The sequence below is a fragment of the Nocardia sp. CDC159 genome, assembly GCF_023740735.1.
Taxonomy (GTDB): domain Bacteria; phylum Actinomycetota; class Actinomycetes; order Mycobacteriales; family Mycobacteriaceae; genus Nocardia; species Nocardia pulmonis.
In genome coordinates this window covers 1-57,671 of the sequence record NZ_JAMRXH010000027.1, presented here as the reverse complement: position 1 = coordinate 57,671, position 57,671 = coordinate 1, and the positions used below count along the sequence as shown (strand labels likewise).

General features: G+C 68.6%; 43 protein-coding genes and 1 tRNA gene (1 of these 44 running past the window's edge). 35 read left to right on the top strand and 9 right to left on the bottom strand.

Annotated elements, in window-relative coordinates; genetic code table 11:
* The 17 genes from NDR87_RS35320 to NDR87_RS35240 all read left to right on the top strand — a co-directional run.
* On the top strand, positions 1-215 hold the final stretch of the coding sequence (locus NDR87_RS35320; protein WP_251918346.1) for a copper transporter. Its footprint begins 715 nt before the window's first position; 215 of the gene's 930 nt are visible here — the last part of the coding sequence; its start codon lies off the left edge, out of view; its stop codon occupies positions 213-215.
* A gap of 184 nt (positions 216-399) precedes the next feature.
* Entirely contained in the window at positions 400-2,127 is a 1,728-nt protein-coding gene (locus tag NDR87_RS35315) for a CTP synthase (RefSeq protein ID WP_251918344.1), read from the top strand.
* On the top strand, positions 2,124-2,768 hold the full coding sequence (locus tag NDR87_RS35310) for an NUDIX hydrolase (protein WP_251918342.1): 645 nt from the start codon (positions 2,124-2,126) through the stop codon (positions 2,766-2,768). Before NDR87_RS35315 ends, NDR87_RS35310 begins: the two co-directional genes overlap by 4 nt.
* 310 nt (positions 2,769-3,078) lie before the next feature.
* Positions 3,079-4,005 (top strand): site-specific tyrosine recombinase XerD, encoded by a 927-nt coding sequence (gene xerD, locus NDR87_RS35305; protein WP_251918340.1) that lies wholly within the window; start codon positions 3,079-3,081, stop codon positions 4,003-4,005.
* 256 nt (positions 4,006-4,261) lie between these two features.
* Positions 4,262-5,230 carry a ParA family protein gene (locus tag NDR87_RS35300; protein WP_251918338.1) on the top strand — a complete coding sequence of 323 codons (969 nt, stop codon included), beginning with the start codon at positions 4,262-4,264 and terminating at the stop codon, positions 5,228-5,230.
* The gene (locus NDR87_RS35295; protein ID WP_372494391.1) at positions 5,227-6,111 is read left to right on the top strand and encodes a ScpA family protein; all 885 of its coding nucleotides are present in this window, start codon (positions 5,227-5,229) and stop codon (positions 6,109-6,111) included. Before NDR87_RS35300 ends, NDR87_RS35295 begins: the two co-directional genes overlap by 4 nt.
* Positions 6,112-6,365: 254 nt before the next feature.
* Positions 6,366-6,998 (top strand): SMC-Scp complex subunit ScpB, encoded by a 633-nt coding sequence (gene scpB, locus NDR87_RS35290; protein WP_251918368.1) that lies wholly within the window; start codon positions 6,366-6,368, stop codon positions 6,996-6,998.
* A 9-nt stretch (positions 6,999-7,007) separates the two neighbouring features.
* Positions 7,008-8,555, top strand: a complete 1,548-nt coding sequence (locus NDR87_RS37810) for a pseudouridine synthase (protein ID WP_251918335.1) — start codon at positions 7,008-7,010, stop codon at positions 8,553-8,555.
* Between the two features lie 61 nt (positions 8,556-8,616).
* Entirely contained in the window at positions 8,617-9,360 is a 744-nt protein-coding gene (cmk, locus tag NDR87_RS35280) for a (d)CMP kinase (RefSeq protein ID WP_251918366.1), read from the top strand.
* The gene (gene der / locus NDR87_RS35275) at positions 9,357-10,778 is read left to right on the top strand and encodes a ribosome biogenesis GTPase Der (RefSeq protein WP_251918333.1); all 1,422 of its coding nucleotides are present in this window, start codon (positions 9,357-9,359) and stop codon (positions 10,776-10,778) included. The genes cmk and der overlap by 4 nt, the downstream gene beginning before the upstream one ends.
* 230 nt (positions 10,779-11,008) lie before the next feature.
* On the top strand, positions 11,009-11,413 hold the full coding sequence (locus NDR87_RS35270) for an AMP-binding protein (RefSeq protein ID WP_251918331.1): 405 nt from the start codon (positions 11,009-11,011) through the stop codon (positions 11,411-11,413).
* Positions 11,414-11,452: 39 nt separating this feature from the next.
* Positions 11,453-24,553, top strand: a complete 13,101-nt coding sequence (locus NDR87_RS35265; RefSeq protein WP_251918329.1) for a non-ribosomal peptide synthetase — start codon at positions 11,453-11,455, stop codon at positions 24,551-24,553.
* Entirely contained in the window at positions 24,550-25,521 is a 972-nt protein-coding gene (locus NDR87_RS35260; RefSeq protein WP_251918328.1) for an ATP-binding cassette domain-containing protein, read from the top strand. Before NDR87_RS35265 ends, NDR87_RS35260 begins: the two co-directional genes overlap by 4 nt.
* Positions 25,518-26,333: an ABC transporter permease gene (locus tag NDR87_RS35255; RefSeq protein WP_251918325.1), complete on the top strand. Its 816-nt coding sequence runs from the start codon at positions 25,518-25,520 to the stop codon at positions 26,331-26,333. Before NDR87_RS35260 ends, NDR87_RS35255 begins: the two co-directional genes overlap by 4 nt.
* Positions 26,330-27,124 (top strand): ABC transporter permease, encoded by a 795-nt coding sequence (locus tag NDR87_RS35250; protein ID WP_251918324.1) that lies wholly within the window; start codon positions 26,330-26,332, stop codon positions 27,122-27,124. Before NDR87_RS35255 ends, NDR87_RS35250 begins: the two co-directional genes overlap by 4 nt.
* 127 nt (positions 27,125-27,251) lie before the next feature.
* Positions 27,252-28,205 carry an alpha/beta fold hydrolase gene (locus tag NDR87_RS35245; protein ID WP_251918322.1) on the top strand — a complete coding sequence of 318 codons (954 nt, stop codon included), beginning with the start codon at positions 27,252-27,254 and terminating at the stop codon, positions 28,203-28,205.
* Positions 28,206-29,156: 951 nt separating this feature from the next.
* Positions 29,157-29,780 (top strand): alpha/beta fold hydrolase, encoded by a 624-nt coding sequence (locus tag NDR87_RS35240; protein ID WP_251918320.1) that lies wholly within the window; start codon positions 29,157-29,159, stop codon positions 29,778-29,780.
* Here the strand turns inward: NDR87_RS35240 and NDR87_RS35235 are convergent.
* Positions 29,758-30,699, bottom strand: coding sequence for a MerR family transcriptional regulator (locus NDR87_RS35235; RefSeq protein ID WP_251918319.1), 942 nt, complete (start codon positions 30,697-30,699; stop codon positions 29,758-29,760). The two genes, NDR87_RS35240 and NDR87_RS35235, sit on opposite strands and share 23 nt — an antisense overlap.
* 138 nt (positions 30,700-30,837) lie before the next feature.
* Here NDR87_RS35235 and acpM point away from each other — a divergent pair, with 138 nt between their 5' ends.
* Both acpM and NDR87_RS35225 read left to right on the top strand, forming a co-directional pair.
* A complete protein-coding gene (gene acpM / locus NDR87_RS35230) occupies positions 30,838-31,143 on the top strand; it encodes a meromycolate extension acyl carrier protein AcpM (RefSeq protein ID WP_251918317.1) in 306 nt (101 codons plus the stop codon).
* Positions 31,144-31,637: 494 nt separating this feature from the next.
* Positions 31,638-32,693 carry an alpha/beta hydrolase family protein gene (locus NDR87_RS35225; RefSeq protein ID WP_251918315.1) on the top strand — a complete coding sequence of 352 codons (1,056 nt, stop codon included), beginning with the start codon at positions 31,638-31,640 and terminating at the stop codon, positions 32,691-32,693.
* Between the two features lie 101 nt (positions 32,694-32,794).
* Here NDR87_RS35225 and NDR87_RS35220 read toward each other — a convergent pair whose 3' ends face one another.
* The gene (locus tag NDR87_RS35220) at positions 32,795-34,927 is read right to left on the bottom strand and encodes a bifunctional diguanylate cyclase/phosphodiesterase (protein WP_251918313.1); all 2,133 of its coding nucleotides are present in this window, start codon (positions 34,925-34,927) and stop codon (positions 32,795-32,797) included.
* Between the two features lie 117 nt (positions 34,928-35,044).
* On the opposite strand from NDR87_RS35220, the gene NDR87_RS35215 reads away from it, so the two are divergent.
* From NDR87_RS35215 to NDR87_RS35200, 4 genes are all read left to right on the top strand, one after another.
* Positions 35,045-35,851 (top strand): SAM-dependent methyltransferase, encoded by an 807-nt coding sequence (locus tag NDR87_RS35215; RefSeq protein ID WP_251918311.1) that lies wholly within the window; start codon positions 35,045-35,047, stop codon positions 35,849-35,851.
* A 124-nt stretch (positions 35,852-35,975) separates the two neighbouring features.
* Positions 35,976-36,386, top strand: coding sequence for a protease inhibitor I42 family protein (locus tag NDR87_RS35210; RefSeq protein ID WP_251918309.1), 411 nt, complete (start codon positions 35,976-35,978; stop codon positions 36,384-36,386).
* A 226-nt stretch (positions 36,387-36,612) separates the two neighbouring features.
* Positions 36,613-38,688 carry a phosphocholine-specific phospholipase C gene (locus NDR87_RS35205; protein WP_251918307.1) on the top strand — a complete coding sequence of 692 codons (2,076 nt, stop codon included), beginning with the start codon at positions 36,613-36,615 and terminating at the stop codon, positions 38,686-38,688.
* Positions 38,689-38,710: 22 nt separating this feature from the next.
* On the top strand, positions 38,711-39,490 hold the full coding sequence (locus tag NDR87_RS35200) for a DUF72 domain-containing protein (protein ID WP_286014431.1): 780 nt from the start codon (positions 38,711-38,713) through the stop codon (positions 39,488-39,490).
* On the opposite strand, the gene NDR87_RS35195 is transcribed toward NDR87_RS35200, so the two are convergent.
* The gene (locus NDR87_RS35195) at positions 39,491-40,711 is read right to left on the bottom strand and encodes a hypothetical protein (protein WP_251918304.1); all 1,221 of its coding nucleotides are present in this window, start codon (positions 40,709-40,711) and stop codon (positions 39,491-39,493) included.
* 394 nt (positions 40,712-41,105) lie between these two features.
* On the opposite strand from NDR87_RS35195, the gene NDR87_RS37805 reads away from it, so the two are divergent.
* Complete coding sequence (locus tag NDR87_RS37805) at positions 41,106-41,636, top strand: ImmA/IrrE family metallo-endopeptidase (RefSeq protein WP_251918303.1); 531 nt, start codon at positions 41,106-41,108, stop codon at positions 41,634-41,636.
* A 44-nt stretch (positions 41,637-41,680) separates the two neighbouring features.
* Positions 41,681-42,868 carry a DUF6545 domain-containing protein gene (locus NDR87_RS35185; protein WP_251918301.1) on the top strand — a complete coding sequence of 396 codons (1,188 nt, stop codon included), beginning with the start codon at positions 41,681-41,683 and terminating at the stop codon, positions 42,866-42,868.
* Here the strand turns inward: NDR87_RS35185 and NDR87_RS35180 are convergent.
* The 4 genes from NDR87_RS35180 to NDR87_RS35165 all read right to left on the bottom strand — a co-directional run bounded on the left by NDR87_RS35180 (position 42,865) and on the right by NDR87_RS35165 (position 47,876).
* Positions 42,865-43,350 (bottom strand): helix-turn-helix transcriptional regulator, encoded by a 486-nt coding sequence (locus NDR87_RS35180; protein ID WP_251918299.1) that lies wholly within the window; start codon positions 43,348-43,350, stop codon positions 42,865-42,867. The genes NDR87_RS35185 and NDR87_RS35180 overlap by 4 nt on opposite strands.
* A 339-nt stretch (positions 43,351-43,689) precedes the next feature.
* Positions 43,690-45,408: a glycerol-3-phosphate dehydrogenase gene (gene glpD, locus NDR87_RS35175; RefSeq protein ID WP_286014426.1), complete on the bottom strand. Its 1,719-nt coding sequence runs from the start codon at positions 45,406-45,408 to the stop codon at positions 43,690-43,692.
* Complete coding sequence (glpK, locus tag NDR87_RS35170) at positions 45,392-46,936, bottom strand: glycerol kinase GlpK (RefSeq protein WP_308212192.1); 1,545 nt, start codon at positions 46,934-46,936, stop codon at positions 45,392-45,394. Before glpK (NDR87_RS35170) ends, glpD begins: the two co-directional genes overlap by 17 nt.
* Before the next feature lie 40 nt (positions 46,937-46,976).
* Positions 46,977-47,876, bottom strand: a complete 900-nt coding sequence (locus tag NDR87_RS35165) for an MIP/aquaporin family protein (RefSeq protein ID WP_251941307.1) — start codon at positions 47,874-47,876, stop codon at positions 46,977-46,979.
* Between the two features lie 186 nt (positions 47,877-48,062).
* Between NDR87_RS35165 and NDR87_RS35160 the strand changes: the two genes are divergently transcribed.
* From NDR87_RS35160 to NDR87_RS35140, 5 genes are all read left to right on the top strand, one after another.
* Entirely contained in the window at positions 48,063-48,854 is a 792-nt protein-coding gene (locus NDR87_RS35160) for an IclR family transcriptional regulator (RefSeq protein ID WP_251918293.1), read from the top strand.
* Positions 48,851-50,377, top strand: coding sequence for a glycerol kinase GlpK (gene glpK, locus NDR87_RS35155; protein WP_251918292.1), 1,527 nt, complete (start codon positions 48,851-48,853; stop codon positions 50,375-50,377). The genes NDR87_RS35160 and glpK (NDR87_RS35155) overlap by 4 nt, the downstream gene beginning before the upstream one ends.
* Positions 50,378-50,523: 146 nt before the next feature.
* Positions 50,524-51,018: a L,D-transpeptidase gene (locus NDR87_RS35150; RefSeq protein ID WP_251918289.1), complete on the top strand. Its 495-nt coding sequence runs from the start codon at positions 50,524-50,526 to the stop codon at positions 51,016-51,018.
* Between the two features lie 226 nt (positions 51,019-51,244).
* Positions 51,245-52,021 carry an acyl-[acyl-carrier-protein] thioesterase gene (locus NDR87_RS35145; protein ID WP_251918287.1) on the top strand — a complete coding sequence of 259 codons (777 nt, stop codon included), beginning with the start codon at positions 51,245-51,247 and terminating at the stop codon, positions 52,019-52,021.
* Positions 52,022-52,111: 90 nt separating this feature from the next.
* Positions 52,112-52,185: transfer RNA gene (locus tag NDR87_RS35140), tRNA-Pro, on the top strand.
* Here NDR87_RS35140 and NDR87_RS35135 read toward each other — a convergent pair.
* Positions 52,167-52,445, bottom strand: a complete 279-nt coding sequence (locus tag NDR87_RS35135) for a hypothetical protein (RefSeq protein WP_251918285.1) — start codon at positions 52,443-52,445, stop codon at positions 52,167-52,169. The two genes, NDR87_RS35140 and NDR87_RS35135, sit on opposite strands and share 19 nt — an antisense overlap.
* 217 nt (positions 52,446-52,662) lie before the next feature.
* Here NDR87_RS35135 and NDR87_RS35130 point away from each other — a divergent pair, with 217 nt between their 5' ends.
* Positions 52,663-52,968, top strand: coding sequence for a carbon-nitrogen hydrolase family protein (locus NDR87_RS35130; RefSeq protein WP_251918283.1), 306 nt, complete (start codon positions 52,663-52,665; stop codon positions 52,966-52,968).
* Positions 52,968-53,147, top strand: coding sequence for a hypothetical protein (locus tag NDR87_RS35125; protein ID WP_251918281.1), 180 nt, complete (start codon positions 52,968-52,970; stop codon positions 53,145-53,147). The genes NDR87_RS35130 and NDR87_RS35125 overlap by 1 nt, the downstream gene beginning before the upstream one ends.
* Before the next feature lie 17 nt (positions 53,148-53,164).
* Here NDR87_RS35125 and NDR87_RS35120 read toward each other — a convergent pair whose 3' ends face one another.
* Positions 53,165-53,794, bottom strand: a complete 630-nt coding sequence (locus NDR87_RS35120) for an HIT family protein (protein ID WP_251918279.1) — start codon at positions 53,792-53,794, stop codon at positions 53,165-53,167.
* Positions 53,795-54,796: 1,002 nt separating this feature from the next.
* Here NDR87_RS35120 and NDR87_RS35115 point away from each other — a divergent pair.
* The 3 genes from NDR87_RS35115 (at position 54,797) to NDR87_RS35105 (ending at position 57,480) form a co-directional block, all read left to right on the top strand.
* Positions 54,797-55,774 (top strand): LGFP repeat-containing protein, encoded by a 978-nt coding sequence (locus NDR87_RS35115; RefSeq protein WP_251918277.1) that lies wholly within the window; start codon positions 54,797-54,799, stop codon positions 55,772-55,774.
* A 193-nt stretch (positions 55,775-55,967) separates the two neighbouring features.
* Positions 55,968-56,405 carry a hypothetical protein gene (locus NDR87_RS35110; RefSeq protein WP_251918275.1) on the top strand — a complete coding sequence of 146 codons (438 nt, stop codon included), beginning with the start codon at positions 55,968-55,970 and terminating at the stop codon, positions 56,403-56,405.
* 58 nt (positions 56,406-56,463) lie between these two features.
* A complete protein-coding gene (locus NDR87_RS35105; protein WP_251918273.1) occupies positions 56,464-57,480 on the top strand; it encodes a hypothetical protein in 1,017 nt (338 codons plus the stop codon).
* Positions 57,481-57,671 lie beyond the last annotated feature (191 nt).

Sequence of the window (57,671 nt, the reverse complement as noted above, 5' to 3'; positions counted from 1 at the left end):
GTCGGTCGGGCGCGGCCGACGGCGCGGGACCGATCGCGGTCGTGCGGGCGGACGGGCAGCTGGCGAACACGGTCACCACCGTCGACAACGCCGACCGGGAGATCGGCCGCCTCACCACGGCGCTGGGCCTGACCGAACAGCTCGGCGGCGGCGCGGGCCGCTACGGCACGGGTCCCAGGGCGAACTCGCTCACGGTGGTCGCGCTGCCGAAGTAGCGGAGGCGGAATCGTCCGCTATCGCTACGACCCGCACGCTACCGCGGGCCTGCCCGGGTGAACCGGGACGGGTGTTGCGCGCGACACCGAGTGGGACGGATGTGACGAGGCAGTTCCGGCCAACTCGTGGCTACCGTGCGTGGCATTCGATCCGCAACCGAATTCCGTGTTACTGTGAAGTCCCGTGGGTCAATCACGGATTCCGGCGCGCGCGGCGACCAAACACATCTTCGTTTCGGGCGGTGTCGCCTCCTCTCTGGGTAAGGGTCTTACCGCCTCCAGCCTCGGTCAGCTGCTCACCGCTCGCGGTCTGCGCGTGACGATGCAGAAGCTCGATCCGTACCTCAACGTCGATCCCGGCACCATGAACCCCTTCCAGCACGGTGAGGTGTTCGTGACCGAGGACGGCGCCGAGACCGATCTCGACGTCGGGCACTACGAGCGGTTCCTGGATCGGGATCTGTCGCGGGATGCGAATGTGACCACCGGACAGGTGTATTCGACCGTCATCGCCAAGGAGCGGCGCGGCGAGTACCTCGGCGACACGGTGCAGGTCATTCCGCACATCACCGACGAGATCAAGAACCGCGTGCTGGCGATGGCCGGACCGGATCTGTACGGGCAGGCCCCGGACGTGGTGATCACCGAAATCGGTGGCACCGTGGGCGATATCGAGTCCCAGCCGTTCCTGGAGGCGGCGCGGCAGATCCGCCACGAGGTGGGTCGCGACAACGTCTTCTTCCTGCATGTCACCCTCGTGCCGTATCTGGCCCCCTCCGGTGAGCTCAAGACCAAGCCCACCCAGCACTCGGTTGCCGCGCTGCGCAATATCGGTATCCAGCCCGACGCGCTGATCCTGCGCTGCGATCGCGAGGTGCCGCAGCCGCTGAAGAACAAGATCGCGCTCATGTGCGACGTCGACGTCGACGCCTGCATCTCGACTCCGGACGCGCCCTCGATCTACGACATCCCGCGCGTGCTGCACCGTGAGGGTCTGGACGCCTATGTGGTTCGCAAGCTGGGCCTGCCGTTCCGCGACGTGGACTGGACGGTGTGGGGCGATCTGCTCGATCGGGTGCACAATCCGCGCGAGGCGGTCACCGTCGCACTGGTCGGCAAGTACGTCGATCTGCCCGACGCCTATCTGTCGGTCACCGAGGCGCTGCGCGCGGGCGGCTTCGCCGCGCGGGCCAAGGTGAACATCCGCTGGGTGCAGTCCGACGAATGCGAGACTCCCGCGGGCGCGCAGCAGCATCTGCACGATGTCGACGCCGTGCTGATTCCGGGCGGATTCGGCATTCGCGGCATCGAGGGCAAGGTCGGCGCGATCCGCTACGCCCGTACCCGCGGCATCCCGCTGCTGGGTCTGTGCCTGGGCCTGCAGTGCGTGGTCATCGAGGCGGCCCGCTCGGTCGGTCTCGACGACGCCAACTCCGCCGAATTCGAGCCCGACACCAAGCATCCGGTCATCTCGACCATGGCCGATCAGCAGCAGGTCGTGGCGGGTGAGGCGGATCTGGGCGGCACCATGCGCCTGGGCGCGTATCCGGCGGTGCTGGCCAAGGGGTCGGTGGTCGCGCAGGCCTACGGCACCACCGAGGTGTCGGAGCGGCACCGGCATCGCTACGAGGTCAACAACGCCTACCGCGATCGGATCGCCAAGAGTGGGCTGAAGTTCAGCGGCACCTCGCCGGACGGGCATCTGGTCGAATTCGTGGAGCTACCCGCCGACAAGCACCCCTACTTCGTTGCCACCCAGGCGCATCCCGAGCTGAAGAGCCGGCCGACCCGCCCGCATCCGTTGTTCGCCGGACTCATCGCGGCGGCGCTGAAGTACAAGGCCGCCGAGCGGCTTCCGGTGGAGATCCCGGGTGAGGTCGAGGTCGACGAGGGCGAGCGGGTTTCGCAGTGAGCTCCGGAAACGGACCGGGCACACACGATTTCGAGACGGTGTCGAGCCGGACGGTGTATTCCGGCGCGATCCTGGCCCTGCGCCTGGACCAGGTCCGGATGCCGGGCGGCCGGGTGGTGGAGCGCGAGGTCATCGAGCACCACGGCGCGGTGGCGGTGGCCGCGGTCGACGACGAGGGCAATCTGGTCCTGGTCAACCAGTACCGCCACCCCATCGGCCGCCGCCTGCTGGAGCTGCCCGCGGGCCTGCTCGACAAGCAGGGCGAGGATCCGCTCACCGCGGCCCAGCGCGAACTCGCCGAGGAAACCGGCCTGGCCGCCCGCGACTGGTCGGTGCTCGTCGACGTCGCCCTGTCCCCGGGCTTCACCGACGAGGCCCTGCGCATCTACCTCGCCACCGGCCTCTCCGAAACCGACCGCCCCGATCCCGAATTGGAGGAGGCCGACCTCTCGATCGTGCGCATGCCGGTCGACGAGGCCATCCGTGCGGCACTGGCGGGTGAGATCGTCAACGCCACCGCGGTAGCGGGCGTGCTGGCCCTGTCCACCGCCCGCAGCCGAGACCTCCCCCTGCGCCCCGCCGACGCGCCGTGGCCGGGTATGCCCACGGCGTTTTTCGATCGCAAGGCGGCCGGGGAGTAGCTTTCGGCTGCTGCGAGCGTGTTGCCCTCGCACCGCCCGCTGAGTGGACGGTGCGAGGGACGTAAGCGGACGGTGCGAGGGACTTAAGCGGACGGGGCGAGGGATGTATGCGGATGGTGCGAGGGAAGTAAGCGGACGGTGCGAGGGAAGTAGGAGAGCGCGCCGGGTCGGCTCCATGTGCATCCCCGCCAGCGCCCCCTTGTTTCCCTGCACCGTCCGCCCAGCGGGCGGTGCAGGGCAAAAAGCGTTGTGGTGGTTGTCGCGCGTTGCGGTCGACGGGTGTGTGGGTGGGGACTGACATGATGGGCGGGTGTTGCAGCGGCAGATTGCGGCCTATCTCGATCACCTCACCGTCGAGCGGGGGGCTGCGCGCAATACGTTGAGTGCGTATCGGCGGGATCTCGGGCGGTATCGGGAGTTCTTGGAGCAGCGGGGGATCGGGGGACTCGAGGGGGTGAGTGAGAGCGATATCGCCGATTTCGTGGTGTCGCTGCGGGCCGGGGGGAATGGATATCCGCCGCTGGCGGCGAGCTCGGCGGCGCGGGGGCTGGTGGCGGTGCGGGGGCTGCATCGGTTCGCTACGGCCGAGGGAATGACCGCGGGGGATGTCGCCCATCCGGTGAAGCCGCCCACGCCAGGGCGGCGGCTGCCCAAAGCGCTTCCCTATGAGCAGATCTCGAGGCTGCTCGAGGCCGCGGGCGGTACGGGAGAGGCCGACGGCGGACCGCGCGGGCTGCGCGATCGGGCGCTGCTCGAGCTGCTGTATTCGACCGGCGCGCGCATTTCGGAGGTGGTCGGCCTCGACGTCGACGATATCGACACCGAGGAGCGTGCGGTCGTGCTGCACGGCAAGGGCGGTAAACAGCGAATGGTCCCGATCGGCCGTCCCGCGCTGGCAGCGGTGGACGCCTATCTGGTGCGCGGGCGTCCCGCGCTGGCGCTGCGCGGCAAGGGAAACGCGGCCCTGTTCCTCAATCACCGCGGTGGGCGGCTGTCGCGCCAAAGCGCCTGGCAGGTGTTGCAGGACGCGGCCGAGCGCGCGGGCATCGGCGCGGCGGTGTCACCGCACACCCTGCGTCACTCGTTCGCGACCCATTTGCTCGACGGTGGCGCCGATGTGCGCGTGGTGCAGGAACTGCTCGGCCACGCCTCGGTGACCACGACCCAGATCTACACCCTGGTCACCGTCAACACCCTGCACGAGGTCTGGGCGACCGCCCATCCCCGCGCGCGCTGAGGAGTCGACGCGCGGAAGTGTTGCGCCTCCCGGTATCTCGCGCCGACGCCGGTATGCTGGCCCACGTTTTGCGCTCAGATCGGCGCCGCGGCGCACTGATGCCATGCTCACAATGCGTGTCCGAGCGTAGCTCTTGCCTTCCTAGGCGGTAGCGTCTATGGGGGTCCTGATGTCACCCTACGGTGGTATCGGGTGGGAGCTGCCTCGCTGCGCTCGGCGGGGCAATTGGGCGCAGAACACTGAAGGAGCAGCGGATATGACGACAGCCGGTGCGGCCGAGCCGCCGAGGAGTGCTGCGGCAGAACCGCTTTCGGGTAGGTCGGCCCCCCGCATCGAGCAGGCGGCCCAGACGCTGTGGGAGGCGAACGACATCGTGGCGGACGGCGCGGAAATCGGACCGACCGGTCGCCCGCTGCGGGACATTCCCGAGCCCCCGCCCGTTTCGCACACCGGCGACGCGCTGATCATAGCCATGTGCAATCAGAAGGGTGGCGTCGGCAAGACCACCTCCACCATCAATCTCGGTGCCGCCCTGGCCGAATACGGCCGCCGCGTGCTGCTGGTCGACCTCGATCCGCAGGGCGCGCTGTCGGCGGGTCTGGGCGTGGCCCATCACGACCTGGAACTGACCGTGCACAACCTGCTGGTCGGCGGACGCGCCGCGGCCCGGGACGTGCTGATGCACACCAAGGTCGAGGGCATGGATCTATTGCCCAGCAACATCGACCTATCCGCGGCCGAGATCCAGCTGGTGAACGAGGTCGGCCGCGAGCAGACCCTGGGCCGCGCGCTGGCCTCGCTGCGCGATCAGTACGACTACATCCTCATCGACTGCCAGCCGTCGCTGGGCCTGCTCACCGTCAACGCGCTGGCCTGCGCCGACGGCGTGGTCATACCGATGGAATGCGAATACTTCTCGCTGCGCGGACTGGCGCTGCTCACCGATACCGTGGAGAAGGTGCGGGACCGGTTGAATCCGGGTTTGAGCCTGTACGGCATCGTGGTCACCATGTTCGATGCGCGGTTACTGCACTCGCGGCAGGTGATGGCCCGGGTCGTGGAGGTCTTCGGCGATCTGGTCTACGACACCGTGATCGCCCGAACCGTCCGTTTCCCCGACGCCAGCGTGGCCGGTGAGCCGATCACCACCTGGGCGCCGAAATCCGGTGGCGCCGAGGCCTATCGGGCGATGGCACGGGAAGTCATCCACCGGTCGGGCCGGTGACCGAGAGCGCTCCGACCGCCCCGAACGAGACCACCGCGCCGGACAATTCGGACAGATCGAATAAGTTCCACTTGCGCCTGGCCAATTTCGAGGGCCCGTTCGATCTGCTGCTGCAGTTGATCAGCCAGCGTCGCCTCGATGTCACCGAGGTGGCATTGCACCAGGTCACCGACGAATTCATCGGCTACGTCAAGGCGCTGACCGCCAGTCTCGACCAGGACAAGACGCTGCGCGCGGACAAGATTCTCGACCAGACCACCGAATTCCTGGTGATCGCGGCGACGTTGCTCGATCTGAAGGCCGCGCGGTTGCTGCCCTCGGGTGAGGTGACCGACGAGGAGGATCTGGCGCTGCTCGAGGCGCGCGATCTGCTGTTCGCGCGGCTGCTGCAGTACCGGGCGTTCAAGCAGGTGGCCGAGCTGCTCGGCGAACTCGAGCAGGCGGCGCTGCGGCGCTACCCGCGCGCGGTCTCGCTGGAGGAGCGGTACCTGGACCTGCTGCCGGAGGTTACGCTGGGAGTTGACGCCGTCGGCTTCGCCGAGGTCGCCGCGGCGGCGTTCCGGCCGCGTCCGGCGCCGAAGGTGGGACTGGACCATCTGCACTCCCACGCCATTTCGGTCGCCGAGCAGGCCGCGCTCGTGCTGGAAATGCTCAAGAGTCGCGGGGCCGGTGGCTGGACCACCTTCCGCGAGTTGTGCGCCGACTGCGACGTGCCGGTTCAGATCGTCGCGCGCTTCCTGGCGCTGCTGGAACTGTATCGGGGCAAGACGATCGAGTTCGATCAGCCCGATCCGCTGGGGCCCCTGGCGGTCAGCTGGATCGGGGAGCCGGACGGTGAGAAGTCAACGGAGACAGTGACTATCGACGAGGATTACGGATGACGACGACAGCGGGCCCCGACGAACTCGACACGACCGTCGCCGGTCCCGAGGACGCCGAGGTCACCGAGCGGCTCGACGAGGCCGTGGCGCCGGAATCCGATCGACCCAGCGACACCACGGCCGCGGCCGAGACTGCCGCGCTCGGCGACGCGGGGGTGAGGGCGGAGGATTCCGCGCGGCCCGGCGGTGGGGTGGGTGCCGCCGAGGTTGCCGCGCTCGACGCCGGGGTCGCCGACGCGGAGGAGGAGGCCGAGATCGTCGAGCGGCTCGACGACGCCGAATTCCGCGCGGCGCTCGAGGCGATGCTGCTGGTCGTCGATGCGCCCGCGCCGGTCGAACAGCTGGCCTCGGCGCTGAACGACACCGAGCGGCGGGTCGAGCAGGCGCTGCGGGAGATGTCGGCGGAGCTGTCCGCACGAGACAGTGGCATAGATCTCAGATATGTCGGCGACGGATGGCGTTTCTACACGCGGACCCGGTACGCGCCCTATGTCGAGCGCATGCTGCTGGACGGTTCGCGGTCCAAACTGACCCGGGCCGCTTTGGAAACTTTGGCGGTGATCGCCTATCGTCAACCGGTTACGCGAGCACGGGTGAGCGCCGTGCGCGGGGTGAACGTCGACGGCGTCATCCGCACCCTGGTGGCGCGCGGCCTGATCGCCGAGTCCGGGACCGATCCCGAGACCAACGGCACCCTGTACGTCACCACCGAGCTGTTCCTGGAACGGATCGGGCTCGCGTCACTGGCGGATCTGCCGCCGCTGGCGCCCCTGTTGCCGGGCGTCGACCTGATCGATGAGATCAACGAGAGCCTGGAGTCCGATCCCCGGTACACCAGGCTGAAGAAACCCGCCGAGTCGGATATCGACCTCGGCACCGAGGATTGACAGGACCACGTGAATACACCCGCTCGCCGAGATGGCACACCGGATCGTAGGAAACGTAGGGCCGAACCGCCGTCGAGCGGATCGGCCCGAGGCCGCGGTAGCGACCGCGGCCGCGGGGGGTATCAGACCGAGCGCGGCGGATACGGCCGCGAGGATCGCGACGGCCGGGGTGGCTACGGCCGCGGTGGCTTCGATCGCGACGCCAAGGGCGGATCCGCTCGCGGTGCCCGCGGTGGGTACGACCGCGAGGAGCGTGGTGGGTACGACCGCGGCGGACGGGGTGGATTCGACCGGGGCGGGCGCGGTGGTTTCGATCGTGACGAGCGCGGTGGGTACGACCGCGGCGGACGGGGTGGATTCGAGCGCGGCGGGCGCGGCGGATCCGATCGTGACGACTACGGCCGCGGTGGACGCGGTGGTTTCGAGCGCCAGGAACGCGGTGGTCACGGCAGGGGCGGATTCGACCGGGAGCGCGGCGGTTTCGATCGTTCGGCCGGTGGCCGTTCCGGGCAGGACCGGCGGGGCACCGGCGAGCGCGGATATCGAGCCGAGGGCTCGGGCCGCGGCGTCGGTTCCGGCCGTGGCGGCTCGATGTCGGGTCGCCCGATGCCCGAACGGCTCGCCGGACGCGGCGACAGCCGTTCGCTCACCGGCAACAGCACCGCCGGGCGGATCGGTGGCGGTCGCCCGTTGACCCCCAAGCCCGCGCCCAGCCGCAAACCGCAGAAGCAGCGCCGCGAGCAGACCGTGCTCAGCTTCGCCAAACCCGCGCGCCGCCAGCATGTCGAGCCCGAGGCGACCGGACCGGAGAAGCTGCCCTGGGGCGAGGGCGAGCGCCTGCAGAAGGTGCTGGCCAAGGCGGGTGTGGCCTCGCGCCGCGCCGCCGAGGAACTCATCGACCAGGGCCGGGTCGAGGTCGACGGCGCGATCGTGCGCGAGCAGGGCCTGCGCATCGACCCGAATACCGCGATCGTGCGGGTCGACGGCGTGCGCGTGGTGGTCCGTGACGAACAGGTCTACCTGGCGCTGAACAAGCCCAAGGGTTTCCAGTCGACCATGTCCGACGAACTGGGCCGCCCCTGTATCGGCGATATCGTCGCCGAACGCGTGATGGCCGGTCAACGCCTGTTCCACGTCGGCCGCCTCGACGCCGACACCGAGGGACTGCTGCTGCTCACCAACGACGGCGATCTCGCTCACCGGCTCATGCACCCCTCGTTCCAGGTGTCCAAGACCTATCTGGCCACCGTGCAGGGCGAGGTCAAGCGCGAGGTCGGCAAGCGCCTGCGCGACGGCGTCGAACTCGACGACGGCCCCGCGAAGGCCGATCGCTTTCAGGTGCTCGAGATCGGCGAGGGTAAATCGCTGGTGAAGGTTGTGCTGCACGAGGGCCGCAAGCACATCGTGCGCCGCCTGCTCGCGGCCGTGGGCCATCCGGTCATCGGACTGGTCCGCACCCATATCGGCCCCATCGCCCTGGGCGATCAGCGTCCGGGCAGCATGCGGGTACTCGGTCGGGACGAAATCGGGAAGCTCTACGAGGCGGTGTCGTTGTGACAGTGGGACCTCGCAGGGCGATCAAGGACGTGGACGGAGCTGTGGCGTGAACGGTGTGCAGATGCTGGGACGGAACGTTCGAGGAGGCGGCGTGGCCGACGCGGAGATTTCCGACTCGACGTCGTTGGTCGTCGCCATGGACGGCCCGTCGGGCACCGGTAAGTCCAGCGTGTCGCGTCGGCTCGCGACCCGGCTGGCCGCGCGCTATCTCGATACCGGCGCGATGTACCGGGTGGCGACGCTGCGCGTGCTGCGCGGCGGCGTCGATCTCACCGATCCGGCCGCCATCGCGGTCGCGGTGAAGGATCTGCCGCTGACCATCGGCACCGATCCCAGCCGCGAGCTGATCGAACTCGACGGCGAGGACGTTTCCGCCGAGATCCGCGGTAATGCCGTCACCACGGCGGTCTCGGCGGTGTCGGCGGTGCCCGAAGTGCGCGAGCAGCTGGTCGCGTTGCAGCGGGAGATCGCGGCGAGCGCGGGGCGGATCGTGGTCGAGGGCCGCGATATCGGCACGGTCGTGTTGCCCGATGCCGACGCCAAGATCTATTTGACGGCCTCCGCCGAGGCCCGCGCCCACCGGCGCAACCAGCAGAACATCGCCGAGGGACGCGGCGACGACTACGACGCCGTGCTGGCCGATGTGCAGCGCCGCGACAACCTCGACTCCACCCGCGCGGTGTCGCCGCTGCGCCCGGCCGAGGACGCGGTGCTCGTCGACACCAGCGACCTGTCCATGGATCAGGTCATCGACGAGCTGTATCGAGTTGTCGTGCAGCAGATTTCGGCAGGAGGTAACCGATGACGCAGGACACCTTCGCCGGTGACGGCATCTGGAGCGACGAATCCGAGTGGGACATCGCCGATTTCGCCGACGATGCCGACGCCGAAGCGCATATCGCCATGCCGACGCTGGCCATCGTGGGCCGTCCGAACGTCGGCAAATCCACCCTGGTGAACCGCATCCTGGGCCGTCGCGAGGCGGTGGTCGAGGACATTCCGGGCGTGACTCGCGATCGCATCTCCTACGAGGCGAATTGGGTCGGTCGACGATTCCTGGTGCAGGACACCGGCGGCTGGGAGCCCGACGCCAAGGGCCTGCAGCAGGCGGTGGCGCGCCAGGCCGAGCTGGCCATGCGGACCGCCGACGCGATCCTGCTGGTGGTGGACGGCCAGGTCGGGGCGACCGCGACCGACGAGGCGGTGGCGAAGGTGTTGCGCCGCTCCAAGACTCCGGTCATCCTCGTCGCCAACAAGGTCGACGGTGAGCGGCTGGAGGCCGAAGCCGCGTCGCTGTGGTCGCTCGGGCTGGGGGAGCCGCGCATGATCAGCGCCGCGCACGGCCGCGGCACCGGCGACCTGCTCGACGACGTGCTCGAGGTGTTGCCCGAAACTCCGCGTGAGAGAACGGGTGTCGTGGGCGGCCCGCGTCGGGTGGCGCTGGTGGGCAAGCCCAATGTCGGCAAATCGAGTCTGCTGAACAAGCTTTCGGGCGAGGAGCGCTCGGTGGTGCACGATGTGGCGGGCACCACCGTCGACCCGGTCGACTCCCTGGTCGAGTTGGGCGGCAAGACATGGCGTTTCGTCGACACCGCGGGCTTGCGTCGCAAGGTCAACAATGCGGGCGGCACTGAGTTCTACGCCTCGCTGCGCACCAAGGCCGCCATCGAAGCCGCCGAGGTGGTGGTCATGCTCATCGACGCCTCGCTGCCGATCACCGAGCAGGATCTGCGGGTGATCAGCATGGTCGCCGATGCCGGGCGCGCGCTGGTGCTGGCGTTCAACAAGTGGGATCTGGTCGACGAGGATCGCCGCGAACAGCTCGAGCGCGAGGTGGACCGCGAACTGGTCCAGGTGCGCTGGGCGCAGCGGGTCAACATCTCCGCCCACACCGGCCGGGCCATCCAAAAGCTCGTTCCCGCAATGGAAACCGCGCTGGAATCCTGGGACAAGCGTATCCCCACCGGCCGGTTGAACACCTGGCTCAAGGAGGTCATCGCCGCCACGCCGCCGCCGATGCGCGGCGGTCGGCTGCCACGCGTGCTGTTCGCCACCCAGGCAACCACCCGCCCGCCGACATTCGTGCTGTTCACCACCGGCTTCCTGGAGGCGGGCTACCGCCGCTTCCTGGAACGCCGGCTGCGTGAGGAATTCGGCTTCGACGGTTCCCCCATCCGCGTCTCGGTGCGGGTGCGAGAGAAGCGCGAGCGCGCCAAGCGCTGAGCGCGGCGGTGGGCCGCGGCCCGCCGCTCTCGCATGCCCCGGCCCACCGCCGCTCTCGCATGCCCCGGCCCCGAAGGGGCCGGGGCTTTTCCCGTCTTGCACCCCTAGGGGTGAAAACGCCCACCCCTCGAAGGTGTGCTCGCCACCACTGGGGTTGGTGTCGGGTCGGGCCCGAAAAGGCGACAGTTGGATACATCCCGAACCGACACGATGCGAGAGCGATAGAGGGCATGATGAGCATGTGCGAGTGGATCGACCCGACCGAGCCGACCGATCCCGCGGCCGATCTCACCCACCAGAATCTGGACCGGTGGTCGAACCGGCTGGCTCGGATCCTGCTGGGGCTCGGGGCCCGCCCGGGCGCCCGCATCGCCATTGCCGGTACACCGCAACTGGAATCGGACGTCACTCGACTGGCCGTCGCCAAGACGGGTGCGACCGTGGTGCCCATCGACATCGATGCTTCCGCTCCCCGCGCCGATCTGGGGGTCACGACGAAGGCGGGGCGGCGTTCGCTGACCGATTCGATCCAATGGCTGGTGCTCGACGACCGCTCGACCCTGGTGCACTACCTGACGGGTTCGGACGCGCCGATCACCGAGGCGGACCGCCGCACGGCATATCAGGCCGCGTGACCTGCAGCCGTTTCGAGATCTCCATGCAGGAATTCCCCCATGTCCCAGGGCTCCTCCGCACCGCCCGCCGGTGCCTTTCCCCTGTCCGCGGCGCAGCGCGGCATCTGGTTCGCCCAGCATTTCGCCGGTGACACCCCGATCTCGATCGCGCAGTACGTCGAGTTCGCGGGCGCGGTCGACGTCGAACTGCTGGCGCGGGCGGCGCGGCAGGCCGGTCGCGAATTCGGCACCGGATATCTGCGGTTGATCGAGATCGACGGTACCCCATACCAACTGGTCGACACCACCCTCGACGATCACGTCGACCTCATCGATCTGCGCGAGGCGCCGGACCCGGAGTCGGCCGCACACGCCTGGATGCGCGCGGAGTATTCCGCCCCGCTGGACCCGCTGACCGATCGGCTCGTGCGGATGGCCATGCTCCGCATCGCCGACGATCGCTGGTTCTGGTACTCGCGGCTGCACCACATCGTCCTCGACGGGGTGGGCGCGCTGACGATGATGCAGCGCACCTCCGAGATCTACGACTGCGCGGTGACCGGCCGCGAGATCCCGCCCGGGCGCGCGGAGGATCTGCGCAAGATCGTCGACGACGATCTGTCCTACCGGGATTCGAACCGCCTGCACGCCGACCGCGAGTACTGGCGCACCCATCTGGAAGGCATGGCCGAGCCGGTGACGCTGGCCGGGCGACAGGCCGGTGTCGACGCCCAGCCGAATCTGGTGAGTGGCGAACTGCCCCTGGACACAGCGGAATTGATCGAACTCGCCGCCAAGGAGCAGTCCTCGAGCGCCGCGCCGATCATCGTCGCCGCATTCGGCGCCTACCTGGCGGCGATGACCGGAGCGGCCGAGGTGGTACTGGGCCTGCCGGTATCGGGCCGCACCACCGCGACGCTGCGGCGCTCGGGCGGCATGGTCGCCAATGTGGTGCCGCTGCGGCTGCGCCTGGACCCCACCCGGACCGTGGGTGAGCTGATCCGGGCCACGCAGGGCGAGTTGACCGGTGCGCTGCGGCGGCAGCGGTACCGGCAGGAGGACATCATCCGCGATCTGGGCTGGTCGATGGAGGAGGTCACCTCGTTCGGCCCGACGGTCAACCTGATGATGGTGGACAGTCGAATTCAGCTCGGCGGCGTCACCGGGCGGCTGCACGTGCTCACCTCGGGGCTGATCGACGATCTGTTCGTCAATGTGTATCCCGGGGTGGGCGGGGAGAGTACCCATATCGACTTCCAGGCCAACCCGAATCTGTACGACCAGGCCGCCCTGGCCGCCCAGTACGGCCGATTCCTCGACTATCTCGCGCGATTCCTGGCCGCCGGGGCGGACGCACCGCTGGTCTCGGTATCGGTGACCAGCGCCGCCGAGCGCGCCGCATCCGCGCCCGCCCGCGGCCCGGCGGATGTGCCGGCGCGGCCGCTGCCCGACATCCTCGCCGCCGGTGCGCGCGTCGACGCCGAGGCGATCGCGATCGCGACCGACGACCTCGAGCTCACCTACCGCGAACTCGACGACTACACCAATCGCCTGGCCCGCCTGCTCATCGAGGCCGGCGCTGGCCCGGAACGAATGGTGGCGATTTCGATTCCGAGGTCGAGGGAATCGGTGCTGGCGATGTACGCGGTCGCCAAGACCGGTGCGGCATTCGTACCGATCGACCCCACCTATCCGGCCGATCGAATCGACTACATGATCGCCGACAGCGGCGTCGTCGCGGGGGTGACGGTCGCGGGCGTGCGCGGTGCGCTGCCGGACCGGGTGAGCTGGCTCGAGATCGACACAGCTGCTTCGGAAGCGGCCGTCGCACAGCAGGATTCGTCGCCGATCACCGATGCCGACCGCCGCTCCCCGGTGCGGCTCGACCATATCGCCTACGTCATCTACACCTCCGGATCCACCGGAATGCCGAAGGGCGTTCTCGTCTCGCACCGGGGCCTGGCCAATCTGGTGGCGAGTTCGGGCGCGGCCTTTCGTGTGCACGCGAATTCGGTGATGGCACACGCCGTCTCGCCCAGTTTCGACATCTCGGTCGAGGAGCTGCTGGTGGCGTTCGCCGCCGGTGCCACGGTCGCGGTGGTCCCTCCGGCCGCCTATGCCGGTGTGGAGCTGGCGCGGGTGCTGCGCGCGCTGCGCGTCACCCATCTCAATGTGACTCCCGCCGTGGTGAATTCACTGGATCCGGCGACACTGCCCGAGCTGTGCACGGTCGTGGTCGGCGGCGACGCGTGCCCACCGGAACTGCTGAGCAGATGGTCCGGCCGCACGCTGCTCAACGGTTACGGCCCGACCGAGACCACGGTCACGGTGACGCTGAGCGACCCGCTCGCACCGGGCGATCCGGTGCGCATCGGCGGCCCCGTGCGCGGCGTGCGCGCGCTGGTACTCGACCCATGGCTGCGGCCCGTGCCGCCCGGGGTGACCGGGGAGCTGTATCTGAGCGGCGCGTGCCTGGCGCGCGGCTATCACCGGCGCAATGGCCTGACCGCGGAACGATTCGTCGCCGATCCCACGGCGGGCGGCGCGCGGATGTATCGCACGGGTGATCTGGTGCGCTGGCAGTGCCGCGATGGCCGGTTCGAACTGGAGTATGCCGGACGCGGCGACGCGCAGGTGAAGGTGCGCGGTTTCCGCATCGAGCTCGGCGAGGTGGACGCCGCCCTGCAGCGGCAGCCCGGCGTCGAGTTCGCTCTCACCCTTGGTGTCGAGACCGATTCCGGCGCAACGGCTCTGGCCTCCTATGTGCTCGGGGAGAAGGCGGATCTGGACCCGGACGCGCTGCGGGCCGCCCTCGGCGAGATCCTGCCCGCCTATATGGTGCCCGCGGCGATCGTGGTGCTCGATCACATTCCACTCACCCCGGTCGGGAAGGTGGATCGCCGCGCCCTGCCGCGTCCGGACTTCCGCGCCCGCACCGGCACCGGCCGAGCGCCGTCGACTCCCCGGGAGCGGGTGCTGGCCGAGCTGTTCGCCGAGGTGCTGGGGCTGGATTCGGTGGGCGTGGACGACAATTTCTTCGCCCTGGGCGGGGACAGCATCATCGCCATCCAGCTGGTGTCCCGGGCCAAGGCGGCGGGCCTGGGCTTCGGGGCGCGAGAGGTGTTCGAGCGCCGGACCGTTGCCGGTCTGGCCGCGATCGCCACCGAGGTGGGCGCCGAGGCCGTGCGGGAGCTGCCCGGCGGCGGGATCGGGCCGATCGAGCTCACCCCGATCGTGCACGACATGCTCGCCCACGGCGCGCCCTGGGATCGATATGCGCAGGCCGTGCTGATCGGGCTGCCCGCCGATCTCGATCGGGTCCGGCTCACCGCGGCGTTGCAGGCCCTCATCGATCATCACGACCTGCTGCGCTGTGAACTGAGCCAGCACGACGGGGAATGGAAATGGCTTGTGGGCGAACGCGGTTCGATCGATGCCGCGGCCCTGCTCGACATCGTCGCGGCCGGGGCCGATCCGGAGACCGAATTGCAGTGTGCCGCCGACCGGCTCGACCCGCGCGGCGGGGTGGTCGCGCGGTTCGCGCTGATCGAATCGGCCGAGGCCGCGCCGCTGCTGTGGCTGGTGCTGCACCACCTCGTCGTCGACGGTGTGTCGTGGCGGATCCTGCTGCCGGATCTGGCGACCGCGTACGCGGGTGGCCCGCTCGCCCCGGTGGGCACGTCGTTCCGGCGCTGGGCGCACGGACAGCGCGAGCAGGCGCACCAACGCGGCGCGGAACTGCCACTGTGGCAACGGATCTCCCGCACCGCGGATCCGGCCCTGGGCGCGGTCGCGTTCGATCCGGCCGTCGACGTGGTGGCGACCGTGGCGGAGTTGGACACGGTGATCGACCTCGACAGCGCGAGCGCGGTCCTCGAGAGGGTCTCCGAACGATTCCACTGCGGCGCGGACGAGGCGCTGCTCACCGCGCTGGCGCTCGCGGTGAGCCGCTGGCGCGGGCACACCACCACCCTGCTCACCCTCGAGGGACACGGGCGCGAGGACGCGATCCTGCCCGGGGCCGATGTGGCCCGCACCCTCGGCTGGTTCACCAGCGTGTATCCGGTCGCCCTCGATCTGACCGACATCGACCTCGACGACGCGTTCGCGGGCGGGCCGGCGGCGGGGGCGGCCCTGAAGTCGGTCAAGGAGCAGCTGCGGCAACTGCCCGACAAGGGCGTCGGCTACGGCATGCTGCGGTACCTGAATCCCGAAGGTGGTCTGGGTCTTTCGGTCACCCCGCAAATCAGCTTCAACTACCTCGGCCGGGCCGCGACCGGCGACGAGGGACCCTGGTTGCCCCGGCGCTTCGCATCCACCCGCGACCCGCGCGCACCGCTGCCCGCCGCCGTCGACATCAATGCGATCCGGACCGATGCCGGGCTCGAGGTCAGCTGGGCCTATGCCACCCGGCTGTTGGACGAGCCGCGCGTGGCCGCACTCGCCGACCTGTGGCGCGAGGCGATACGGGCGCTGGCGGCGCATGCGGACGCGGCCGGAGCCGGTGGTCACACACCCTCCGACTTCGACCTGGTCCGAGCCACCCAGGCGCAGATCGAGCAGTGGGAGCGCGACCATCCGAACCTGGTGGACGTGTGGCCGCTGTCGCCGTTGCAGTACGGCCTGCTGTTCCACGCCCGCTACGACACCGATACCGCCGACGACTACACCGTGCAGACGCGGCTGACCCTCGCGGGCCGGGTGGATTCGGCGCGATTGCGGGCCGCCGCGCGGCAGGTGGTCGAGCGGCATGCGAATCTGCGCGTCGCCTTCGTCGAAACCGAGGACGGCCCAAGGCAATTGGTTCTTGCCACCGCCGATCCGGACTGGCGGGAGGTGGATCTCACCGAGCTCGCGACCCCCGAGGACCGGGCCCGTGAACTCGAGCGCTTGATCGCCCTGGACGCGAGCACCCGTTTCGAGCTGACCCACCCGCCGCTGCTGCGATTCGCCCTCGTGCGCACCGCGGCCGACGCCTGGACCCTACTCCTCACCAACCACCATCTGGTGCTGGACGGCTGGTCCACCCCGCTGCTGGTGCGCGAGCTGCTGACCACCTACCTCGGCCTGCTGTCCGGATCGGCGAGCGCCCTGCCCGCGCCGCCGTCGTATCGGCAATTCCTGTCCTGGCTTGCCGCACAGGACGATCGGGAATCGCTGGCCGCGTGGTCGCGGTCGCTGGCGGGCGTCGACGCACCTACCCGGGCGGTGCCGACGCTGGCCGGCATCGAATCCGCCGAGTCCGAGATGGTGACCGTCGACCTGGCACAGCCCGACGTCGAACGGCTGGCGGCGACCGCGCGGGCGGCGGGCGCCACCGTGAACACGGCCGTAGAGGCCGCGTGGGCCTTGCTGCTGGCCATGCTGACCGGGCGCACCGACGTCGTCTTCGGCGGCACGGTCTCCGGCCGCCCGCCGCAGCTGCCCGGTGTCGAGGAGATGGTGGGGCTGTTCATCAACACCCTGCCGGTGCGGGTGCGGCTGGATCCGGGGGAGCGGGTCGCGGATCTGCTCGCCCGCGTCCAAGCCGAACAGGCGCGGCTGCTCGATCATCAGCACGTCGGGCTGGCCGCGATCCATCGGGCCGTCGGGCTGCCCGAATTGTTCGACACGCTGGTCGTTTTCGAGTCCTATCCCATGGATCGGGAGGCGTTGTCGCGGGCGCTCGACATCGGCGGGATGCGCATCCTCGATGTGACCGGAACCGACGCGACCCCGTATCCGCTGAACCTGATGGTCATTCCGCTGCCCGATGGACTGCGGGTGAGCGTGAAATTCCTGGTGGATCACCTCGATTCGGCCGCGGCCCGGCGGCTGCTGGACCGGTTCGTCGCGTTGCTGACCCAGATCGCCGAACAGCCGGGGCAGCGCGTCGCGCGGTTGCAGCACTGCGATGCCCGCGAACGTACCGCGCTGCTGCCGGTGCGCGGCCCGCAAGCCGTTGCGCCGCGCACACTTCCGGAGATTCTGGTCGACGGTGCCAGCATCGATCCGGATCGGATCGCCGTGCAGGCCGGTGCCCTCACCATGACCTACCGCGACCTGGACGCCTGGTCGAACCGCTTCGCCCGGGTGCTGCTGCGCCGCGGGGTGGGCCGGGAGGTCTTCGTTGTGCTCGCACTGACCCGCTCGGTGGAGTCGGTGGTCGCGGTGTGGGCGCTGGCCAAGACGGGCGCGGCCTTCCTGCCGCTGGATCCGAACTATCCGGTGGAGCGGATCGAGCACATCCTGACCGATTCCCGGGCCCCGATCGGGGTGACCATCTGCGAGGTCGGGGAGACGCTGCCCGGCACCATCGACTGGCTGCTGCTGGACGATCTCAACACCATCCGGCGGGTGATGACCGTCTCCGACGCGCCGATCACCGACGCCGAACGCGGTGGGCCGGTGCTGCTCGACCAGATCGCCTACCTCATCTACACCTCCGGCTCGACCGGCAAGCCCAAGGCGGTGCTGGTCGGCCACCGCGGTTTGGCGAATCTGGTCGCGACCCAAGCCAATACGCTCGACCTGGATGCCAGCGCCGGGGTGTTGCAGGTCGCCTCGCCGAGTTTCGACGCCTCGGTGCACGAACTGCTGAAGGCGCACGCCATGGGCGGGCGGCTGGTGCTCTCGCCGCCGGATGTCTACGGCGGCACCGAACTCGAACGACTGCTGCGCACCCAGCGGGTCACCCACGCGGTGATCACGCCCTCGGTGCTGGCCACCATGGAGCCGCACGATCTGCCCGAGTTGCGGGTGCTGTCGGTGGCCGGAGAGGCAGTCGGGCCGGAGCTGGTCGCCGAGTGGTCGAACGGTCGCCGGATGGTGAACCTGTACGGGCCCACCGAGTTCAGCATCTGGGCGACCGGTCCGGGAGAACTGCGGCCGGGTGAGCCGATCACGATCGGCGGACCCATTCACGGCGCGGCGGCCATGGTGCTCGACGGCTGGCTGCGGCCGGTGCCGACGGGGGTGACGGGGGAGCTGTATCTCGCGGGAACGGCGCTGGCGCGCGGCTATTTTCATCGGTTCGGGCTCACGGCGGCCCGCTTCGTCGCCGATCCGTACGGTGCGCCCGGCAGCCGCATGTATCGGACCGGCGATATGGTGCGCTGGGTCGAGAACGGCCCGGCCCCGCGGCTGGAGTATCTGGGCCGCAGTGACTTTCAGGTCAAGGTGCGCGGTCTGCGCATCGAACTCGGCGAGATCGATGCGGTGCTCGCGCGGGATCCGGACGTCGAGTACGCGGCGACCATCGGCGCGCCCGGCCCCACGGGGGCGACCGTACTGGTGGCGTATGTAGTCGCGGCGGCCGGGCGTGCACTGGATACCGAGCGGCTGCGGACGAGCGTCGCCGCCGCGCTGCCCGGCTATATGGTGCCCGGCTACATCCTCGAGCTGGACAGCATTCCGCTCACACCGGTCGGCAAACTGGATCGCGGCGCCCTGCCCGCACCGGACGTCGCCGATCTGCACCAGCGCTATCTCGCGCCGCGCACGCCGGTGGAGCGGACCGTCGCCGCGGTCTTCGCCGAGGTGACCGGCAGCGAACAGGTGAGCATCGACCGATCCTTCTTCGACCTCGGCGGCAATTCGCTCAGCGCCACGAAGGTTGTCGCCCGGGTCAATGCGGCGCTCGGATCGACCATCGCCCTGCGCGATCTGTTCGACGCGCCGACGGTCGCGCAGCTGTCCGCGCGCATCACCCCCGCCGCCGAGGCCGGTCCGGGCCGCCCCGCCCTGGCGGCGCGCATTCGGCCCGACCGCATCCCGTTGTCGGCGGCGCAGCAGCGCATTTGGGTGCTCAACCGGATGGATCCCGGCTCGGCGGTGTACAACATCGTCGCGCCGCTGCGGCTCACCGGGGAGCTGGACGCCGGCGCGCTGCGCCGGGCGGTCGGGGATGTCGTGGCCCGGCACGAAAGCCTGCGCACCATCTATCCGGCGGACGCCGAGGGTCCGCGCCAGGTGGTGCTCGACGCCGAGGCCGTCACGCCCGAGGTCGCGGTCGTCGAGACCGGTGACGGTGCGGAGCTCGGGGAGCGCATCGCGCGGCTGGCGGGGAGCGGATTCGACCTGACGCGCGAGCCGCCGCTGCGGATCGGGCTGTTCCGGATCGCCCCGGACGTCCACGTCGTGGTGCTGGTGGTGCACCACATCAGCGCGGACGGCGCGTCGATGGCGCCGCTGGCGTCGGATCTGCTGACCGCCTATGTGGGGCATGCGCGGGGGGTGGCGGCGACCCTGCCGCCGCTGCCGGTGCAGTACGCCGATTACGCGCTCTGGCATCGGGAGCTGCTGGGTGCGGAATCGGATCCGAAGTCGTTGGCGGCCAGTCAGATTCGATACTGGACCGACACCCTGGCCGGTGCGCCGGACGCGCTGGAGCTGCCCGCGCAGCGTCCGCGCCCGGCGGTGCAGTCCATGCGCAGCGCCGATCTGCGGTTCACCCTCGACGTGCGGCTGCATCGGGAGCTGTCCGCGCTCGCCGCGACGGGTGATGCCAGCCTGTTCATGGTGCTGCACGCCGCGCTGGCGGTGCTGCTGGCCCGGCTCGGCGGGACCGACGACGTGGTGATCGGTACCGCGGTCGCGGGCCGGGGCGAGCAGGCGTTGGACGGGCTGGTCGGCATGTTCGTCAACACTGTGCCGCTGCGGACCGTAGTGGACCCGAATCTCGGCTTCGAACAATTCCTTTCGACGGTGCGCGGCACCGATCTGGATGCGTTCGCCCGCGCCGATGTGCCCTTCGAGCGGCTGGTGCAGGTGCTGAACCCGACCCGGTCGACGGCGCACCATCCGATCTTCCAAATCTCGTTGTCGTTGCAGAACTTCGTGGAGCCCGCGCTGGAACTGCCCGGGTTGCGGGTGCGGGTGGAGCCGTTCGAGCGCGACGGGTCGCAGTTCGATCTGAGTTTCGATCTGCGCGAACGCTTTTCGGACGGCGAGCCCGCGGGCGTGGACGCGGTGCTTACCTACGCGCGCGACCTGTTCGACGAATACGGCGCGGCATCGATCGCCGATCGCTGGCAGCGGGTACTGGCCGCCGTTGTCGCCGATGCCGCGCGGCCCGTCGCCGACATCGACATTCTGGGTGAATCCGAGCGTGCCGCATTGGTTCCCGGGTACGGACCGCACACCGTGGGCACCGCCACCCTGGCGGACGTACTCGCCGAGTCCGTGGCGGCCCACCCGGATCGGACCGCGCTCGTCGCCGACGGGGTGAGCTGGTCCTACCGCGAGCTCGATGCGCGAGCGACCCGATTGGCTGCCCTGCTGGCACGGGCGGGCGCCGGCCCGGAAACCGTTGTCGCCCTCGGCCTGACGCGCGGCGGTGAACTCCTCACCGGCCTGTGGGCGGCGGCCAAGACCGGTGCCGCATTCCTGCCGATCGACCCCAAGCACCCGATCGACCGGATCGAACACATGCTGGGCGATTCGGGCGCGCGCCTGGGGCTCACCCTATCGGCGCACCGGCCCCTGCTGCCGGGCGTGGTGCGCTGGCTGGTCCTCGACGATCCGGAGTTCGCGGCGCGCTGGGACGAGGCCGAGACGACCGCGCCACCGGTCGTCGTTCACCCGGACCACCCGGCGTGGATGATCTACACCTCCGGCTCGACGGGCACGCCCAAGGGCGTGTCGGTATCGCACCTCGGCATCGCGGACATGATTGCGGCGCAGCGTGATTCGCTCGGCGTGGACGAGCACTCGCGGGTGCTGCAGGTGGCCTCGCCGAGCTTCGACGCGTCGGTGTTCGAGGCGCTCATGGCCTTCGGGTCCGGCGGCAGCTGCGTCGTCGCGCCACCGGAGGTGTTCGGCGGGTCCGCGCTCGCCGAACTCGTTGCCGCCGAGGCGGTGACGCATATGGTGATCACACCCTCGGCGCTGGCGACCGTGGAACCCGCGCAGATGTCCGGGGTGCGGGTGCTCGCCGTCGCCGGTGAGGCGGTCAGTGCCGAACTGGTGCAACGGTGGGCGCTCGGGCGCACCATGGTGAACCTGTACGGTCCCACCGAATTCACCATCTGGGCAACGGGTTCGCGGGCGCTGGCCGTGGGTGCGCCGATCACCATCGGCGGACCCGTCCACGGCGCGGCGGTGCTGGTGCTCGACGATCGGCTGCGTCCGGTGCCGTTCGGCGTCGCCGGTGAGCTGTATCTGTCCGGGGCCGCCCTGGCGCGCGGGTATCACGCGCGACCGGATCTGACCGCGGGCCGGTTCGTCGCCGATCCCTTCGGCGCGGCGGGAAAGCGGATGTACCGCACGGGGGATCTCGTCCGCTGGGTCGGCTCGCTCGGCGCACCCGAGCTGGAATATCTGGGGCGCACCGATTTCCAGGTCAAGGTGCGCGGCCAGCGCATCGAGCTCGGTGAGATCGATGCCGTGCTGGGGCGGGCGCCGGGGGTGGAATTCGCGGTGACACTCGGCGTGCGCACACCCGCGGGAACCGCCGCGCTGGCCGCCTATCTGGTACCGCGCGCGACCGGGCTCGATCTCGCGGCGGTGCGGGCGCATGCCCAAGACCGGCTGCCGGGCTATATGGTCCCGTCGGCGTTCGTGGTGCTGGCCGAGCTGCCGATCAACGCGGTCGGCAAGCTGGACCGAAAGCGCCTGCCCGAGCCCGTGTTCGACGATGTCGGCACCGAATACGCACCGCCGAGTACGCCGACCGAGGAGGCGCTGGCGGCCGTGGTCGCCGAGCTGGTCGGGCGCGAGAAGGTGGGTGTGCTCGACTCGTTCTTCGCCCTCGGCGGCGACAGCATTCTCGCGATCCAACTGGTGTCGCGTGCTCGGCTGCGCGGCATCACCCTCACGCCGTTGCAGGTCTTCGAGCATCGGACCGTCGCGGCCATGGCGGCCGCCGCCGATGCCGCCGATGTCGAGGTGATCCTGGACGAACTGCCCGGCGGCGGCGTGGGTGACATCCCGCTCACCCCCATCGTGCGGTACATGATCGAACGCGGCGGCACCTTCGATCGCTTCGCTCAGACCGCGGTGCTCGAACTGCCGGTCGGGATCGTACGCGCGCAGCTGGTGGCCACCCTCACCGCGGTGGTCGATCGGCACGACATGTTGCGCGCCAGGCTGTTTCGCGACGGCGAGTGGAGGCTGCGGGTGGCGGAACCGGGCACCGTCGATGTCGACGCACTGATCCGGCGGGTCGAGTTCGCCGCCGATGCCGATAGCGTCGATCTGCGCGAATACGCCGTCGTCGAACTGGATTCGGCCATGAACCGGCTGGATCCCGCGCGCGGTGTGGTGCTGCAATTCGTCTGGCTCGATCCGATCGGTGACGCGGGCGAGCGCAGCCGAGCGGGCCGGTTGATCGTGGTCGCCCATCATCTCGTCATCGACGGGGTGTCGTGGCGGATCCTGGTGCCCGATCTGATGGCCGCCTGGGCCCAGGTCTCCGCGGGCGCCACACCCGTGCTGCCCGAGCCCGGAACGTCGATGCGCCGCTGGGCGTATGCGCTGGAAGAGCAGGCCCACCGCACCGAGCGGATCGCCGAGCTCGACTACTGGCGCACCGTCGTCGACGGCCCCGATCCGCGGCTGGGCGAGCGCGATCTCGATCCGGCGATCGATCGGACCGCCACCCTGCGCACCGTGGAAATCGTTGTGCCGGAACATGTCACCACCGCGCTGCTCACCACGGTGCCCGCGATCTTCGACGGCAGCGTGGAGGACGCGCTGTTGGCGACATTGGCGCTGGCCGTATCGCGGTGGCGGACCGATCGGCCCGACAGCGTGCTGTTGCGGCTCGAGGGCCATGGCAGACAGCAGGAAATCGTGCCCGGCGCGGATCTCTCGCGCACCGTCGGCTGGTTCACCAGCGTCTATCCGTTCCGGGTGGAGCTGGCGGGACTCGATATCGACGAGGCCCTCATCGGCGGCGCGGCCATGGGCGCGGCAATTCGATCGGTGAAGCATCGGCTACTGCGGGTCCCCGACCGGGGTATCGGATTCGGACTGCTGCGCTATCTCAATCCCGCTGCCGCCCAGCGATTGCCGGAGCGGCTGCCCGGCCGGATCGCGTTCAACTACCTCGGCCGCTACGCCGCGGGCGACATTCCGGCCGGACTGGACGGGCTGGGTTGGCTGCCCACCGACGAATTCGGTGACCTGCACACACGGGAGTGCCCGGATGTGCCGCTGACGGCGGAAATCGATATCAACGCCGTTGTGGTCGGCGATCGGTTGCAGGCCGGATTCGGCTATCCGGACACCCTACTGTCCGCCGACGATGTCGCCGAACTCGCCCGCCTGTGGATCGAAACTCTCACCGCCGCAGCCCTGTTCGCTCAATCTCCGCTCGCGCGGCAGGCCGCCGAAGACGACGCGAGGGAGCGAGCCGCCGCGCAGCGGCTGGCCGCCGCGCCGGGTCCGGCGCCGATGGGGCTGGGATTGGATGTGCTGCTGCCGATTCGGCCCGACGGCACCGAGCCCGCGCTGTTCTGCATTCATCCGTCGTCCGGAATCGCCTGGACCTATCTGGGATTGGCGGAACTGCTGCGGTCCGGCCGCCCCATCTATGGCCTGCAGGCCCCGGATCTCAGCGGCGAACCGGCGGCCCGGTCCATCGCGGAATTCGCCGACCGGTACGCGCGCGAGATCCGCCGGGTACAGCCGGACGGACCCTATCACCTGCTGGGCTGGTCGTTCGGCGGCCTCATCGCACACGCCGTCGCCACCCGGCTCGAACAGTCCGGGGAACGGGTCGGGGTGGTCGCGTTGCTGGACGCCGATACCGCCGATATCGATGGCGACAGCATCGAAAGGCTCAGCGCCGGTGCGTTCGTCAACACCTTCGGTGGCGTGCTCGGGATCGACGACGTGCCCGCGAGCGCCACCGCCGAGGAGGCGGCCGCGGCGATCCGCGACCGCACCGGCGGGGTGGCGATCATCGACGCCGACACCATCGAGCGGATGGCCGCCTCCTACAACGCCTCCGCTCGCACCCGCACCGGATATCGACGTCCCGTCTATCGCGGCGACGTGCTGTATTTCAGTGCGACCGTGGGCACCTCGGAGATCTTTGGGCCGTCCGGCTGGCGGCGCTACGTGACCGGCTCGATCACCAATTACGACATCGAGGCCACCCACGACGAGTTGACGGCACCGCATGTGTTGCCGGTCATCGCACGCGTCCTCGACGAACATCTGGAGGCTGGACAGTGAGGTCAGGAGCTGGCGGGGTGCTGGTGGAGGGCATCGAGAAATCCTTCGGCGCGGTGCGGGCGCTGCGCGGGGTCGACTTCGTGGCGGAGCCGGGGGAGGTGCTCGGCATCCTCGGCCCCAACGGGGCCGGAAAGACCACGACCGTGAACATCCTGTCCACGCTCATCGCCCCGGACCGCGGCCGGGCGACGGTGGCGGGGCACGATGTCCTCGCCGATCCGGCGGCCGTGCGCCGCTCGATCATGCTGACCGGTCAATTCGCCGCCCTGGACGATATGCTCAGCGGCTACGAGAATCTCGTGCTGTTCGGCAGGCTGATGGGTCTGCGCAAGCGGGCCGCGCGCGCCCGGGCCGAGGAGCTCATCGCCGAATTCGATCTGACCGCCGCCGCGGGCCGCCGGGTCGGCACCTACTCCGGCGGTATGCGTCGGCGCATCGATATCGCCTGCGGCCTCGTGGTGCGGCCCGACGTCGTATTCCTCGACGAACCCACCACCGGGCTGGATCCGCGCAGCCGCCAGGGCGTGTGGGATCTGGTGGCCGGATTCCGCAAGGAGGCCATCACCACGCTGCTCACCACCCAGTACCTCGAGGAGGCGGATGCGCTGTGCGACCGCATCATCGTGATCGACCACGGTGTGGTGATCGCCGAGGGCACCGCCGACGAACTGAAGTCGCGCACCGGGACCAGCTACTGCGAGGTGGTGCCGCTGGATCTGAAGGATCTGCCCGCCATCGCCGGTGCGCTCGGTTCGCTGCTGCCCCCGGAGGCGCGTGTGGCGCTGGGTGGTGAGGCGGATCGGATCGCGATTCCCGCGCCCGAGGGCGTCAGGACCCTCGCCGAGGTGATGCGCCGATTGGACGGTGCGGGAGTGGAATTGGTCGACATCGCGCTGCGGCGGCCGTCGCTCGACGATGTCTTCCTCACCCTGACCGGGCATCTCGCACGAGACGAGGAGCGGGCGTGACAACGGGCTGGTTGACCGCGGCGCGCGCGACCCCGGCCACCGCGCAACAGTGGTGGGTGCTGACGACCCGGCTGATCACACCCTCGGTGCGGACCGGCGAGGTGCTGGCCTCGGTGCTCGCACCGGCCGCGTTCACGGCCAGCTTCTACATCCCGCTGGATCGCGTGATGTCCTTCAGCGGAACGGGATTCAGCAGCTACGCCCAGTTCATGATGCCGATCGTGGTGCTGCAGGCGGCGGCGTTCACGGCCATCTCCGCCGCGTTCCGCGCGGCCACCGATGCCGTCTCCGGGCTCGACCGACGCTTCGGCGCGATGCCGATCGCGCCGCTGGTGCCGATCGCGGCGCGCATGTCCGGCAATGTCTTCCGGCTGCTGATCGCCCTGGCCGCCGCCCTGGCATGCGGGCACGTCATCGGGTTCCGATTCCGCCTCGATACCGCGCACACCCTGGGATTTCTGCTGTTCGCGCTGCTCATCGGAATCGCGTTCACCCTCGGCGCGGATGCCATCGGCACGGCCGCGAGGAGTCCGGAGGCGATCACCCAGGCCCTGGTGCTGCCGCCGTTGATCTTCGGCATGTTGTCCACCGGATTGGCTCCGGCGAGCCAGTTTCCGCACTGGGTACAGCCTTTCGTGCGCAATCAGCCGGTGTCGCAATTCGCGATCGGACTGCGCGCGCTGGCCGGTGACACCAAAGGCAATGCGGGCGAGGTGAGCTGGGCGCTGATGGGGCCGCCGCTGCTGTGGCTGCTGGCCCTGCTGGGGGCGGGGCTGTTCTTCACCGTCCGGCTGAGCAGGAGGCGCGCATGATGGTGTCGTCGGCTTCGGAGACCTCGCCGCGGGCGCTGGTGTGGCACACCATGATTCAGACGCAGCGGCTGCTGCTGCGCTGGTCGCGCAGTCCGGTGACGCTGCTGGAGACGCTGATCATCCCGTGTCTGCTGCTGATCATGCTCGACACCGTCGTCGGCGGGCAGATCGAGCGGTTCTCCGGTGCCAGCGCGCTGTACGGGTCGGTGCCGATGGTGGCGATCGTGGGTGCGCTGTCGGGCGCGGTGGCCGGGGGAGTGATGCTGGGGCGCGAGCGGGACGCGGGCCTGCTCGCCCGGTTCTGGGTGCTGCCCGTGCACCGGGCCTCCGGACCGGCGGCACGCGTGCTGGCCGAGGGGTGCCGCATCCTCGTCGGCACCGTGGTCGTGATCGCGGTCGGATATCTGCTGGGGTTCCGGTTTCAGCAGGGGGTGTTCGCGGCGCTGGCGTTCACGCTGGTGCCGGTGCTGTTCGGGCTGGCCTTCGCCACCATGGTCACGGCCGTCGCGGTGTTCACCGCGAAAGCGACTCTGGTGGAGGGGATTACGATCCTGTCCTCGCTGCTGATGTTCTTCAGCACCGGGTTCGTGCCACTGCCCGCCTATCCGCGCTGGATCCAGCCGGTGGTGCGCAATCAGCCGCTGTCGGTGGCGGTGGACGCGATGAAGGCGCTGTCGCTCGGGGGGCCCCTGGCGCATCCGCTGACGCTGACGCTGCTGTGGTCGCTGGGCTCGATCGTCGTCTTCGCGGTGCCCGCCGCGATCGGATATCGGCGCGCCAGCCGCCGTTGACGGGTGCCACCTTGGTGGGGATCTGTTCCCCCTTCGGGTGTCTCACCTCAGCACTCGGGGGTGTCGAACCGGCGGCGATCGTGGTGGACAGTGGGGAGGAGTCACCACCCCGCGAACCGGAGCCCCGATGCCGACCTCCCGCACCACCGCCGCCGCCTCGCAGAGCCGTGCCGTGGTCCAGGCGAAAGACGTTGTGGCACTGTCGGTTCGGCAATACGGCCCCCGCGACGCGGCGCTCACGGTGGTACTCCTGCACGGGCACTGTCAGCGCGGCGAATCCTGGACCTACGTCCTCGACGCGCTGCGGCGCCGCTGTCCCGATGTTCGGTTCGTGTCCTACGACCATCGTGGCCACGGCAATTCGGCTGCCGCGCCGCGCGAGACCTACCACCTCGAGCAACTCGGCCACGACCTGCGTGACGTGCTCGCCGCCGTGGCTCCCACCGGACCGATCGTCCTCGTCGGCCACTCCATGGGCGGCATGACCGCGCTGACCTACGCCGGACAGCATCCGCACGAGATCGGCGCCCGCATCGTCGGTGTCGCCCTCATCGCGACCGCCGCGAGCAACCTCGCCGAGGCGGGCTTCGGCCGTCTGCTGCGCAACCCGCTGATCTCCCTCTTCCAAGCGGCCGTCCGCCTCGCCCCGCGTTGGACCCAGCGCGCGAAGCTGCTGGCGTGCAAGATATTCGCCCCCATCGTCCGCGCCGCCGAATACGGCGACCGCGCGGTCAGCCCCCGCGTGCTCGCCCTGAACAACGCCATGCACAACCAGACCTCGATCGTCACGATGGCGAGCTTCCTGAGCACCTTCACGACCTACAACCGCACCGCCGTGCTCCCCCTCCTCACCCCCATCCCCACCCTGGCCCTGTGCGGCTCCGCCGACCTGATGACCCCACCCTCCCACTCGGTGACCATGGCCGCCGCCGCCCATTCCGAGCTCGTGCTCATCGAGGGCGCCGGGCATTCGGTCATCCTCGAACAGCCCGAGTCGGTCGCGGCGGCCCTCGCCCACCTGCTGGCGCGGGTAGTGGGTAACAGCGCGGCTGTGGACGCCCAGCCGGAGTTCGCGGCCTAGGCAGTGTTCGCGGTGGTGGCCAGATAGTGGACTTGTGAAGGTATGCCTCCGGAGGCAACGCGAGGCTTACCGCTGCGGTTGACCCAAAGACCAATCGGCTGCCGAGCCCGTTTAGGCGAAATACGGCAATCGGCGGATGATCGTCCGCCTCGAGACGGCAATACTTGCATGGTCCGAGAAGGACAAGATTCTGATGAGATTCCCAGGAGTCGAAGAATATGTGCAGTGTGCCGATCGCCTCCTCGCCTACCTACAAGGATGGAAAGGCTGGCCGATGCGGCGCTGAGTGAGAGCGAACGGTCGCAGACTGCAGCGGACTCGCCGGAACGCGGCGAGTCGTCGGGACGAATGCGCCCGAACGGTGGGTGGTGATGACCCTGGCGAAAACCGGAGCGCTGGTCGACTGTGCGGTCACCTCGCATTGGGCAGCTCATCGGACCGGGGCATGCCTCACCTGGGAAGTGAACGAGGCTGCCGCGGCGGCTCGCGCCTTGTTGTCGCGAACCGTACACCCGAACAGCGAGATCCCGTCATGGGATCAACTAGCGTCCGAGGTAGTCGATTTCATCGCGGATTGTGGACGATAAACGGAAGGTAGTCGGACTGTGCCAGCTCGCCCGAGGCGGCTCGAAGAAGGGGTGGCCGGACCCGGACACGGGAGCCTATCGGAATGGAAGCCGTCTCAACAAGAAATCCGCACCGTGATCCGTCATCGAGTAGTGGATGCGTGCCAGAGCGATAAGCCTGGAGCCACGCAGCGTTGGCGGCCGGTGAACGATCCCACCGCACGGGCAAATCCTCGCTGCAATAGAGTGTTACGTTTATATGCGCATCTAGACATGTAAGCCGATAGCGTCGTAAGCGCAGGGAATGGCGACTTGCGTCGGAAGAAGCTGGGGAGGGGAAGTGGGAGTTGACCTTGACGCTGCGTCAGGGTCGCAGGATTGCCCTATGACGCAGGACAGTATTTCCTCGGCGCGGTTCGTGCCGCCGGTCGGAGGGTTTCAGGAGGTCGAGAGGCGGCGCGTTTTCGTGCATCGGGCGGGAGGTGGCGGACCGGCGGTGGTGTTTCTGCCGGGCGCGAGTGCGGTGGGTTTGGATTATTTCGGTGTCCAGCAGGGGGTTTCGCGATTCACCACCGCTGTGGTGTACGACCGTGGGGGTACCGGCTACAGCGATCGGCTCCCGTTGCCGCGTACCGCGGCGGCGGTGGCCGGGGAACTGCGGCAGCTGCTGCGGGCACAGAACATCGCTGGCCCTTACGTTCTCGCGGCCCATTCGCTCGGTGGCCTGTACGCCCATCGGTTCGCGCAGTTGTTTCCGTGGGACGTGGCGGGTCTGGTCTGGATGGATCCCGGCGATCCGCGCCTGGCGGGGCTCATCGACGACCTGGATGCCTGGGAGATCGAACACGAACGCGACAGCCACCCCCGAAACGTGCGGCTGGTCGTATCTCGTATCGCCCAGGCGGCCCCGGCGTGGCAACGCATCGTCGACGCCCTCGCCCATCGCGCCGAGCAACGCCGCGACGCGGCGCGGGGGGCGACCCCGGTCACCCCGACCGCCGGTCCGTGACCCGGATCGACTGGGTCAGTGCGTCGTAGAGCCAGTGGTGGGCGCGCCCCACGGTGACCCGGGTTCCGAGGAACTGCGCGGTCAGCGCCCAGTAGCGATGAATACGGTGGTCGGTGTCGGTCGCGTCGGCCAGCAGGTGCTTGCGGAAGCGCGCGGAGTCCCGTTCCCCGCGCGCACGGGCATGAGCGGTGACGAACCGATCGAGTTCACCGCCGCCGCGCGGCCGCACACCCTTCGAGACCAGCGGCACCACATCGGTCAGTGCGTTGTCCACGGCGGCATACAGTCCGGGCCGATCACGGATCGACTCCGGCCGACCCCGCCAGAGCTGTTGTCGCACAACGGCCGTCATCTCGGGATCGGCGACCAGAGCGGCCAATTCCGCATACGCCACCACCTCGTCGACCGACGGATCCGCGGGCGGCTCCGGAACATTCCAGTGCACATAGATGTCGACGTCGCGGCGAGGTATCGGCGCGAGAACCCGCCGCCAGAACCCCACGAGACAATCGTGTACCGCCCCACCGTCCTGCGCGGCGGCCAGCACCGCGAGCCGCTCGTCCCGCTGGCTCGGGGAAGCCGTCTCCACGGCTCGCAACGCGGCCCGCCGCCAGGTCAGTGACCTGAATTCGATATCGAGTCGCGCACTTTCGGCGGCGATGGCCTCGGCGATCGATCGCTCCCCGCGCAGCACCTCGGTGATGGAGTCGAGCCCGAGCCCGAGTGCGCGCAACCGCCGGATCAGCAGCAGCCGTTCGGTGGCGGTGGCGGCGTCGAACATCCGATGCCCGCCCGGACTGCGACGGGATTCCACAATGCCCTCGTCGCAATAGAACCGGATCGTGCGCACCGCGAGTCCGGTGCGGCGCGCCAATTCCCCAATGCTCACCAGCGCGCTCGCATGCGCGTCATCGGTCACGACTGTTGCCTCCGCCCCAATGGAGCCCTCAGCGTACCGGCTCGGCCGACGTGTCATCGGTCACAACGAGTTGAATCTCCACCCGGGTGGAGCTCTTAGCGTGCTGTGGACATTGATCGCACCGAGGAAGGGTGATTCGTGGTTACCACGCAGGAAGAAATCGTCGCCGCTATCGCGGAGATCGTCGAGGAGGTGACCGGCATCGACGCGGCGCAGGTGGGGCTGGAGAAGTCCTTCGTCGAGGATCTGGACATCGACTCGCTGTCGCTGGTGGAGATCGCCGTGCAACTGGAGGACAGGTACGGCCTGACGGTCGCGGACGAGGATCTGGCGAGCCTGCGAACCGTCGCCGACGCGGTGGCCTACGTCCAGAAGATGGCGGCCGAGCGGCCGGGGCTCGCCGCGGAGATGGAGGCGAGATTCAAGGATTCCCAGGCGAATTGAGCTCCGGTGGATGGCGGGGGCACAGGAAGATCGCCGTTTCGCCGCGGCTGTGACGGGTGCCACTGTAGGGTGAATCCGCTTGTCGCACAGTCGGGTAAGGGGTCCTCATGTGGAGTATGGTCGCCATTTCCGTGGTCGGGTCCGTGATCATCGCGCTCGGGTTCGTGATCGGGTTCCCGAAGCGCTGACGCGCGGCGGCCGCCTGCCGCGGGCGCGCGTGTGCGGGGTTTCGAAAGCTGTAAGCTACAGCTAAACACCCCGCGGAAATCGCGAGCCGATTTCCGGCGCGGCACCCGGACTCGCGTTTCATGAGCGAGTTACCCTCGGACCGTTGGTTATTCGGAAATGCCATGATCGAATACCGCGCTATCTGAGTTGTTTGTCCGTTATTCCCGCGGACGTAGCGGTGGGGAGCACATCACACCTCGGTAACGGAGACCGGTCGGTTCGGCGACACTACGCGCGACACGCGTCGACGAAAGGTGCTCCCCTCCATGCGTTTGTTGCGCCCTCGGCAAATTCATGATCGATCCCCTCGGCGGCTGCTCGCGCTGGTCCTGGCCGTGCTACTGCCCCTCGGCGCGGCACTGACCGGCGGCGCGGGCACGGCCTCGGCCGCGTTCACGCCCGAAGGGTTCGATTTCTGGGTCGATTCCCCGGTCATGGGACCCATCAAGTCCCGAATCTTCCGCGCGGCCGACGGCAATACCTCCCGGGTGGTCTACGCACTCGACGGTATGCGCGCCCGTGAGGACCTCAACGGCTGGGAGATCGAGACCGATGTCGCGCGTCAAATGGCCGCCGCGAACATCAATGTGGTCATGCCGGTGGGCGGTCAGTCCAGCTTCTATCTCGACTGGAATTCGCCGTCGAGTTTCTTCGGAATCCCGCCGATCGCGGGCCTCAACACCGGTTCGACATCGGGCTCCGGCGCCACCCAGATCTTCTCGGGTGGGCCCGGCAAGAGCTATCGCTACGACTGGGAATCGTTTTTGACCCGCGATCTGCGCAATGCGCTGAAGGCCCGGCTGGGCTTCAATCCGAACCGCAACGGCATCTTCGGGCTGTCGATGGGCGGCAGCGCGGCGCTGACCCTGGCCGCCTACCATCCCGATCAGTTCAGCTTCGCCGGTTCCTTCTCGGGCTATCTGAACATCTCGGCGCCCGGCATGCGCGAGGCGATCCGGGTCGCCATGCTCGACGCGGGTGGTTACAACGTCGACTCCATGGCCCCGCCGTGGGATCCCAAGTGGCTGCGCATGGACCCGTTCGTCTTCGGGCCGCGGCTGATCCAGAACAACACCCGGCTGTGGATCTCGGCTGGCACCGGCCGCCCGACCGCGACCGACGGGCCGAACATCAACACCCTCAACGGCATCGGTCTCGAGGCGCTGGCCCAGGTCAACACGCGCGCCTTCCAGGTGCGGATGATGTCGCTGGGCGCGAAGAACGTGAACTACGACTTCCCGCCCTTCGGCATCCACGCCTGGAACAACTGGGCCGACCAGGCATTCCGCATGATCCCGGATCTGTCGGCCAGCATCGGCTGAGCCTCAGGCCGCGCGCCCGAGGATCTGTTCGAGCAGCCGCTCGCTCTCGAAGAACAGCAGGAACAGGTTGTAGTACACGGTGAGCATAGTGATCAAGTGTCCTATGCCGGGCCGAGGTTCGTCGCACTACCGGTCCCGGCGAGCAGATCGGTGAGCCGATCGGCGGGCATGGGATGGTGAAAATGCCAACCCTGCGCGGTGTCACAGCCCAGTCCGAGCAGGCGATCTGCCTGGTGGTGGGTCTCGACGCATTCGGCGGTGACGGTCAGCCCGAGGGCGTGGCTGAGATCGACGATGGTCTCGAGCACCAGCAGATCGCCGCGATCGGCGGTGTTCGAGGAGCGGATGCGATGGATGAACTGGCCCGCCAGTTTCACCACGTGCAGCGGTAACTGGCCGAGGTAGGCCAGATTCGAGTAGCCGGTGCCGAAGTCGTCGATGGCGATGCGCACCCCCGCATCGGCCAGTGTGCGCAGCGCCTGCAGCGGCCGCCCCGTGGTGTGCATGAACGCGCGCTCGGTCAGTTCCAGCTGCAGCCTGCGGGGATCGATGCCGGTCTCGGCGATGGTCGCCTGCACGCGGGCCAGCCACGCCGGATCGGCGACCTCGGCGGCGGAGACGTTGACGCTCACCACCGGTGAGCGCGCCCCGAACCGGTCGTGCCAGCGCCGTCCCTCGCGGCAGGCTGCCTCCAGCACCATCGCCCCGAGTGCGCCGATATGTCCGGCGTCCTCGGCCAGTTCGATGAACCGGGTGGGAGTGAGCACGCCCAGTTCCGGATGCTGCCAGCGCACCAGCGCTTCCACGGCGACGGGCCGCCGGTCGGCGAGGGTCACGATGGGTTGGTAGTCGAGGAAGAATTCGCCGCGGCGCACGGCCGCGGGCAGCGCGGCGGTCAGTTCGGCGCGGGTGTGTTCGCGGCGGCGGCGGTCCGGATCGAAGACCGCGTAGCGGCTGCGGCCACCGGTCTTGGCCCAGTACATCGTCGTGTCGGCGGCCTGCAACAGCGCGTCGGTGGTGGTGAGCCCGGCCTGTTCGAGCATGACGCCGATGCTCGCGGTGACGGTCAGGCGGTGCCCCTGGATCTCGAAGGGCCGGGCGAACGCGGCCAGGACGGTGCGCGCGAGCGCGGCCAGCTCACCCGTGCCGCTCGCGCGCGGGATCAGGATGACGAATTCGTCGCCGCCCATGCGCGCGACCAGGTGGTCGGGTCCGCGCACGCAGCCCTGTAATCGGGTCGCGGCCTGAAACAGCAGTTCGTCGCCGAGGGAGTGGCCGAAGGTGTCGTTGACGGTCTTGAAATGGTCCAGATCGACGTAGCACAGCCCGACCCGGGCCGCCGGGTCGGCGAAGGCGGTGGCGAGCGCGTCGAAGAAGCGCGAGCGGTTGGCCAGGCCGGTCAGCGGATCGTGGTGGGCGCGATACCGCAGCCGCTCGCGCAGGGCGCGCTGTTCGGAGATGTCCTCCACCAGCACCAGGGTGTATTGCGGCGCGCCGTGCTCGTCGCGAATGAGCGAGACGTTGAGGTTGGTCCACACCGTATGGCCGTCGCGGTGGCGATAGGCCTTCTCCAACTGCACGTTGTCGTGCGCACCGCTGAGCACCCCGGCGTAGAGCTCCCACATGCCGGGCGGATCCTCGGGATGGGTGAGGTCGGTGACCTCGAGCCGGGCCATCTCCTCGGGCAGATAGCCCAGCATCCGCGCGAACGCCGAATTCACCTCGATGATGCGCCCGGTCATATCCGACAGGCCGGTGCCGATTCCGGCCTGGGAGAACACCGCCCGCAGCCGCGCCTCGCTCGCGCGCAGCTGCTCCTCGACCAGCCGCCGCGCGGCGATATCGGCGGTGCGCACGCTCTCCTGCTCGCTGAGCAGCCAGGCCCGGAACGCGCGGACGTATCCGGCGGCGAACGAACCGAGCAGTTCGGCCGAACGGCCCGGCGCCACACCGGTTTCGGCGAAATATCGGCTCAGCACGGCCAGGCTGCGGCCGAGCACCTCATCGCCCACGAAATGCGCCCGCGCCAGGGCCGCGCCCACCTCGGCCACCTTCGCCGCGCCGTCGGCGGCCGCGGCCGCCAGCAGATCGGCGGCCAGTTCCGCCAGCAGCTGCCGCACCTCTGCCGCGCTGAGCGGCACGATGTGATCGCGCGCACCGCCGCCGAGCGCCGCCGCCCACCGCCCGGCCAGTTCTGCGTGCGGGCCGTCGAGATCGGACCCATCCCACGCCATGAAATCCGATCGTAGCCGGGCGATCGCGCATCTGTGAACGCAGGCATTTTCGGGGGGCGCTCGAATACGATTGCGATGCTTGCTCTTCCGGCGGGCCGGTTCGCAGAGAGGTTTCCGATGACCAGACCGAGTTGGGCGCCCGAGGGCATCGACCTGGATCGCCCCAGCGCCTCCCGCGTATACGACTATTTCGTCGGCGGCATGCACAATTTCGAGATCGATCGGACGCTGGCCCGGCAGATCGAGGCATTCACCCCGAATGTCGCCGAAACCATGCGCGCCAACCGGGATCTGCTGCGTCGATGCGTGCGCTATCTGGTCGACGCGGGCATCGATCAGTTCCTCGATCTCGGTTCGGGCATCCCGACGGTGGGCAATGTGCACGAGGTGGCCCAGGCTCGCAATCCGGCGGCGCGGGTGATCTATGTCGATATCGACCCGGTCGCGGTGGCGCACAGCCGCGCGATTCTGTCCGGCAATCCGAACGCGGCGGTGGTGCAGGCCGATGTCGCCGCGCCCGAGGATGTGCTGGACGATCCGCAGGTGCGCGAGCTGCTCGATCTCGACCGACCGGTCGCTGTGTTGTTGCTCGGTGTGCTGCATTTCGTGCCCGACGAGGCCGATCCGGCGGATTGCGTCGCGCGGCTGCAGCAGGCCGTGGTGCCCGGCAGCTATCTGGCGATCACTCACGCCACCGCCGACGGCCAGCCCACCGAGGTGCTCGAGGCACAGAAGCTGTCGGGCCGCACCTCCACCGAGATCGTGCTGCGGTCCAAGGATCAGATCGCCGCCTACTTCCACGACTGGTCGCTGATCGAGCCGGGACTGGTGCATCTGCCGCTGTGGCGGCCCGAGCATCCGGCCGACGTGGGTGCGCATCCGGAGTCCTCGGGCGCCTACGGCGGACTGGCGCGTAAGGGCTGATTTCCGCCGGATGCGCTGGGGTCGAACGGTTTTCGCCGATGCGCGGATACCGACGCCGCCGACGCCGGTATGGTGTGGGCGCCCCTTATCTCATGAAAGGACTGTGGTGCGTACACCTTTACTGATGATCGCCTTCGGAGCCGCCCTGGCCGCCGGAGCGACGACCGCCGCCGCGGCGGGTCCCGTGCCGACCATCGCGTCGCCGATCTCGGCGCCGGTCGTCGTCGGCACCGACGGCAACGGCCAGTCGCAGGAGCTGACCGTCGGGCAGGAGCTCGCGGTCGCGCTGCCCGACGACCCGTCCTCCGGATTCGTCTGGGAGCTCGGTGAACTCGATCAGGCCGTGCTGCATCAGGAGGGTGAGCCGCAGTTCAAACAGGGCAACAACCCGATGCCCGGCACGCCCGGCACGGTGGTGTGGATCTTCACCGCCGCCAAGGCGGGCTCCACCAAGCTGACCCTGGTGCCGGTGGCCAAGCAGCCCTGGGCCCAGGGCCAGCGGGAGGCCTACACCCTGATGGTGACCGTGCGCTGACCGATCGCTGGTATCGGACCCGCAGCCCGCACGGCTGCGGGTCCGATCCGTTGACGACGAGATGACCACTGCGTGACCGTCGCTACTTCGCTTTGAACGAGATGTGAATTCCCGGTGGCGACCCCGTACGCGTCGAGAGATCGAATTGCCGCCACTGCGAGCGCTTTCGTATGTTTCGAACGGAAATATGCTGGGCGGGGTGGCGCACTGATCGGAGAGCTCGACAATGGGTCGCAGTTTCGGCACGGCAAACCGGCGCATGGTGCTGGGCGGGCTGCTGGCCGCCGGACTGGCGGGCGCGGCGGGTATACCTGAGGACATGGCCACCGCACTGGCCGAACCGCGGCGGCGCGGCACCCTCGACGAGGTCGAGCACGTCGTCATCCTCATGCAGGAAAACCGCTCGTTCGATCACTACTACGGCACCATGGCCGGGGTGCGCGGCTTCGGCGACCGCGCCGCGCTGCGGCTGCCCGGCGGCGGCGATCCGGTGTTCCGACAGCCCGACGCGGGCAGCGGCACGGGCTATCTGCTGCCCTTCCGAGTCGACACCGGTCGCGTCGACGGTCAGGACATGGGCGATCTGGCACACGACTGGCATACCACCCACGTCGCCTGGGCGGGCGGCGCCTACAACTCCTGGATTCCGGCGAAATCCCGCATGACCATGGGCTATTTCACCGACGCCGACATTCCCTTCCATCGCGCCCTTGCCGGGGCGTTCACACTGTGCGATCACTATTTCTGTTCGCTGCAGGGGCCGACCACGCCGAATCGCCTGTACCACTGGACCGGAACGATCGACCCCGGCGGCACGGCGGGTGGTCCGGCCACCGGAAATCCCGCCGACTATCGGCCGGTCTATCGCTGGACGACCTATCCGGAACGGCTGCAGCAGGCCGGAATCAGCTGGCAGGTTTTCGCCGACGACCGGGTCGGCGACGACACCACCAACGCCCCGTTCCTCGGTGATTACGGCGACAATCCGCTGTGGTTGTTCCAGCAGTATCACGACGCGCTGGACTCCGACGATCCCGCGGTGCGCCAGCTGGCCGAGCGCGCGATGGTGACCAAGGGGTGGAAGCCCGCCGACGGCGTCGACGGCACCGAGGTCGACAGCGTGCTCGAGCGGTTCGTGGCCGCGTGCGCGAACAACACGCTGCCGCAGGTGTCGTGGCTGGTGGCCCCGTACGGGTACTGCGAGCACCCGGCGGCGCGCCCGGTCGACGGCGCGGTCTACACCCAGCGGGTGCTGAAGGCGCTGTGGGACAACCCGAAACTGTGGGAGTCCACGGTCGTGCTGATCAACTACGACGAGAACGACGGCTTCTTCGACCATCTCGTTCCGCCGACCCCGCCGCCCGGCGCCGCCGACGAATGGCTGCCGCTGGGGCAGTTCAGCGAGCTGGCCGATCTGTCGGCGGCGCTGGGGCCGATGGTGCCGATCGGGCTCGGGCCGCGGGTGCCGCTGACGGTGATCTCGCCGTGGAGCCGGGGCGGGTGGGTGAATTCCCAGGTGTTCGACCACACCTCGGTGCTGCGGTTCCTGGAGGCGTGGACGGGGGTGCGCGAACCCAATATCTCGCAGTGGCGGCGCGCGGTATGCGGCGATCTCACCAGCTGCTTCGACTTCACCGAGCGCGACCTCAGCATTCCGCTGCTGCCGGACGCGAACGAGCTGCGCCGCCAGGCCGATCGGACCCAGACCAAACTGCCCAAGCCCGAGCCGCCGAATTCCTCGGCCCAGCAGCAACCGTTCCAGGACCCCGGCTACGCCAAGGCGCGGCCGCTGCCGTATCAGCCGGTGGCCTGGGTGCAGGCGGGCGCGGGCGCGGTGACCGTGCACTACGGCAACCGCGGCAGTGCGGCCGTGCCGTTTCAGACCTATCCGTATCAGAGCCAGGGTTCTCCGGTCCGCCAGACCGTGGTGGGGCCGAATGCCGAGGCCACCGAGCGGTTCGAGGGCGGCGGCTACGACCTGGCGGTGCACGCGCCCAACGGATTTCTCGTGACGGCGGCGGGCGGGCCCGAGACGGCGCATCTGGTGGTGGCTGCCGTGCTGACCGGCAGCATCGAGCGGCCCGAACTGGTGTTGCGGATCAGGAATTCCGGGCTGGTGCCCGCCCATTTCACGATCAAGGACGGTTCGGGATTCGCCGTCGCGCCGGGTGCGTCCACCGAGGTGCCGATCCCGGCCGCCGACGGCTGGTACGACGTGAGCCTGACCCTGAACGGGAGCACGACCTGGCGGCGGCGGTTCGCCGGTCACCTGGAGAACGGCAAACCCAGCCGCACCGGATAAGTGGTTACATGGAGGGGTGACCATGCTCGTGGGCACCTCCGGATGGCAGTACCGGGATTGGCGGGACGTGCTGTACCCCACCGGGCTGCCGCAGCGGCTGTGGCTCGAGCAGTACGCCGCCGGCTTCGCCACGGTCGAGAGCAACAACGCCTTCTACCGGCTGCCCAGTCGGGACGTCTTCGCCGCGTGGCGGGAGCGGACCCCGGACGATTTCGTCGTCGCGGTCAAGGCCAGCCGCTTCTTGACCCATATCAAGCGGCTGCGCGAACCGGAGGAGCCGGTGCGGCGGCTGCTCGACCATGCCGCGGGGCTGGGGGATCGGTTGGGCCCGATCCTGCTGCAATTGCCGCCGACCCTGCAGGCCGACGCCGGGCTGCTCGACGAGTGCCTGAGCTATTTTCCGCGCGAGGTGCGCGTGGCCGTCGAGCCACGGCACGAGTCGTGGTGGATACCCGGCGTGCGTGCGGTGCTCGAAAAGCATCGGGCCACGCTGTGCTGGGCCGATGTGCGGGCGCATCCGGTGACGCCGCTATGGCGCACGGCCGAGTGGGGCTATCTGCGACTGCATTCGGGCCGGGAACAGCATCCGCCCCGATACCGCAAGCAGGTGCTGGCCACGTGGGTGGAGCGCCTCGGGCAGACCTGGAGCGACGACCGGGACGTGTTCGTCTATTTCAACAACGACCCGGGCGGGGCCGCGGTGCACGACGCGGTGGTGTTCGCCCGGCTCGCGCGGGATGCGGGTGTGACAGTCACCCGCACGCCGGAGTTACCCGCCCGGACGCTTGTCGAAAAGGCTTGACTACCAGACGAATTCGGGTGTGATGCCCCACTGCTCGAATTCATCGACGACAAGCGGGGTCAGGGGAGTGGTCGCGGGCAGCGGCGGTTGGAAGGTGAGGAAGGTGGTATCGGGCGTGGTCTGGACGAAGACCCGGACGCCGCGGTTGTAGGGCTTGTCGAGCAGCGAGGTCTTCGGGATCCAGGCGCGAGCGGCGGCGGCGCGTGCGGTGCCGACCGCCCCGATTATGGCCTGCGGCACGGGTCCGGTATTGGAGACCACCGCGTCCGCACCCACGGCGAACACATTCGGCAGGGCCGCAGCGGCGTAGGCGGCCTTGCTGCGGCTGCGGACCTCGGCGAGATCGGTGTAGCGCCCGTCGCCGGGCAGCGTGAGCGGGAACTCCGCCAGCTTCACTTTGTTGCCGGTACCGATATCCCCGTCCTCGCGATGGCTGACCCAGGACGCGACGCGCAGATCCCCGCCCGGCCGACCGCGGAGCGCATGCGCGACGTTGGTGGCGGCCGTAGTGATCAATCCGGTCGCGGTACCGCCGTGTTGCTCGGCCGACGCACGCAATGTCGCGCTGTCGATGGCCACGATCGCGGGCAGCTGGGCCTCGAGCGGACCGGCTTCACCCTTGCGAGCCGCGCGTCGAGCCAGCAACCGCAGCAGTGCCCCGCCGGGGAGCAGCAGGGCACCGTATTTCGCGGCCTCCAGCACGTCGGCGCCCAGGCTCGGCGGCGCGAGATCGGGGACCGTGTGTGAGCTATCCGCACGTGCCGCGAGATCGATGGCCGCGGATATGCCCTGCCCGTCGGTGATGGCGTGCGAAACCACCAGCGACACCACCGATTCCCCGTTGTCGAGATCGGTGGCCGACAACACCCAGCCGCGCCCCGCGTACAGGTCCAGCTCGGTGACCGCCTGCCGCTCCACCCATTGCACCGCCTGCGCGGCCGGGATCGTGCCGTCCTCGACGACCACCGGATAGTCGTGCGCACTGCGGGACCAATACGGCCGAGCGCCCGGCACCCGCGCCGCCACCAGCCGCCTCGACAGCGGTCCCTCGATCAATCCCCGCCGCAATGTCTCGAGCCGCGACACCTCCACCGGATGCCGCAACCACCACGCCACCTGCATTTGCGCCGACGTCATGAACGGCATCGCGAACGCTTCCGCCGCCGCCAGTCGCGCCGCCGCCACACCCGTGTCCCGAGCCTGCGAGATGGTCGTCGTCATCGAACCGTTCACCCTCCACGTTCACACCGCGCGGTCTCCCTCGGCCGCGCCCACGACAGTCTGACACGACCCGTTCCCCACCGCCCATTGCGCAACGGGCTCCGAGACCACCGCCAACCGATGCTTGTCTACGCTGTTTCCTGCCACGGATCCGTGTCGCGGTCCAGCCTCGCCACGAGTCCTGGTGGACGCCGGAGGTGCGTGCCGTGCTCGACCGCCGACTGGTGCTGTCTGCGGCTGCACTACGGTCGCGCTTATCTTGAACCACGCTATAGCGCAAGGACTTTGGCGACCTCACGGTTGGTCGAGCCGTCCGGCGCAGGGTGTGTCCAGCAGATCGGCGTGAGATCGTAGACTTTCGCTGAGTGAATCCGCTCCGGGTGCTCGGGGAAGAGTGACAGGCGACGTGCTGAATCTTGTGACGCTGGTAAGGCAGAAAATTTCTGCCCGTAGATCTTCCACTCGTGTCCGTGTGCAAGCCCTCGTCGACAGCCTCGAGTTGCCTGCCGATCCGACGCTGGAAGAGCTTGTCGAGGCGGTGGCGGCCGTGCGGGGACCCATAGAGTGCTCGCCGCTGCCGGCATCGATGCCGGACGACGTGTGTGGGCTGTGGCTGCGGTGTCGGGACAGGAATGTGATACTCGTGCGCACCGACGGCCTGGACACCGCCCAACAGCGGCATGTGTTCCTGCACGAGCTGGCGCATGTGGCGTTCGATCACGGCCGAGATGTATCGATGACAGAGCTGGCAACCTGGCTGGGATCCGACTGCGGTATCGACCTGTCCGCGGTCGTGACCGCCCGCGGTGGGGCAGCGGGGTATCAGGCGCCGCAGGAGTACGAGGCCGAACAAGTAGCGCGTCATCTCGGGCGCACAATCCGCCTGGCCGGCCCTCGACGCGACGACATGTTGCGGGACTTGTGATGTGGCCGCAGGCTTGGCTGCCCGGTTGGGTCACCGTCTCGGCGATGGTCTTCGTGGTCGTCGCCGCGGTCATCCGGCTGGTCGTGGTACGGCGGTCGTCCGAGACCGATCACCTGATCAACGGGCAGGCGGTGGTCTGGGCCGTGGCGGTCGTACTGCGCGAGCCTGCCGTCGCCCGCCAGCTCGCGGGCCTCGTGCCCGGCGGTCTTCCGGCACTGTTCGATCTGTGGCATGGGCTTGTCGTGGTCGCGTGGGTGTGGCGGCTGGGCCTGCTGCCGCTGCGTCGTTACGGGGCGGCTCGGTATCGGCGCCCCTTCAGAGCCCTGATGGCGGTGGGAGTGGGCCTCGCCCTGGCGCTGCCGGTCCTGAGCAGCCCGGCCCGGGCGCAGGGGGTATCGATCGCCGCGTACGGGGGGTGGCGCTACGCCGTCTATATGGGGGCCTATTCCGCGCTGCCCGTGGTCGCGTCATGCTGCCTGGTCGGTGTCTGCGTCACCATGTGGCGGCGTGCGACAACCTCCTCGGAACGGTTCGTCGTGACGATCGTGTTCGTGTTCGTCGCGGTCTCCATGCTCCCCGCGACATCGTTCGCGCTCTTCGGTGTGCTGGGTGCGTTGGGCGCCGGCACCACGCTCACCGCGGCGGCCTACCGCCTGGCGTCCGAGGCACTCGCCTCGGGTGAGCTGGACCTGCTGCTCAGCGCCGTGTTGTGGACTGCGGCGATCCCGTCCTGGGTGCAGGAGGTGCGACACCTGATCAGGTTGCGCCGGATGTATCCGGTGTGGCGGGATCTGACGGCTGCTGTCCCGACGGTCGTGCTGCGGCTCGAACCCGAGGACCGCCGGGGCATGTCTCCGCAGGCGAAGGTCGACGATCGCCGCATCGAGATCAAGGACGCGGCACGGCTCGTCGCCAGCGCCGCTGCGCCGCTGCCCGCCGCTGTCCAGGACCTGATCGATGACACCGTCGAGGCTGCCGACCAAGAAGATATGCGGTCGGTCGCCGAGATGGTCTTAGCGGCTCGCCGACTCGCCCACGGCACGGCCCACCCCGCACGGCGTAGCCCTGGCGAGCGTGACGCGTTCGCCCTCATGGCACCCGATGAACCGACCTTGCTCCGGTTGTGGGCACCTGCAAAAGCCCTGGTGGATGCCGCAGACCAGCTCGCGCAGCGGGGTGTCCGCGCCGAATCTCTCTCGGCCACAGGCGCAGATGGGGGCTCGTCGACCTAGGCTTGTCGGCGGCCGTCCCGAGCGGTCTCGTCGTTGGGCAGCGCCGATTTCAAAACGTCGATGAGACCGGGGACCAGGTCGATGGGCACGGTGTAACCGCGATCGTCGTGGCTGTCGAAACTGCGCGCGAGCGGCGCCCGAGTGACGCCGAGGCGTTCGAGCAGGCGCGCCAGCTCCATCAGCTGACCCACTTCGACCTTGCTGTAGGTCGGGGCGTCCTGCTTCTTTTCGACCAGCGGGGCACCGGTCTGCAGGGTGTTCCAGGTGCTGCCCGGCTCCAGGCCCAGCACAGTGTCGTACTTGGCACATGTGTCGGGGCGGGGAGCCTGCTGGCCGTTCTCGATTCGCTGCTGAACCCTCTTGGCGGGTCCGCGCCCGCCGGCGTAGACCTGCTCCTGAGTCAGATGCTTGTACTCCCAGCGAAACTCGTAGATCGCCCTCCCGAACGACTCGAGACCCTTGAGTGTCGCCTCTTCGTCCATGCCTGGATGGTACATCGGAACACCTTCCCAGCAGCGCAACAGATGTGTTACCCGCTGGTCGAGCCGTCCGGACTCAATTCCTGATGACACGAGGCAGACGAACTGGCGTTGACAGTCGCTTTGAAGTCGCCCTAAAGTCGCCTTCGTGACGGATCGGGCGACAGCCGTTGGCTTACCCGGGCACTTCGCCGCGGGCGCTCACACGGAACCGCGGGTTGCCTGGAACGGAGGCTCGCGACTGCGATCCGGCGCGGCGAATGGGTGACGTTCGGAGGGGAGGTCATCCAGAGGTGACTGTGCCCGCGCCGGGATGGGCGCGGGCACAGTCGCCGAAGCGAATCAGGCGACCGCGACCAGCCGGGCCGCGTTGGCGGCCTCGTCGGTGGCGGCCTTGTTGGCGGCCAGTTCGGCGGCCACGCGGTCGCGGTAGCGGGCGATCTCGCGGTCGGTGGTCTCGGCGTCCCAGCCCAGCGGGCCCGCGATGAGACGGGCGATGTGGGTGGCCGCCTCGAGGCCGCGGTCGGCGAACTCGATGGAGATGCGGGTCCGCCGGGTGAGGACGTCGTCCAGGTGCAGCGCGCCCTCGTGGGTGGCGGCGTAGACGGCCTCCACGGCCAGGTACTCCTCCGCGCCCGGAATCGGCCGCGCCAGTTCGGAATCGGCCTCGATCATGGCGAACAGCTCCTGCACGCCCGAACCGTAGCGGCCGAGCAAATGCTCCACCGCCGCGGTCGGCAGCCCGGCGCGCGCGGCGACGGCGGCGACATCGTCGGCCAGCTCCTTGTAGCCGACCGCGCCCAGCAGCGGCAGGTGCTCGGTCACCGAGGGAGCCATATTGGTGCCGAAGTCGCGCACCGCGGCATCGACCACATCGGCGGCCATCACCCGGTAGGTGGTGTACTTGCCGCCCGCGATGACGAACAGACCCGGAACCGGTTCGGCCACCGCGTGTTCGCGCGAGAGCTTGGTGGTGTCACTGGACTCCGCACCGGCCAGCAGCGGGCGCAGGCCCGCGTAGGTGCCGACGATGTCGTCCTCGGTCAGCGGCTCGCGCAGCAGCGCGTTGACGTGATCGAGGATGTAGCGGATGTCGGCGTGACTGGCGGTGGGGTGGTTCTTGTCCAGCGCCCAGTCGGTGTCGGTGGTGCCGATGATCCAGTGCTGGTGCCACGGGATGACGAACAGGATGCTCTTCTCCGTGCGCACCGCGATGCCGGTGTGCAGGTCCAGCCGCTCGCGCGGGACCATGATGTGCACGCCCTTGGACATGCGCACGTGGAACGGGAAGTCCACGCCGGTCATGCGATTCATCTCATCGGTCCACACGCCGGTCGCGCTGATCACGCTGCGGGCGCGCACGGTGTACTCGCGGCCGGTCTCGAGATCGGTCACGTGCGCGCCGACGACGCGCTCGCCGTCGCGCAGCAGCCCGGTCACCTTGGTGCGGGTCAGCACGGTGGCGCCGTGCTGGGCGGCGGTGCGGGCGATGGTCATGGTGTGGCGCGCGTCGTCGACCTGGGCGTCGAAGTAGCGGATCGCGCCGATCATCGCGTCCTCGCGCAGGGCCGGGCCCAATTCCAGTGCGCGCGAATGGGAGATGTGCTTGTGCATGGGCAGCGCCCGGGCCCCGCCCATGGTGTCGTAGAGCGCCACACCGGCGCCGATGTAGGCGCGCTCCCACACCCGATGCTGCAGCGGCAGCAGGAACGACACCGGCCGCACCAGATGCGGAGCCAGCTTGTGCAGCAACAGCTTGCGCTCCTTGAGCGCCTCGCGCACCAGCCAGAAGTCCAGCTGCTCGAGGTAGCGCAGCCCGCCGTGGATGAGCTTGCTGGACCGGCTCGAGGTGCCGGCCGCGAAGTCGCGGGCCTCCACCAGGGTGACCGACAGCCCGCGCGCCGCCGCGTCCAGCGCCGCACCCGCGCCGACCACGCCGCCGCCGATGACCAGGACGTCGATCTCGTTGTCGCCCAGCGCATCCAGGGCATCGGCCCGGTAGGCCGCATCCAAACGTACGTTCACCGCAATACTCCTTCTAACCTCAATCGTCTTCTTCATCGATCCAGTCGAGGGTGCGCGCAACAGCCTTCTTCCAGCGGCCGTAGCCACGCGCGCGCTGCGCCTCGGGCAGGGTCGGATGCCAGCGCCTGTCCTCGCGCCAGTTCTCTTCCAATTCGTCGGTGCTCTGCCAGAACCCGACGGCCAGTCCCGCGGCGTAGGCGGCGCCGAGGGCGGTGGTCTCGGCCACGACCGGGCGCGACACCGGCACGCCCAGGAAGTCGGCCTGCAGCTGCATGCACAGCTCGTTGGCGGTCACGCCGCCGTCCACGCGCAGAACGTCCAGCGTCACACCGGAATCGGCCTGCATCGCCTCGACGACGTCGCGGGTCTGATAGCAGATCGACTCCAGTGTGGCGCGCGCCAGATGCGCGTTGGTGCTGTACCGGGACAGCCCCACGATCACCCCGCGCGCGTCGGAGCGCCAGTACGGGGCGAACAGTCCGGAGAACGCGGGCACGAAGTACACTCCACCGTTGTCGGCGGCCTGGCGGGCCAGCGATTCGCTCTGTGCCGCACCGGAAATGATGCCCAGCTGATCGCGCAGCCACTGCACCGCCGAGCCGGTCACCGCGATCGAGCCCTCCAGCGCGTACACCGGCTTGTCGTCGCCGAATTGGTAGGCGACGGTGGTGAGCAGCCCGTGCTGCGAGCGCACGATCTCGGTGCCGGTGTTGAGCAGCAGGAAGTTTCCGGTGCCGTAGGTGTTCTTGGCCTCGCCCGGGCGAAAACACACCTGCCCGACGGTGGCGGCCTGCTGATCGCCGAGTACACCGGCCAGCGGCACCTCGCCGCCGAACGGGCCGTCGGCGCGGGTCTGGCCGAACAGGTCGGGATTGGACGAGGGTGCGATCCGCGGCAGCATGGCGCGCGGAATCCCGAACAGCGCCAGCAGCTCGTCGTCCCAGTCGCAGGTCTCGAGGTCCATGAGCATGGTGCGGCTGGCGTTGGTGGGATCGGTGACATGCACGCCGCCGTCGACCCCGCCGGTCAGATTCCACAGCAGCCAGCTGTCGGTGGTGCCGAACAGGGCGTCGCCGCGCTCGGCGTCGGCGGCAACGCCCGCCACGTTGTCCAGGATCCAGCGCAGCTTGCCGCCGGAAAAGTAGGTGGCGGGCGGCAATCCGGCCTTGCGGCGGATCGTCTCGCCGTGCCCGGCGCGCTCGAGTTCGGCGGCGATGCGGTCGGTGCGGGTGTCCTGCCAGACGATGGCGTTGCAGTAGGGGCGGCCGGTGCGGCGGTTCCACACCACGGTGGTCTCGCGCTGGTTGGTCACTCCGACCGCGGCCAGATCCTCCGCCGACAGGTTCGCCCGGCTGAGGGTGGTCTGGATGACCGCGCGGGTGCGCTCCCAGATCTCGGTCGGATTGTGCTCGACCCACCCGGCGCGCGGCAGGATCTGCTCGTGTTCGAGCTGGTGCCGGGCGATCTCGTTGCCGCCGTGATCGAACACCATGAAGCGGGTGCTCGTGGTGCCCTGATCAATCGCTCCGACGTAGCGCGGACCGCCGTTGGTACGCTCGCTCACCTTCGTTCCTTTCGGTAAAACTCTTGGCAGAAGGGACGTTTCAGAACAGGAGCTGAGCGACCAGACCGGCCAGCGCGCCGCCGAGCAGCGGGCCCAGCACCGGCACCCAGGCATAGGACCAGTCGGAGTTCTTGTGCGCCGGGTAATCCGCGCGCGGGAGCCCGGGACCGGTTGCGGTATCGGGGGATTCGGCATGCCTGCCCGCGGCGACCGCGACCCGCTCGTCGGGTGCGGGCGCCGTGGCACCCATGGGCAGCACCGCGTGCGCGAGACGCGGGGCCAAATCGCGGGCGGGGTTGATGGCATAGCCGGTCGGGCCGCCGAGCGAGGCGCCGATGCCGACGACCAGCAGGCCCGCCGCCAGCGGTCCCAGACCGGTGGGGGTGTGGCCGAAGCCGAGGATCACCAGCACCAGCGCGAAGGTGGCAATCACCTCGGTGACGAAATTCCAGCCATAGGAACGGATCTCGGGGCCGGTGGCGAATACGGCCAGCTTCTTGGCCGGATCCGGTTCGGCCGCGAAGTGCCGCCGGTAGGCCAGGAAGGCGGCCGCCGCGCCGAGGAACGCGCCGACCATCTGGCCGGAGACGTAGGCGAGCGTGTTCGCGGCGGTGATCGCGATCCCGGGTGCGTACTCCTGCGCGCCGCTGGTCCAGATGCCGAGGGTGACCGCCGGGTTGAGATGGCCGCCGGTCTTGTAGGCGACGTACACCCCCGCCATCACGCCCAGACCCCAGCCCATGTTGATCAGCAGCCAGCCGCCGTCGAACCCCTTCGACTTCGCCAGCAACACATTCGCGACCACTCCCGCGCCGAGCAGGATCAGCACCCCCGTGCCGAAGGCCTCGCTCACGAAGATCGAGCCGAAGTTCACCGTTGAACCTCCATATGCCGTGCCGGTCGCCGGTGCGACCGCATTGATCGTGACGTTACGAGGCATTCGGCAAACCGGACACAGGACGCGTTCGACATTGTCGAACAACCAGCGTGGCCGCCTGGGTGCGATGCCACTACTGTCGACGTATCCATCTGAAAGTGACGCAGATCACAGCGGTAGCCGGGTGATGTTGCTCGACGATCACTGGCTGTTCGACATTGTCGAATGCTCGAAGGTAGGTTCGCGTATATGCCCGGTCCGATCCAATCCATCGAGCGCGCGGCGGCCATGCTGCGGCTGCTGGCCCGCGGCCCGCTGGGCGTCGGCGATATCGCCGCCGCCCTCGGGCTGGCCAAGCCGACCGCGCACGGCATTCTGCGCACCCTGGCCGGGGTCGGCTTCGTCGAACAGGACCCGGTCTCGGGCCGATACCGGCTCGGCGCGGCGGTGCTCGATTTGGGCGCGGGCTATCTGGACACCAACGAGCTGCGCTCGCGCGCGATCAACTGGGCCGACGCCCTGGCCGCCCGCACCGGCGAGGCGGTACGCATCGCCGCGCGCGTCGGAGATCGAATCACGGTGATCCACCACGTCTTTCGGCCCGACAACAGCGAGCAGGCGCTCGAGGTGGGGGAGGTGCTGCCCCCGCACGCCACCGCGCTGGGCAAGGTGCTGCTGGCCTACGACGTGGGCCTGGCCGCCGCGGTGCGCGCCCGCGAATTGTCCGCGCTGACCCGGCGCACCATCGTCGATCGCGTCGCGCTCGGCCGCGAGCTCGCCACCGTGCGCGAGCGCGGATTCGCCCGGGACGCAGGGGAATACCAACCGGATCTGGCGGGAATCGCGGCCCCGATCCGGGCGCGCGGCGGACTGGTGGTGGGCGCGATCGGGATCTGCGGCGCACTCGACGGGATCTGCGACGCGCAGCTGCGCCCGCGGCCGATACTGGTCGAGCACGTGCGCGACGCCGCGGCGGCGGTGTCACGGGATCTGGGTGGCGGGCAACGAGTTTCAGCAACGACCGAAAGCGACCACGAATGACGCAACGCTATGTGCTGGCCATCGACCAGGGCACCACCTCCACCCGGTGCATCCTGTTCGATCAGCGCGCCCGGCTGGTCGGGATGGCCCAGCGCGAGCATCAGCAGCACTATCCGCGCCCGGGCTGGGTGGAACAGGACGCCACCGAGATCTGGCGCAACCTCGAGCGCATCCTGCCCCGCGTACTGCGCGAGGCGGGCGTGAGCGCGGAACAGGTTGCGGCCGTGGGGATCGCGAATCAGCGCGAGACGACCGTGGTGTGGGACCGGCGCACCGGCGTGCCGATCGGCCGGGCGGTGGTGTGGCAGGACGTGCGCACCGAGGAACTGGTGCGCGAGCTGCAGGCCCGCCCCGGGGCCGAGCGCATCCGCCAGCGGTGCGGTTTACCCCTGGCGACCTATTTCGCCGCGCCCCGGCTGCGCTGGCTGCTCGACACCACCCCGGGCCTGCGCGAGCGCGCCGAGCGCGGGGACGTGCTGTTCGGCACCATCGAGACCTGGCTGATCTGGAACCTCACCGGCGGCGTCGAGGGCGGCCTGCACGTCACCGACGTCACCAACGCCAGCCGCACGCTGCTGATGAATCTGGCCTCGCTGTCCTGGGACACCGAACTGCTGGAGTTCTTCGGCATCCCCGCGGCCATGCTGCCCCACATCCGCCCTTCCACGGCCTCCTACGGCACCACCCGCGCGGTGGTGCCCGGACTGCCGATCGCGGCGGCGCTGGGCGATCAGCACGCGGCGCTGTTCGGCCAAACCTGTTTCGCCCGTGGGGAAACCAAGTGCACCTACGGCACCGGCGGCTTCCTGATGATGAACACCGGCCGCGAACTGGTGCAATCCGAGCGCGGGCTGCTGACCACCATCGGCTACCAGATCGACCGCGATCCGGTCTACGCGCTGGAGGGGCCGATCGCGGTCACCGGCTCGCTGGTGCAGTGGATCCGCGACAACATCGGGCTGGTGGCCAGCGCCCCGGAGATCGAAACCCTCGCCCGCACGGTCGACGACAACGGCGGCTGCTATATCGTCCCGGCCTTCTCGGGGCTGTACGCGCCGCACTGGCGCGGCGACGCGCGCGGGCTGATCATCGGGCTCACCTCCTACATCACCCGCGGCCACCTGGCCCGCGCGGTGCTCGAGGCCACGGCCTGGCAGACCCGCGAGGTGGTCGACGCGATGAACGCCGACTCCGGGCTGCAGGCCCGTTCGCTGCGCGTCGACGGCGGCATGACGTCGAACAATCTGCTGATGCAGATCGTGGCCGACGTGCTCGACGTGCCGGTGATGCGCCCATTCGTCGCCGAGACGGTCTCGCTGGGCGCGGCCTACGCCGCGGGACTGTCGGTCGGCTACTGGCCGGATCTGGAGGGGCTGCGGCGCAATTGGCGGGTGGCCGCGCAGTGGACGCCGCGGATGGATCCGGCGCTGCGCGAGGACGAATACGACAACTGGAAGCGCGCGGTCGAGCTGACCTTCGGCTGGCTGCGCGCGGATCGGCGCCGCCGCGCCGCGGCGCGATGAGCGGCACGGTCGCGAAAATGCCGGTGGCGGGCACGGGCGCGGGCCACAATGATCACGTTTCACCTCCAGCTTGATTTCGAGCTCGTGCCGAAGAAGTGGTCCCTCGCCCCACCACCGGTGGGCGGGACGGGATAGAGAGGTTGTCGATGAGCAGAATGCGTTTCCTCGGGCCCGCGGTGCTCGGCGGTGTCGCCGCCCTGGCGGTGGCCGTCCCCGCCCAAGCCGCACCGCTGTGGCCCGGCGGGCCCGATATCCCCGGCGTCGGGGCGCTGGTCGCGCCCGCGCCGATCAAGGCGCCGTGCACCTCGGCCGAGACACGCGCCTGCCTGCAGCTGTCGACCAACGAGGGCTGGCTGCTCGACCGCGGCCGCGTGGTCTACGGCCCCACTCCGATCTCGCACGGCCGCCCGGGCTTCGAGACGCCGCCGGGTATCTTCCGCGCCGCGTTCAAGAAGGAGTACCACTGGAGCACCATGCACAACGCCGAGATGCGGTGGGCGATCTTCTTCAACGGCGATATCGCCACCCACATCGGCCCGGTCGAGGAGCAGTCGCACGGCTGCATCCGGATGGTGCCCGAGGGGGCCAAGGCGTTCTACGACTACATCAATACCGGCGATCAGTTCGAGGTCGTGCGCTGAGCCGAGGTGGCGCTCCTTGTCGGCGTCCGTGGTGCGTTGTGCGCCGCGGACGCCGATTGGTGTAGGTGGACCTTGAAATACGCGGGGTGCCACGCTGAAAACGTTGGCAGACTGCACTAATCTCGGCTTGGATCGCGGCGGCCCGAGGCGCGCACGCGATGGTCGGGGCCTCGACGCCGACGCCCGACGCAGTCACCCCGATTCGTCCCCAGTGGAGGTCATGCCGATGACACAGCTCGCGACACTTCCCGCCCTCGACGAGGCCATGACGCGACCGCTGGCCCCCGTCCCGTCGAGCGGCCACATCTTCGACGTCGAGCGCCGTCTGGGCACCGTCGACATGGACGAACACCGCTACCTGCGCCTCGACGGCATCGCCCGGCACCTGCAGGAGGCCGGTGTCGATCACCTGGTGGCCACCGGCGCGATGGACACCCATCCGCACTGGATCGTGCGCCGCACCGTCATCGACGTCATCCGCCCGATCGAATGGCCCGCCCAGCTGCGCGTGCGGCGCTGGTGCTCGGCCCTGTCCTCGCGCTGGCTGGCCATGCGCGTGCGCATCGACGCCGACAACGGCGGCCTGATCGAGACCGAGGGCTTCTGGATCCACATGAACAAGGACACGATGAGCCCGTCGCGCATCCACGACGAATTCGCCGACCTCATGGCCACCACCGCCACCGACCACCGCCTGCGCTGGAAGCAGTGGCTGCACACCCCCGTCCCCGACGCCCCCGGCATCCCATTCCCCTTGCGCCGCAGCGACATCGACCATTTCGAACACATGACCAACACCGCCTACTGGCACGCCGTCCACGAATACGCGTCCCCCGCAACCGACCTCACCACCACCCCCCACCGCTACATCCTCGAATACAACAAGCCCATCCACTTCGGCGACCCCCTCCACCTCCACCCCCTCCGCACCCCCGACACCCTCACCCTCCTGTTCGCCGTCCACTCCACCCCCCGAGCCACAGCCCACCTCCGCCCCCTCTGACCCCCACGAAACCCCCTCCCTCCTGCCGATTTGGTCCCATCGGGGGTCCGTGGGGTAATCTCTTCGAGCACCCGCGAGAGCGGGAAGCCACGGGCTGTGGCGCAGCTTGGTAGCGCACTTGACTGGGGGTCAAGGGGTCGCAGGTTCAAATCCTGTCAGCCCGACACGGAAAAACCCTCTCTGACCTGGGTCGGAGAGGGTTTTCTGCTACTTCGACGCCCCGGGCGGCGGCCTGATGAATTTTGTCGATCCATTCTTGGGCCTCCTCCGGCGTGTCGAAGGTCTGCGATTTCGAGGACCGCTTTTTTGTCACTGGATCCGACCAGCGCACCCTGGCACGGCAGGACGGGCCCTTGCCGCGCACCTCGATGTCGCCTCGGACTGCGGCACCGATCGGGATCACATGAACCTGGCCGTCGGTCATCAGGCAACCGTCGGATCGATCCGTTTGCCCTTGAGGAGGCGATGACGTCGGCGCCGTGGTACCGGGTGACCCTGCCCGAGATCTGGACGAACGGCGGGCCTTGTGGCGGCCGTGCGGTGCGCCAGCGTCGCAGGCTGGACGGGTCTACCTTCAAGAGGGCCGCCATCTCTTCGGTTGTGTACCCGTGACGGTTCAGACAGTGGCGAACCCTGGGGCGGTGTCAAGGAACGCTGGCTGGCCGGCCTCGCATCCTGAGTACGATATATATATCGGCGCAAGCTATCTCGAAGCCGACGACGATCAGTTCTACAACACCTTCGCGTTGTTCGGGCCGGGTGGTGAGCTACTTGGCCGGGTGTGCAAGGGATCGCTGCCCGCCTTCGAAGGCTGGTATTTCGCACCGTCGGCTGAGCCGAAAGTGATCGACACAGACGTCGGCCGTCTCGGGATCGGGATCTGCACGACAACCAGACCGCTGAGTTCTTCCGGCACACGGTCGATCAGGCGCCCGATCTGCTGCTGATGCCGCACTCCGCATCGACACCCCGACTTCCGTTGCTGGCCGGGCAGTTTCATCGCCAGTTCAGCACCATCGCCGAGTTCTACGCCCGGGAGTTTGGTGTTCCGGTCGTCTTCGCCAACAAGGTGTCGGCCCGCACCTTCTGGACACCGGTGCCGGTACTTCCTCTGGTGCGAGTATGAATCCGGATTTCTGGGGGTTAGGGGATGAGAGAGGGCTTCGCGCCGGTGTTCGATCCACTCCATCGGTCGCGTTCTGGCGCCGCGAGGGCGGCCATGCCAGCTCCCACCCTCTCTGCCAGTTCGTCGACCTCGGCCTTTGCGATGACGAGGTACTCGGGCTTGTCGACTGCGGCGAACTGCTGTTCGCGAAAGGGCGTCCCCGGCGGGAGCGGCGCGATGTGCCAGTGAACGTGCGCGACACCCTGCATGCTGCCGAAGCTGAACACGTAGAGGCGTTCGGTGGGCGTGATCTCGGTGAGGACCCGACCGAGGCGATGGATGCGCAGTTGCAGTGCGAGGTAGTCGTCTTCGGTGAAGTCCGAGACGACCTCCGTCGCGTGGCGCCGGGGGGCAAGCAGGCAGTAGGCGTAGAGGCGAGGCCAGGGCGGAAAGAACACGACGCAGTGTTCGTCACGATAGGCGACGGTTTCGTGCTCGCGAGTTGTCTGCTCGTCGGCCAGTTCGCAGATGAAGCACCGACCGGCGGCGTTGTCCGCCTGAAGTCGGTCCATGTAGGCGTTGGCATCGATCGTCCCGGTCTGTCGGCCGACGCCCGTGCTGGCACTGCGTGTTTCAGGGCGTTGTGCCGATGTGTTGTGTGGCTCCATGACTACGATTGCTCCGTTCCTATTTCGGCTTGGTCGCTGGTGAGGTAGGTGGCTCACGTTGATTTCCAACGGTTTTGCGTCGCCGCACCAGACACACCGCCCCGCCCGGCCAAGAAATCGTGCGCTCAATGACCCATCGATGACGGCCGAGGCCGTGGCGGAGGACATTTCGGCTCTTCGTCATCCGAACCCAGAGCCGTAGACACCTTCCGAAGGTTACTGGCTGGCACTGCACGTTGTCGGCGCTTCGATGACTGGTGCACCCTCCAGAGTTGGGGACCAGTCGGGGACCAAACGCCGTGCGCGCCGCCGAACGACTGCAGGTCACATGAACAACAGCTTCAGGCGCAAACCGTGTGTGACGTGCAGAGATAGCAGATTTGGATTTCGGGCGGACGAGCTCTGTGCAGGGCTGTCCGCAGTAGGGGGTGCTCGGTTCCATTCGGCAGAAACCCGGCGGTCTGCTCGTTAAGTCGCCTAGCGTGCGTGCCGGTCGCGTTTCCCGTTGAGCCAGAGCATGTTTCGCGGGTTTGGCGCGGCAAGTCTGGGTTGGGTGAACAGGAGGGGATTATGACGTCTGGTCGGCTATATCCATCTAGCAGGGGACGAAGGTTGACCCGCGTGGTCCGAGCGGCTGGCGTGGCCTCGGTACTCGCGGCCATCGTAGCCGGAGGAGCCATCGCCACCGCGCAGCCCAGCGCGACTCCATCGGTCACATCCACGACCGCAGCTGTGCCCTCGTCCCCAGCGTCGGTGACACCCAAGCCTGCGCCGCCGAGCACACCATCGCGCGGTACCCCTCCAGCCTCGCCTCCGTCGGGTTCGTCGACGACATCGGTGCCATCCACCTTCGTGAAGCCCTCACCCTCACAGAGCGCACCGGCGACCGGTTCTACGTCCATGTCACCGGCTGCGCCGTCGACAACTACGGCTCCGCCGAAAGCGCCTGCCGGACAGTGGAAACCGACTGAGCATCCGAACGCGACGGTCGTTCCCGGGAAGATGCGGTCGGACCGGGAGAAGGTCCCCGACGGGTTCACCAAGGAGCAGGCCGACAAAGCAGAGACGATGGAGGCCCGCACGGCTTCCCGCAATGCGCAGCTTCGGATGACCGATGGGTGTCAGGTGTATTGGCCTGCACCGTACGAGGTGTGCGGGGCGATCCGGGACAAGTACAACGAGCTCGGTGGTCCGAACAGCTTCCTGCTGTTCCCGACGAGCAACGAGCTGACGAACCCGGATAATGTCGGCAAGCGCTCGACGTTCCAGAACGGGCCCATTTACTGGTCGTCGTGGGGTGGCGCGCATCCGGTGGTGAACCACTTCTTCGCCGCGTGGCAGCGCCACGGCTGGGAAGCCGGCTACTTGGGCTATCCGAGAACCGACGAGATTCCCTCTGCGAACGGTGGACGACGTCAAGAGTTCGACGGTGCCGTCATCTACTGGCACCTCAACGAGGCCTACGCGATCGGCGGGGCGATCCGGGAGAAATGGAACAGCGTGGGTGCCGAGGGCGGACCGCTGGGGTATCCGAACACCGATGAACTGCCCGTCCGGAAGAACGACGGTCGGTTCAACAATTTCGAGAACGGGACGATCACCTGGTCCGGCCCGACCGGGTCCCGGCTACTGTACGGCGCGATCCGGGACCGGTGGGCCGAAGTCGGGCGCGAGGACGGCGAAATGGGGTTGCCGACATCCGACGAGCTGGTAGCCCCCGACAACACAGGGCATTACGTCTTCTTCGAGAACGGCGCCGCCGTTTACTGGTTTCCTGTCATCGGTGCGTGGCGTATTCCACCGTTCGTCGTGAACGTGTGGAAGCAGCTGAGGTCCGAACGTGGTCCGCTGGGCTATCCCACCGAAAACCCGCGGACCACAGATTTGAACGACGGCTTGGTGCTCGCCCAGAGTTTTCAGAAAGGTGCGCTCGCACGAGCTGCGGACGGAACCGTCTACCAGGCCGACTATGGCGAGTGACAAGCTTTGTGAATTTTTCGGCTACAAGCTTTGGGTGGAAGAACAATGAACATCATTAGAGTAGTTCTGGCGGCACTCGTCCTGCTCGGCGGGGGAGTTTTGGGTTGTGGCCCCGGCCTCGGCTCAGGCCACAGACGACTGCGACAAACGCAGGCCTCCCTTCAAACACGACAGCTCGAACATCGAACGAACCGTGCCGACGACGATCGGAGACATCCCTATTCGCCGCGGGTACTACTGCGTACCCAAGAAGTATGAGGGTAACGAGGTGGCGGAATCGACATACGGCTACGGATTCGGCATGGACAAAGCGCGCTATCGGCATCATATCACCAGAATAAAAGTAATTGACTTCACCCTGAGAAACAGTAGAGGGACCGGTAACCCGCGAGGAAATTACGAATTTCACGCATGGGCCAGGAAAAAACGGTGTGACGACTCCGGAAACAACTGTAAAGTCATCCAGTCACAGGAGGTCATCGCTGTGGCTTCCAGGGGCGAGGGGAAAGACCCCTATGACATGCCGACGGGAAGCCCAATCGGGTTGATAACCTTCTACTGCAATTATGGGGATCCCACCAAGCTGCGCTGTGAATCGTGGGTGAACACGTCATTGGATATCTTCAAATGAGCAGTCCGAGGCTCGCAACCGAGGTCCGTACCCGGATTGCTCGACGAGGAGGACGGACGTGGTGACCACTACAGCTGAGGGTGTAGCAGCCGAGATCGAGCGACGTTTCCCGGCGCAGGTGGCTGCCCAGCGGGCAGCCGACCGATCGGTTGTGCGGTGCGGAGGATGGTCCAACATCGAGGAGGAGCAGTGGCCTCGGGCCGTCCGTGAGGTTGTCGGGCCGGCGGTGACCGTCCCGGACCTGGACGTCCACACCGACGTCGCGTATATCGACGCTTCGGATCTCGGGAGTTTCGCCGACGGTGTCCGGGTAACGGGGGTGCTGGTGTCGGTGTGGGGCAGCGGCACAGCGGAGCGGACCGGCGAGCCGGACGTCGGTTCGGGGTTGCCGGTCGTCGAGTCCGAGGGGTGGGTGCGAGCGCTGCTTGGTCCCGACTGGGCCGAGCAGGGTTATTTCTTCCGCTGCTCGGGCGGGGAATTCGATCACATCCATTACGCTGTGGTGCTCGTCGACCGCGAAGGTCGGGTGCTCCCAGCGCCGGAGGATTTTTTCTTCCCCGCCATACCGGGCGGTTGGGGTATCGCCACCGTCCCGGAAGGTACTGGCCAGGTCGCGGTGCGGAGTCTGCGCCGCGACGAGCACGGCCGTCCGGCGCCAGAGACGGTGGTGGCGTCGACGCCCCCGGAAAGCCTACGGTGGCAGGTCGAGCTGACCGGCAACGGACCAGACGACATCCAGGCGGGCGCACGAGCGTTGCTGAAGGAGCTGCGTCCCAAAGGCGCTATCGGTCACGACGTGCGGCTGGTATCGGTGCGGTTGGATGGTCAGGACGCGGTGATCGGGTTCGAGCGCCGCACCACCGGTACCTATTCCGAGCAGCGGGTAACCGTGCCCACCGACCTCGACTTGTCAACGCCGACCGATTTCTTCCGACGAACCATCCCACGGCTTCCCTACGTCCCGCGCGACGCGCAGGATTGGGCCGGCGAGATCCGCATGGTTCTGCGCGAGTTGTGCGCCACGGGATATTTGGGTTGGGACTACGACCACCCCGAACCTGGAAGAGTTGAGTGATATTCGGGCCGAACACTCGTTGTGCTCGGCCTGAATCAGTGGTTGCCCCGCCATTCTTCGGCGGGGCTAGGGCGTGTCCTGTAAGTGGTTGTGCGGGTTTGGGTGAGTCGGTGTCGTGGTTGTGTTAGCTGTATGCGGTGGTTGGTCGAGGTGAGGTAACTGATCGGGCCTGGGCTCGGATCGAGCCCATG

Bases quoted from the DNA above. Each gene is read 5' to 3' on its own strand.
- NDR87_RS35245 (WP_251918322.1), top strand. From the start codon at position 27,252: ATGCCGACCTCCCGCACCACCGCCGCCGCCTCGCAGAGCCGTGCCGTG.
- NDR87_RS35135 (WP_251918285.1), bottom strand. From the start codon at position 52,445: ATGACCGACGGCCAGGTTCATGTGATCCCGATCGGTGCCGCAGTCCGA.
- NDR87_RS35150 (WP_251918289.1), top strand. From the start codon at position 50,524: ATGAGCAGAATGCGTTTCCTCGGGCCCGCGGTGCTCGGCGGTGTCGCC.
- NDR87_RS35240 (WP_251918320.1), top strand. From the start codon at position 29,157: ATGACGCAGGACAGTATTTCCTCGGCGCGGTTCGTGCCGCCGGTCGGA.
- NDR87_RS35225 (WP_251918315.1), top strand. From the start codon at position 31,638: ATGCGTTTGTTGCGCCCTCGGCAAATTCATGATCGATCCCCTCGGCGG.
- NDR87_RS35145 (WP_251918287.1), top strand. From the start codon at position 51,245: ATGACACAGCTCGCGACACTTCCCGCCCTCGACGAGGCCATGACGCGA.
- NDR87_RS35125 (WP_251918281.1), top strand. From the start codon at position 52,968: ATGCCGCACTCCGCATCGACACCCCGACTTCCGTTGCTGGCCGGGCAG.
- NDR87_RS35185 (WP_251918301.1), top strand. From the start codon at position 41,681: ATGGTCTTCGTGGTCGTCGCCGCGGTCATCCGGCTGGTCGTGGTACGG.
- NDR87_RS35200 (WP_286014431.1), top strand. From the start codon at position 38,711: ATGCTCGTGGGCACCTCCGGATGGCAGTACCGGGATTGGCGGGACGTG.
- NDR87_RS35250 (WP_251918324.1), top strand. From the start codon at position 26,330: ATGATGGTGTCGTCGGCTTCGGAGACCTCGCCGCGGGCGCTGGTGTGG.
- NDR87_RS35210 (WP_251918309.1), top strand. From the start codon at position 35,976: ATGATCGCCTTCGGAGCCGCCCTGGCCGCCGGAGCGACGACCGCCGCC.
- NDR87_RS35165 (WP_251941307.1), bottom strand. From the start codon at position 47,876: ATGCCTCGTAACGTCACGATCAATGCGGTCGCACCGGCGACCGGCACG.
- NDR87_RS35265 (WP_251918329.1), top strand. From the start codon at position 11,453: ATGTCCCAGGGCTCCTCCGCACCGCCCGCCGGTGCCTTTCCCCTGTCC.
- der (WP_251918333.1), top strand. From the start codon at position 9,357: ATGACGCAGGACACCTTCGCCGGTGACGGCATCTGGAGCGACGAATCC.
- NDR87_RS35300 (WP_251918338.1), top strand. From the start codon at position 4,262: ATGACGACAGCCGGTGCGGCCGAGCCGCCGAGGAGTGCTGCGGCAGAA.
- NDR87_RS35215 (WP_251918311.1), top strand. From the start codon at position 35,045: ATGACCAGACCGAGTTGGGCGCCCGAGGGCATCGACCTGGATCGCCCC.
- NDR87_RS35180 (WP_251918299.1), bottom strand. From the start codon at position 43,350: ATGGACGAAGAGGCGACACTCAAGGGTCTCGAGTCGTTCGGGAGGGCG.
- cmk (WP_251918366.1), top strand. From the start codon at position 8,617: ATGCTGGGACGGAACGTTCGAGGAGGCGGCGTGGCCGACGCGGAGATT.
- NDR87_RS35120 (WP_251918279.1), bottom strand. From the start codon at position 53,794: ATGGAGCCACACAACACATCGGCACAACGCCCTGAAACACGCAGTGCC.
- NDR87_RS35220 (WP_251918313.1), bottom strand. From the start codon at position 34,927: ATGGCGTGGGATGGGTCCGATCTCGACGGCCCGCACGCAGAACTGGCC.
- NDR87_RS35205 (WP_251918307.1), top strand. From the start codon at position 36,613: ATGGGTCGCAGTTTCGGCACGGCAAACCGGCGCATGGTGCTGGGCGGG.
- NDR87_RS35270 (WP_251918331.1), top strand. From the start codon at position 11,009: ATGATGAGCATGTGCGAGTGGATCGACCCGACCGAGCCGACCGATCCC.
- glpD (WP_286014426.1), bottom strand. From the start codon at position 45,408: ATGAAGAAGACGATTGAGGTTAGAAGGAGTATTGCGGTGAACGTACGT.
- glpK (WP_251918292.1), top strand. From the start codon at position 48,851: ATGACGCAACGCTATGTGCTGGCCATCGACCAGGGCACCACCTCCACC.
- NDR87_RS35115 (WP_251918277.1), top strand. From the start codon at position 54,797: ATGCGGTCGGACCGGGAGAAGGTCCCCGACGGGTTCACCAAGGAGCAG.
- NDR87_RS35195 (WP_251918304.1), bottom strand. From the start codon at position 40,711: ATGACGACGACCATCTCGCAGGCTCGGGACACGGGTGTGGCGGCGGCG.
- NDR87_RS35160 (WP_251918293.1), top strand. From the start codon at position 48,063: ATGCCCGGTCCGATCCAATCCATCGAGCGCGCGGCGGCCATGCTGCGG.